A 44,808-nucleotide genomic window follows, 5' to 3' on the forward strand; every position below is an offset into this window, starting at 1 on the left:
GGGAACGGGTTTCGATAGTCGCCAGGGCCAGGCGCACAGCCGGTCTCCACACCTCCCCCCCCCCCCCCCCCCCCCCCCCCCCCCCCCCCCCCCCCCCCCCCCCCCCCCCCCCCCCCCCCCCCCCCCCGCGCCCGCCCGCTGTAGCGTTCACCCTCCTTCATTGCAACAAATGGAGAGAGGGTTGTTGCATTAGAGTCAAAACCATTGCAACAATTTCATGCCTCTCACCTGTATGTATGAGAGTGATTCGCAATTAGTGAGTTGCCGTATCTGTGAACGCAACGTAGCGTTTCTAGTGCAGGAAAAAAATGGGGAACGGCGGCGGGGCGGGGCCCCGCGGGTCGGGCGGACGGACAAAGGGGTGGGGATCATGGGAACAGCACCGAGCCGGCGGCAGACCGACGCTCCCGGCGCCTTCACCGCCTTCGCCCGCTTCGTGTTCTGCGGCGGGGGAGTGGGGCTCGCCTCCAGCTTCGCCGTGGCGGCCCTCGCCTCCTGGATCCCCTGGGGCCTGGCCAACGCCCTGATCACCGCGGCCTCCACCCTCCTGGCCACCGAACTGCACGCCCGCTTCACCTTCGGCGCGGGCGGGCGCGCGACCTGGCGCCAGCATGTGCAGTCGGCCGGGTCCGCCGCGGCCACCTATGCGGTGACCTGCGCGGCGATGCTCGTCCTGCACCAACTGGTGGCGGCCCCCGGCGCGGTGCTCGAGCAGGCCGTCTACCTGTCCGCCTCCGCACTCGCCGGTGTCGCCCGGTTCGCGGCGCTGCGTCTGGTCGTCTTCGCACGCAGCCACACCCAGGCCGCGACCACCCCCGGCCGGAACCACCTCCCCGGCACGGCCGCCGTCGAGCGCAACCACGCGCCGGCCACGGCCGACCTCCGCACCGCCCGCCCCGCGCCCGTGACCGCGGCCCGTGCTGCGGTGCCGGCGGTCCGGGCGGGGCTCTGCCGCGCCGCCTGACCGCTTCGCCGCCCAGGTCGCGGAGCGGGATGCCGGCCCGGACATGGCGGTACGGCTGGGCCCGCGAATACCTCTTTGGCCGCCATGCACACGTACGACACCGCCCGCCGTCGCCGGACGGCGTCGAACGGCAGCCCGGTGTCCAACAGCTCCGGACCGGCTCCCGGCACGCGGATGCGGCCGAGCCCGGCCCCTGATGGGGGACGGCAAGGACGGTGAGCCTGTCAGGCCATGATCCACGGGGTCTGGCCGCGCGTCGAACTGCCCGCCGGGGACTGCCGGTCGGTGTCCCAGGCCGGCTGCAGGGCGGCCGAGACGATGCCCCACAGGTGGCCCGCCGTCAGGGTGCGCACCGGAACGGTGACCTGCCCGGCGAGGCTGACGCAATAGGCGGACTCCAGGGCGACGACGATGCCGATGAGGGCCATGGAGTCGAGCCCGTACGCCTCCAGCGGCACGTCGGCGGCAGGTGCCTTGTCCTTGCCCAGGCCGGGCAGACCCTGCCGGAGAATGGTCTCGAACCTCGCGTTCCACGGACGCTGAGCCATGGGTACGGACTTCCTTCCGGCTGCGGGGACGATCCAGGTCGCGCATACGGTTGCGCGTCGGCCTCCACGGTGTCCGCACCCACTCGAGCGGCCGTGGAAGGGCGTTGGAGCCTGACGCGCCCGCCCGCCTTTACACCCCGAACCCTCCCGGGGTCATACCTCCTCGCCCCCTCGCGGGAGGCGGGACCGGAACGAACCTCCACCGCGTCCACGGCCTGCCGGTCACCCGGACGTGAACACACCCGCAGGAAACCGACGCCGCTCCACCGCTCCCGTGACCCGCCGCGGCCACACCGGCTCGAGAGGGGTTTCCGGGACCGCTCAAGTTCTGTTCTAGGAGGCCATGGTTCTCTCATCCACGGCCGCCCCCGCGGCCACACCGAGAGCCATACGCATCCGATAAGGAGACAGCGCTATGAACCTTGAGATCACCGAGCCCCTCGAGCCCAACGAGAACGAGTCGCTCACCGAGTCCGACGACCTTCGCGTCCGCTCCACCGGCGACCACATCTACGAAATCGCTTCCTGACGCCAGGATCCCAACACTGTGAGGTGGGGCTTGTGACCGTACTGAACGAGGAAACCGGATACTCCACTCTGATGTGCCGGAGCGACGAGCCCCATCACACAGTGTTCCTGCACGACTTCCCGCTGTCGGACACCATGGTGACGAGCCTGCGCGGCGATCTCGCCGACGCCCCCACCACCGTCCACTTCGTGACCCTCGACGCCGACGCCGACAACGTCCTCGCCGCACTGCGCGAGGCCGGCATCGACCCGGCCGGCGACTATGTCTCCATCCAGCTCCTCACGCCGTCCTTCGACAACGCCGAGGCGGCCCGGAAGGTCTTCGAGCAACTGCCCCACGGGGACCTCGCCAAGATCGACCTGCCGCTCGGCGACGAGTTCGCCCCCGAGCGCGCCGAGTACCTCATCGACGTCATCCGCCGCAGCGACTACCGCGAACAGGCCGACGTGGCCGACCGGTTCTACCGCCTGCTGAGCTCCCGCAGGCCCTACCGCGTGGGGATCACCACCCGCGAGGGCGGCCTGGAGATCACCGACGACTCGGGCTGGTACCAGCTGGCCGGGCCGCTCACCCCGAAGGAGGCCCGGCTCGTGCCCGGCGGAGAGGTCGCCTACGTCGGCGGCGCCGTCTCCGGCACGTTCACCGTCGACGGCGCCCTGCTGGCCACACCGCAGCGCCCCGAAGCGGCCGAGGCCGCCACCGCCATGGCAGCGCTCGGCGGCCGGCTGTCGAAGGACCCGATCACCCTGCACATCGAGGCGGGCCGCGTCACCGCCGTCACCAGCCGCGGCAGCCTCGCCGAGGAACTGATCGCCCTGACACCACTGGACCGCTACGGCACCATCACCGAGGTCGGCATCTCCTTCAACCGGGCCTGCCACCCCTTCGTCCACGGATGGAACGCGGCGTCCAACGAAGGACGGCCCGGCGTCCACATCGCGATCGGCGGCGACCCCGACCCGGAACTCAAGGACTGGGCGCGGGCGGCGAAGCTGGTCCACCTGGACCTGATGGCCGCCACCACCGAGGTCGAGATCAACGGGCACACCTTCATGCGGACCGAGTGAAAGGGACCCCCATGACGACCCCCACGACCGGGCATTTTGCCCCGCTCCTCGACCCCACGCACCGGCCGCTGCACGCGCAGGAGGTGTCCCGGTTCGTCCAGGCGGCACTGCCGCGCTTCGACGACGGCCGCCGCGTCACCGTCGTCGGACTCTACGACCGGGACCTGCCGGAAGCCCTGTGGCAGGGCATCTCCGCCGTCCCCGGCGTCACGCTGCTCGCCTACGACCTGCGCGAGAGTGACCCCTCGGACCACCTGAAGGAGATCCTCTCCGCGCCGGACGCGGGCCACTTCTCCTTCCACGGCTTCTGCGAGACCCAGGGCAGGCCGACGTCCCGGTTCGCCAAGAACTTCGCCAAGTCCCTCTCCAAGGACAGCAGTTCCCCGGACGTCAGTGCCGACTACACCTCCTACGAGTTCCCCCGCCGCGACCTGCTGGCCTGGCAGGCGGAGACCGTGCTCGCGGGCCACTTCGCCGGTGACCCCGAGGCCCAGCGGCAGAGCGCCGACCGCTTCTTCTCGCTGCTGTCCCAACGAGGCGACGCCGGCGACTACACGGTGGAGGTGCTCAGCGGACCGGCCGACGAGCGGCGCCGGCTCATCGTGTCGGGCAAGCGGCCGTGGATGGAACTGTGCGGTCCGGCCGTCGTCGGAGACATACGGTTCGCGCCCGGCTGCGAGCTGTTCTGGAACGGCGCCGAAGTCGACGGCGACTTCCACTGCACCGGCGCCCTCAACCTGCTGCCCCTGGGCAACGAGTTCGACGACGCCCCCTACCGGCGGCTCCTGGAACTCGGCGCACGGCTGCCCGGCGAAGGCGTCGACCTGCGCCTCAAGGAGGGCCGGCTCGTCGCCGTCGACTCCCCCGGCACCCTCGCGGCCGCCTTCTGCGAGGTGTTCGCCCGCGACGAGGCGTACAGCACCGTCGTCGAGGTGGGCATCGGCCTGTCGCCCGCGGCCCTGCCGCTGATCACCTCGTGGGCATCGCCCACCAACGAGGCCGTCTGCGGCGTGCACGTCGGCTTCGGCGCGGACCCGGCCGACATCGACCGGTTCGCCACCCGTATCCACCTGGACTTCGTCGCCCCCGACGTCACCGTCCTGGTGAACGATCAGGTCTTCTACGAGAACGGGGAGTTCGTCCCCGCACCGACACCAGCGGCCTGACCGGGCGGCATCACGAGGGAGGGCCGGGCAGGCAGTATGGGCACATCGAAGACCACCACGGACCGCGCCGCACGAGCGGCCCGGTCCGGACCGCGGGAGAAGCGGTTCTGGTGCCTGTGGGGCGGCCAGACCGCAGGGCTGCTCGGGGACCAGATGGTCCCCATCGCGCTGGCCGCCTGGGTCGTGCGGAGCCCGCACCACACCGCCTCCGCACTCGGCCTGGTCCTGGCCGGCCGCGCCCTGGCCCTCGCGCTGTTCGTGCCACTCGGCGGCGTCGTCGCCGACCGGTACCCGCGCACCCACGTCATGATGGCCTGCGACATGGTCCGCTTCCTCGGCGTCGGTGCCCTCGTGCTCGTGCCCGCCGACACCCCGGCCACCACCCTCATGGCCTTCACGTTCGTGCTCGGCACCGGAGAGGCCTTCTTCCGGCCCGCGTTCCGCGCCCTCGTCCCCTCCCTCGTCGAGCCCGGCCGACTGGCCTGGGCGAACTCCATGACCAGCATCGCCACCACCGGCAGCGGCCTGGCCGGCCCCGCGCTCGGCGGTCTCCTCGTCGCCTTCGCCACCTACCGCGCGGCCCTCGTCGCCGACCTCGTCACCTTCGCCCTGTCCACCGCCACCCTGCTCTTCCTCGGCCGCGGCCGGGCAGCCGGCCCCGCCGCGGCCCGCGCATCCGTGCTCCACCAGGCACGCGAAGGCGTCCGTGTCGTCGTGCAGCGCCGCTGGGTGCTCGCCGTCCTCCTCACCGACATCTCCCACGTGCTGCTCGCCGTCGCGCCCTGGCTGGTGCTGCTGCCCACGATCTCGGTGCGGGAGTTCGGACCGCGCGGCTACGGCTTCCTGCTCGGCGCCTTCGCACTGGGAGGCCTGGCCGGAGGACTCGCCGTCATGCGGCACCGGCCCCGCCGCCCCGGCCTCACCGCCCTGGGCGCGCAGATCCTGTTCGTCGGGCCGCTGCTGACCCTGCTCGTCCCCGGCATCGGCCTCGTGCCGCTGCTCGTCGTCTACGCCGTCGCGGGCGCCGGCAGCGAGTACAACACCGTGCTGTGGACGGCGGCCCTCCAACGTGCCTATCCCGACCGGCTGCTGGGGCGCGTGATGGCACTGAGCTCACTGGCCAGCACCGTCCTGATGCCCGTCGGGCTCGCCGTCACCGGTGCGGTCGCCGCGGTCACCGGCCCGGCGGTGCTGCTCGTCATAGGCGCGGTGGTCATCGCCGCCACGACCCTCGCCGCTCTCCTGGTCCCCGGAGTGGCGCAGTTCGCAGACCCGGACCCCGAGGACCCGGACCCCGAGCCGGACCTCGGCCGCGTGCCACGCACGCAGACGGGAGCGTCATGACCACGGCCCTGCCCGATCTGTTGCACCCGCGGCTCCTCGCCGACACGGACGCCACAGCGGCCCAGCTCGCCTCCGCCTACCCCCTGCCCGGCATCGCGCTCGCCCCGGCCGTCCTCGCCGCCCCCACGCTCGCGACCGTGTGCCGGGCCGCCGAGCAGCACCAGGACGTACGCCCGTACTGCATCTACTCCGGGCCCGAGGAACCCGGCCGGGTCAAGGCCGAGTTCCGTACCTCCGAGCCCACCGACATCGTCCGCTCCCGACACCAGCGCCCCCACGGGAGCCTGCCCGAACTCGACCGGATCAAGGAAGAGCTGGCGGCACCCGAAGCGCTGGAGGCGTTCCGCCGCGTCAGCGGCCTCCCCCTGCGAGGCGTCAGGAGTGCCTCCCTCGCCTACTGGGGACCGGGCTCCTTCACCACACCGCACAACGACCACGGCAACGGAGCGAACCAGCTGGTGATGGTCATCTCCCTGACGGACGGCTGGCGCGCGGCCGACGGGGGCATGACCAAGTACTGGAACCCGGCCGCCGGCGGCTGGTTCGGCTACCGGCCGCAGCGCAACTCGGCCGTACTGCTGCGCCCCACCCGGGACGCCCGGCACTGGGTGGAACCGGTGGCGCACACCGCCCCCGAGCGCCGCCGCGTCACCTGGACCCTGGTCTTCGCATGACCCGCCGCCCCGCTCGCGCAGGACACGTGACGGCACCGAGGTCCCGTCACGGCACGGCCGGCCAGGCGTACGGCCCCTGCCATCACCGGACCTGCGGCGGCCGGACGGCGCCGGCGTCCGTGCCCTCGCCCTTCATGCCTCGGCGTTCGCCTGCGCCGCCGGCCGCACGGCTCATACCGACCTCGGAGGTCGCCTCGTGGACGTCATGACAGCTCTGCTCACCCGCCGCGCACCGGAGCGCCTGTCCGGCCCGGCACCCGGTGAGCAGGAACTGCGGTATCTGCTCAAGGGCGCGGCCGCGGCATCCGGCGAAGCCCCCCACCCCTGGTACTGGGTCCTTCAGAGCGACGACGCGGCGGCCACCGCGCCGCTCAGGGCAGCCCTGGTGCTGGCGCCCGCCCGCACACCGCACCTGTCGGGCGGCGAACGCACCCAGCGCGCCTACGCGGCCCTGCACGCCCTCGAACTGCTGCTGCACGTTCGCGGCTACGCCAGCTCCTGGCACTCCGCCGACCACGAGGAACGTCCCGCGCCGTCCCCGGTGCCGCTTCCCGGACTCTCCCCGGACGAAAGCCTGTTGGGCCTGCTGTCCATCGGCCGTACCGGCACGCAGCAGGACCGGTCCCGTCGCCCCCTCGCCGACATCACCGACCTGGTGTCCCGAAGCGTCCCACCGGCTTGGACGGCCGCGGCCGGGTGAGCTCTCCGAGGCAGTGCGCGGTGCCCACGACCGCGGCCGGTGCCGCGGCACCGGCCGGTCCGGCGGCGTTCTGCCCCGCCGCCTGACCATCGGACCGCGCACCGCGCCGGACCGCGAAGACTGCCGCCGCGCCGCACGGTCAGGAAGCGGCGGTGCCGACGAGCAGTGCCTCGGTGACGGCCGCGGCGACCTGGCCGACATGGTCGACGAGATAGAAGTGACCGCCCGGGAAGACCTTGAAGGCGAAGTCGCCGCCGGTGTGCTCCCGCCACGTCCGGGCCGTCTCGACCGGCACCATCGGGTCACTGTCCCCGATCAGGGCGGTGATCGGCACGGCGAGCGGCTCTCCCCCCTGCCAGCGGTACGTGCCGACGGCCCGGTAGTCGGCCCGGAGCGCCGGCAGAACCATCTCCAGGATGTAGGGGTCCTCGAGTATGGACCGATCGGTACCGCCCAGCCTGCGCATCTCGGCCAGCAGTTCGTCGTCGTGGAGGTCGCGGCGGACGCCGGCCCCGGCGTCCGGACCGCCCCGGCCGGAGAGGAACAGCCGCTGAGGGCCGGGCAGTTCACCCCGGACGAGCAGCCGGGCCGTCTCGAACGCGACGAGCGCGCCCATGCTGTGACCGAACAGGGCGTACGGCCGTCCGGGGTCCGAGGCCAGTTCGCGGTCCAGTTCCTCGGCCACCGCCTCCACGAGCGGCGCCAGGGTCGTGAACGGGGCCTCGGCGTACCGTTCCTGACGCCCCGGATACTGCACGGCCACCACGTCGAAGTCCGCGGGCAGCGTACGCGCCAGCTGCGCGTACGCCGTCGCGGAGCCCCCGGCGTGCGGGAAGCACACGAGCCGCGGCCCGTTCCCCGCGGTTTTGGTGAAGCGTCGGAACCAGATGCTGCTCACTGCCGGTGCATCCCTTCGTCCGTGCCGACCGGGGGGCCGAACCGACGGCGGGCACGCAAGGAGCCCGCCGGTGCCCTCAGGGGGGTGGGGCGCCGGCGGGTTGTTCGGTGCCCCACGAGGATTCACGGTCCTCCGCAGCGGAGCCCACGCCCGAGCGTCCCGCCCCGCCCTCGAAGGGCGCTCGCAGCACGGCGGAGAGCCGAGCGGCCGACGTCGTCCGTCGCTCTAACCGGCTTCGAGCGGCCCGGCGGAGGCTGGTCGGTGGTTCATCGACGGCCGGAAGGGGAGTTCATGACCGCGGTGGAGGACAAGCCGGCGGGCCGGCGGCGCGGTACGGTCGCCGAGCTCGAGGCCGTACGTGACGCCGTACGCCTAGGGCCCGGCTCCAAGGCCACCGAGGTGCAGCACGCCAAGGGCAAGCTCACGGCCCGGGAGAGGCTCGGGCTCCTCTTCGACGACGGCCGGTTCACCGAGGTCGAAGGACTGCGCAGACACCGGGCGAGCGGCTTCGGTCTGGAGGACAAGCGCCCCTACACCGATGGTGTGGTCACCGCCTGGGGCCGGGTGTTCGGACGTGTCGTCTTCGCGTACGCCCATGACTTCAGGATCTTCGGGGGCTCTCTCGGTGAGGCGCACGCCGAGAAGATCCACAAGATCATGGACATGGCCGCCACCGCCGGAGCCCCGATCGTGGGCCTGTGCGACGGTGCCGGGGCACGTATCCAGGAAGGGGTGACCGCGCTCGCCGGGTACGGCGGGATCTTCCAGCGCAACGTCCGCAACTCCGGGGTCATCCCGCAGATCAGCGTCGTGATGGGCCCCTGCGCGGGCGGGGCGGCCTACTCCCCGGCGCTGACCGACTTCGTGTTCATGGTGCGCGGCACCTCGCAGATGTTCATCACGGGGCCGGACGTGGTCAAGGCCGTCACCGGAGAGCGGATCAGCCAGGACGATCTGGGCGGCGCCGATGCCCATACCCGTCTGTCCGGAGTCGCCCAGTTCGCCTACGACGACGAGGAGGGCTGCCTCGCCGACGTCCGCCACCTGCTGTCCTTCCTGCCCGCCAACAACCGTGAACTGCCCCCGTCGGAACCCTGCGCGGACCGGCCCGACCGGCTCACCCCGGCGATGTCCGACCTGGTGCCGTCCGACCCGAAACGCGCCTACGACGTGCGCGGGGTCATCCAGGAGTTCGCCGACGCCGGCGACTTCTTCGAGGTGCACGAGGCCTGGGCGCCCAACGTGGTGTGCGCCCTGGCGCGCCTGGACGGTCATGTGGTCGGAATCGTCGCCAACCAGCCCGCTTCGCTCGCCGGGGTCCTCGACATCGAGGGCAGCGAGAAGACGGCCCGCTTCGTGCAGATGTGCGACTCGTTCAACATCCCGCTCGTGACGCTGGTGGACGTGCCGGGATTCCTGCCCGGCGTCGGCCAGGAGCACGGCGGCATCATCCGGCACGGCGCGAAACTCCTCTACGCGTACTGCAACGCGACGGTCCCCCGCGTCCAGCTGATCCTGCGCAAGGCGTACGGCGGCGCGTACATCGTCATGGACTCGCGCTCCATCGGCTCGGACCTCTCGCTGGCCTGGCCCGGCAACGAGATCGCGGTGATGGGGGCGGAGGGCGCCGCCGACGTCGTCTTCCGGCGCGAGATCGCGGCCGCCGCCGATCCCGAGTCGGCCCGCGAGCAGTACATCAAGGAGTATCAGGACCAGCTCATGCACCCGTACTACGCCGCCGAACGCGGCCTGGTGGACGACGTCATCGACCCCGCCGAGACCCGCGTCAGACTGATCGACGCGCTCGCCGTGCTGCGCACCAAGCACGTGCCGCTGCCCTCGCGCAAGCACGGGAACCAGCCCCAGTGACGTAGGGGGAGCCGCTGTGCCGGGCGCAGGTCATCGACCGCTCGGTCATGCCGGCAGCCACCCTTGTGCGACATCCTTCAGACGGACGACGGAATCAGGTCGTCCTTGCGAGCTCGGTGCACAGCGGGGGCGATTGCGGTCGTGCCGACGAGGAATGCCAGGCACAGGACGAGCCAGCCGTACGAGCCGTGGTGGATCACGAGGAAGGAGACCACGGCCGGCCCGATGGTCGCCTGGGCGACCGTGTGGAGGTGGAACGCGCCCAGGTACTCTCCCCGTGCCGCCTCGGGTGCGAGTCCGAAGCCGAGACCGAACGCGCTGGCCGACTGCCACAGTTCGGCGAACGTGACCAGGAGGACCGCTGCCAGGGCGAACCCGCCGGCGACCCATGCTGTCGTCACGTTGCCGACGGCCAGGGCGAGGCACGCTGCCACGCTGATCAGCCCCGCCTTGCGCGCCGCGCCGACGGCGCCGTCCAGGGTTTCGGAGCCCTTGGCACACCGCACTTGGAAGAGCACGACCAGGATCGTGTTCAACACGAAGACGACGGGGACGACGCTGCGGGGAAGCTTGTCGCTGGTCACGAGCCACAGCGGTATGCCGACCACGAGGACGGCGCTGTGGAGAGCCAGAAGGCTCGACGCGCCGATGACGCCGAGGAAAGGCGTGTCCTTCAGCGCGCGGAAGCGGGACGTGCGTTCGGTCTTGGCCGGTAGGGCGCGGGTGAGGGGCAGCCGCAGCACGATCACCGCCGCCAGCAGGAAGGAGAGGGCGTTGCCCAGGGGCAGCGCCTGCATCGCGGCGCCTCCGACACCGATCAGCGCCGCCGCAGTCAGGGCACCGATCGAGAAGCCGACGTTGAACACCGAACGCAGGGCCGCGCGTGCGCTGACCCGGTCGTCCTCCGGGACCAGCTCCGCGATCAGGGCGTGGAACAGGGGGCCGCTGCCCCATTCGAGCGCTCCGATCACGCCCACCACCGGGAAGAACGCCGGCAGCGAATCGACCGCCGGGTAGAGGCAGTAGACCGATCCGATCGCCAGCAGGGTGAGGAACAGCAGACGCCGAGTCCCGATCCGGTCGGCGGCCATGCCCATGAGCACGCTGGAGACGAATCCGGAAAGGCCCGCGAAGGAGAGGCCGAGGCCGACCTGCGCTGCGGGAAGACCGGCGACCACGATGAAGTAGACGGCTGAACCGGACAGGAAGATCCCGCCGCCCACACTGTCGAGGAAGTGCAGCAGGCCGAGCGTCCGTGCCGGTCCCTTCAGCGATGCGTAGTTGTTCCGCACGAAAGAAGCGATCACGTTGAACTCCGTGGCGTGGGGGGCATTGTGCGCCTGTGGCGGACCGTCCTCACGGGAGCGGGGGGAAGTCGTCGTCCGGGAAGGGAACTCCTGCGGTGATGCCGGCGGGCTCGATGACGGGCTCGCCGCCGGCACGCTTGCGGGGGTCGTAGCGCGTCTGGGCGTCCATGTAGACGACCACGTGGGCGATGCGTGGGTCGTCGGTGCGGTTCGGGGATGCGCTGTGGGCGGTGAAAAAGTGATGGAAGGTGCAGTCGCCGGCCCGCAGGGGGACGGTGACGCGTGGTTTCCAGACCAGCTCCGGAGCGGCCCGCATCAGGTTGTCGGCGTCGCGCAGGTCTTGGCTGTGCCGGCCGTCGAGGAGGTGCGAGCCGGGGATGAAGGTCATGCAGCCGCGTGTCGCGGGGACGTCGACGAGGGCGACCCAGGCGGACAGGGCGTGCCGGCAGTTCAGGTGGGGCCAGTAGGGCTGGTCCTGGTGGAACTCGGTGGGGGCGCCGTTGTGCGGCTCCTTGATCATCAGATGGTCGTGGTAGAGCCGCAGCGGGAGCTCGGCCAGGGCGGTGGCCGCGGCGGCCAGGACCGGGTCGAGGGTGAGCTCGCGGAGGATCTCGTCCTGCCGCCACAGCTGCATCACGTGGGTGAACGCCGGATCGGGGGGACCGTCCTTGTGGCGGTCCCGGGCCGCCAGCGCCGCCTTGGCGTAGCGGGCGGCGTCGTCCTTGCCGATGATGCCGGGGATGTGGACGAACCCGTTGCGCCGGTAGGCGGCTATCTGTTCTTCGGTCACGGGGTGGGTCACGCGGTCCTCCTGCCTGAATCCGGGGAGCGGGCCCGGGCCTGCGTGCGGGCCCGGGAGCTCAGGTGGGTGGGGTTGCGTCCCAGGGGGACGGCGTCGACGCCGGTGCGCTGTCTGCCGACGCCGTCCGCAGGGCACGGATCGTGTCTCAGGACGACAGTGCCGCCCGGACGGCTTCCAGAGCGTCGAGCCGCTTGCGGTCCCAGCGGTCGAGGTGCTCGGCGGCGAGGTGTTCCTCCAGAGCCGTTGCGGCGTCCGCGGGAAGCCCGCGTTTCCACTGCTTCAGCAGGACGGGGTGCCGTCGGGCCCGAAAGTTGACGGACCGTGCGATCTCCAGCGCGGTGTGAGCCTCATCGGTGGAGAGGTCTCTCTCCCTGACCCGCTCGGCCAGCAGCCAGCGGATGTTCACCAGGGGAATCGTGACGGGCGTGTAGTCCTCCGGGTCGTAGAGGAGCGCCACCTCGCCGTCGGACTCGATCGAACCGTTCGCGTACCGCTCGTAGACCCAGCCGCTGCCGGTCATTCCGATCGTCCGGCACTCCGCGGCCCGCAGGGCGCCCATGGAGGACGCGCCGGTCAGACGGTGCCCCGCGAACAGAAGGGCTCGTACCTCGGTCACGCTGACTGCGAGGCTCTGGCCGAATTCCCCGTCCAGCATCACGATCCCGCGGGTGGGCTCGGTGCCGATGAGGGACGCCAGGTCGTGGCGGCGGACCGGCGGGCGCAGGTCGAGGACCCGGTCGCGGTCCTCGGCGAGTCGGTGCAGGTGCGTCAGGTCGGCGGGGCGCAGCGATGGGCCCGCGAACACCGTCACGGTGGAGGCGCTCATGACAGGGGCTTCGCGAGTCCGGCCCGCACCATCTCGCGGTGCAGGCGTGTTCCCAGTCGGGCTGGATCGTTGTGGTGGACCTCGAGTCCGGGAACGATCGCCTTGGTCACCGAGAAGGGAAGGCCTTCGGGGGCCAGTTCCGTGGCGAGCACCAGCGGGAGCCCGGCGTGCGTCAGTCCTGCCAGGACCACGCCGAGGTCGCCGTCCGTCGTGCCGGTGCTGGCGCTTTCGACCACGTCGAAGTCCGCCGTGGGCCGTCCACCGCTCCACATCCTGAACATCTCCTGCAGCGCTTTGTAGGACGAGTGCCGGCGGTAGGCCTGAGCGGTGAAGTCCTCGCGTGCGCCGGCGATGACCGCGAGCCTCGACTGGGCGGCCTCCGTCAGCGCTCGGGTCACCGCGACGACCGGATCGAGATGGCAGCCGGCACCGCCGTTGAAGAGCATTCCGTCCGCGGCCTGTGTGTCATCGGTCGTCGCGAAGAAGGTCGGCACCCCGATCTCGTTGGCGTAGGCGAAGACCTGGACCTCGATCCTGATCCGCTGGAATCGCCCGACCAGTTCCCGGGCCGCGTCCGGCAGCGAGGACAGCCGGATGTTCCAGCCGCTCTTGAGGGTCTCGCCGAACGCCGTGCAGTCGTGCTCGATGGTCTCGAGCAGCCCGTGCAGCAGGGCTTCCTGCGGACTGTTGCCCACGGCGAGGCCGATGGTGTTCGACCGGAACATCCCGCACTCGTTCGGGAACGGGACGAAGACTGCGAGGGCGGGCACCAGGATCTCGACGTTCGACGCCAGTTCTCGCACGGGCCACCAGGCGATGGACGTGTCCTTGGTCCAGGTGTGGCCCCGCTTGAGGATCAGACGCCGCGGGTCCAGGACCGGGACGCCCGCGTCGCGAAGCTCGCCGTACGACGCCCGCAGCGGGGGCTCACCGGCCCGTTGTTCGCACCAGGTTCGTTCGATCGCCTCCATCATGGCCGACACCCGGGCCGCGGCCGGGGTCGTGCCCTTGCCGCTGGTCACCGTGTTGAGCCCGGGGGCAGCGGTGGGACGGAAGCTGTTGAAGACCGGGATGCCGAGGTCGTCGAGTTCGGTGACGTCGGCGATCCGGGTGATGCCGCACCGGGTGAAGGAAGCCCGGGCCAACGCCTCGGTCTCCTGCAGTGTGCGGGTCCGCAGGGAGGTGCCACAGGCGGTGGCGGGCGCGTCCCCGGAAGGCGGGAACCAATGGGCGCGATCGAGGCTCGCAGGCGAGCCCGCAGGAACATCCCCTGTGGGAGCACCCGTACGGGGCCCTGTGGGGATGTCGGTGGCAAGGATCGTCATCTGATGCTGAGTTCCTTTCGGGCTGGTCGGCCGCCGAGTGTCTCGCGGCACACGCGGGCCACCCACCGGTGCCAGGCGGCCGCGTTCGCGGGCCTGATGATGCTGTGCCTCTCGTCGGGGACGAGCATGAGCTCGACGTCCACGCCCAGGGCGTCCAGCGTCCGGTAGATGGCGCGGGATTCACCGACCGGTACGTGCGTGTCCTCGCACCCGTGGGACAGCAGCACCTTCGTCCGCGCCGGGAGCGCCTCCAGGGAGAGGCTCTCCGAGCGGTAGGAGGGTGACGAGTCCACCGGGCCGTACTCGCGCAGCCAATGCCAGTGCAGGTCACACGCTCGTGCGACCGCCGGGAAGTCGGCCCAGCCGCAATGGCTGACGATCAGGCGCGGGTCGCGCAGGAGGGTTCCCAGGGCCAGCGACAGGAAGCCGCCGAAGCTCGCTCCCATCACCGCCACACGATCGGCGTCCAGGCGCGGATCGAGCAGCGCGTTCGTGACCTGCCCGGCGGCCACGGCGGCCACTTCGGAGGTCCACTTTCCCCATCCCCGTTCGATGGCGTCCTGGCCGTACCCGACCGACAGGGGCGGGTCGGGCATCAGGACCGCGTACCCGTCGGCCACGAACGGCCATGGGTTCCATCGCCAGGACCAGTCGGTCCAGCTCAGCATCGGTCCGCCGTGGCACCAGACCAGGACGGGCAGTTCCCGCTCGGCGTGCTCGGGCAGGCAGAGCCAGCTGCTCCATTCGACGCCGTCGGGTGCCGTGTAGGTGAGGCGCTCCAGCCGGCCATGGGCAGTGGCCGCGGCTGCCGGGGCGAATGTCTTCGTCCGGGGAACATGCGGCGAGGTGAGCGTGAGGCTGACGACCGAGGGGGGTGAGGCGATGGAGGAGCGGACGACCAAGGCCTCGTGCGGGCCGGCCGTCACGGAGAGCACCGAGCCGCCGGTGTCGACCCGCGTGACGACGTCCTCGTCGACGGCGACCCGCCACAGGTGGCGCTGCCCGTCCTCCTCGCCGGTACACAGCAGGTTCTGCGGGTCCTGCCAGGCGCGGGGCTGGAGCCAGTCGCGGTGGTCCTGACCGACTTTGCGCACGACGAGGCCGTCGCTCGACACCAGGGCCGCTTCCTGGCGGGGCGCGGTCCCGGGAACCGCGATCCGTTCCGCGGTGCAGGCGAACCAGGTGCCGTCCGGGGACGCGATCACGTCGCTCAGGTCATCGTCGGCCCAGACCTGCCGGGCGTCGTCCGGCGCGCCGGGGGAGAAGACCAGCAACCCGTGGCGGCGGTGTCCGCCGGGGAGGAAGCGGACGAGCCCGGCGGCGCACCGCCGGCCGTCGGGAGTCAGGGCGAGTTGGCCGGACAGAAGGGTGTCGTGGCCGAGTGGCGTGTTCAACAGTTCCGGGCCGGTGGTGTCCGTGTCCAGGGACACGGCGACGAGCTTGAGTACCTCGGTGCCGAACCGGTGGCCGGAGCGAGGCCAGAGGTCGCCGTCGACGGTCACCGCAGTCAGACCCTGCCGGGCCGGTTCCTCCCGGAGCTTGCGGTCCGAGGCGAGGGAGTCCGCCTGTGCGTGGAGCCAGACGGCCGCGACGGCCGTCCCTCCGGCGGCGGCGTAGCAGACCACGTCACGGGCGGTGCCGAGCAGTGCTTGCGGCTCTCGCCCCTCGCGGTGTCGCCAGAGTGATCGGCCGCCGACAGGATCCGGCGTCCGGGGGCGCCTGTCCGAGAGGAACAGATAGTCGTCGTCGCCGATGACGGTCACCGACGAGGCGCCCGCGTGGGCGTGCAGCAGGGTCGGTCCGTCGGCGCGGTCGAGCGAGTAGCCCAGCACGAAGGGAACGAGATCGGGCCGGCTCGTGCGCTCGATGTCGGATTCGACGAGGAGACGGCTGCCGAGCCGGTGCGCCCTCTTGAGCCGCTGCTGTGCCCTGATGAGGTCGAACAGGGCGGCCCCGGCGGCACCTTCGGTGGTGGGCTCGCTCACGGTCCTACGCCCTGCCTTCCCGTTGCCGAAGCCGCACGGCCTGCTCCGCCAGCGCTCCGTGATCGTGGCCGGTCAGATGGGCGCGCAGTTCGGTACGGAGCCAGGCGGCCTTCTCCGCGGGGGATCGGAAGTGGTGCGTTCCCGCGATCTTCGCTGCGGCTGAGCCCTTGAGGAACTGGGCGAGGGCCAGCTCGGTGAGATCGCGGGCCGTCGGCTGCTGTAAGGAGATCACCAGGTGGAGCGCGTCGGTGCCGGCCGGGGATCCCTGCCGCACCTGTCCCGCGGGGACGTAGAGGACGTCGCCGGTCCCAAGGACGCTTTCGTCGGCGTGCTCGCCCTCGCCCACGACCCAGCGGGTCCGGCCGTCCAGTTGCACGACGAGGGCGTGGGCGCTGTCGTTGCGGGCCGGCACGCCGTCGGATTCTGCGGCCCAGAGGTAGGCGTCGGTGGCGACCTGGGCACGGCATTGGCCGCGCAGCATGTCGACCAGGGCGCCGATTTGGGCGTTCCAGTCCTCCAGCTGGCTCAGCACGAAGACGTGGCCGCAAGCGACCAGCGCTCGCACCGCGGCAGGCTTCGCGTACCCCGGGCGGGGCTTCGTCTGGACGATCCGGGTCTCGGACACGCCCGAGCCCGTGGGAGTGGTGTCGTCCCGAAGGACGCCGAAGTAGGGTCCGGCCAGCCCGCCGCAGTCCAGCTCGCGCCATACGCCCGCCATGGAGAGCAGCGCCGTCGCCGATGCGCAGGTGAAGGTGGCCGTCCGGTTCCCCCATACCTCGGTGAGGAACGACTCGGCGTCACCGACGAGGTCGGCGAGGTTCCCGGGCGCGTGCGTGAGCCTTTCGGTCCGCGTGTTCCCGTCCGTTCCCGAGGACGTCGCGGTCACGTCTGTCCGGGAGGAAAGGTCGGTCGTCATCGGTTCAGGCCCTCCGGTTCCGCATGCGCGCCACGGCGGAGTTCACGAGTGCATCCGGATCCATCCGGTCCAGATGGTCGAGCAATCCGCTCATCACCGCCTCGGTCTTGTCCTCGATGGAGATGCCGGAGGTGGCGGCCTCCAACCGGTCTGCCGCGTCGCCGAAGTCCTCCATCAGGGACTCGACGAGCTCCAACGGGGCCGGCTCCGTGAGGGTCAGGGTCAGATGGAGCGAGGTGCCCGTACGAGCCGTCGCGACGTGCGGGATGCCGTGCGGCAGGTAGAGGACGTCCCCGGGCTCCATGACGAAGGAGTGCGAGTGGCTGTCCGCGTCCAGGTCGGGCAGGAGCCCGCCCCGGGAGTCGACGTTGTCCGGGGTGTCGTAGATACGCCATTCCTTGGCGCCCGCGATCTGCAGGGCGAGTACGTGGGACGGATCCCGGTGCGGAAGCATGCCGGTGTTGTCGCACGGGGTGTAGAAGACGTAGGCCTTGAGCTCCGCCGGAAGCCGGCTCTCGATCTCGTCCATGAGCTGTCGTGTCGGCAGGTGCCAGTCCTCGAGCTGGCTGAGCTTCATCGTGGCGCCGTTCTCGAGGAGGGCGCGGACCTTCCGGGCGTCGGCGAAGCCGCTCATGCCCTGGCCGCGGACGTTCCTGGTCCGCGTGAAGTCCGAAATCGCGGGCTGGATCCCCTCCTTCAGGAGCATGAAGTACGGCCAGCGGAGCAGGCCGACTTCCAGTGTTTCCTGAAGGGCTGCCTCATCCAGCATTCCCGTGACGGGAGAGGCGTTTTTGAAAAAGCCGTGCTTCTTGTTCCAGAAAGTTCCCATGAGATCGACTTCGTCAATGAGGCGAGGAAGTGGATGCAGAGTTCCCATGAGAATCCTTTCGGTCGGATGAGCCGTTCGGAGACGGCCTTCAGGCCGTCTCCGAACGATGCGCTGTCAGGCCTCGTTGATGACGCCGATGACCATCGGGCGGTCGTGGCTGGAGAGCTCTGCGACCTCGGCCTCAGCCTCGGCAGCGGAAAGGACGGCCTCTTCGGTGGTGGCGGCGAGCTTGTCGTTGATGGACATTTGATTTCTCCTTCTCTGGTTTCCTGAATTTCCGTCGGGTGACGGTTCGGGGAATAGTAGACGAGAGAGCGGACGGCACGTCAAGAGGAAATAAAGGAAATAATTCTCTGACGCATACCCGCCGGGCCGAGGCCGTGTGCGATGGAGTGCTGGCGCGATGATCCGTAGTTCCGGAGTTCTGCTTTGGCGACCCCGAGAGCGAGGATCCGATGCGGTACGTCCATCAAGGCATGGGATATCTCGGCCGTCGAAGTTCCCGCCAGATAGGGTTCGACCAGGACGACAGAGGTCACCGCTTGTCCGCGTAGCGCGGCGCGCAGTCCCCCGGCGTCGAAGGGGCGAATCGTGGCGGCATAGAGGACTGTGACGTCGAGCTGTTCAGTGGCCCGCAGTACGGAGTCGGCCACGGGGCCCACCGCGATGACCGTCGCCCGGCTCCCACGGCGCAGGACCCGGAATCCCGGCCCGGAACGCAGGCCGTACGGCTCGGAGTTCGACTGGTTGGACAAGCGGACATAGACGAGCCCGTCGCCCGTCGCGGCCTCGCGCAGTTGCGCCTCGGCCTCGTCCGGGTGGCCCGGCACCTGGATGGTCCAGCCCGGGAGCGTCGACAACAGCGCGACATCGCCGGGCGCATGGTGGGAGCGGCCACTGCTCGCCATGTCGTAGGAGGCACCGGCGCTGACCAGGACCGCACCCACGTCCTGGTGGTTCAGGTCGATCTTGATCTGCTCGAAGGGCCGCTCGACGAGGAAGGGGGCGAAACTGTGGGCGATCGGCCGCATTCCCGCCAGCGACAGGCCTCCCGCCACACTCACCAGCAACTGCTCCCTGATACCCAGGTTGAGCACGCGTTCGGGATGGTTCTCCTTGGCGGTGCCGAACAGGCCTGCGGTGAGATCGGCGGTCACCAGGGCGAGGTTCTCGTGGACGTCCAGCAGTTCCGTCGTGACGTCGACGAAACGCTGACGCATGATGCCGGCCAAGGACACTCCTCTGGATGTCTCGAGGTCTGGATGTCTTTGAGATCGGGGGTCAGCGGTCGGCCGCAGCACCCACGTCGGCGACGACCAGGCCGGGCCGGCCCGCATGCGGGGCGGTGAAAGCCTCTTCCAGGGCGTCGTGGTCACGGCCGTCGACCCGACGGGTTGCCCAGCCCTCGCACGCGAAGCGCGACTCCAGACCGCCGGGCCAGCCCTGGGTCGCCGAGTGGTTGTCGACGACCACGACGTTCAGCCGGTCCAGACCGGCACGTGCGGCATAGGCGACCGCCTCGTGATTGGACCCTTCGTCGAACTCGCCGTCACCGAGCAGGACCCAGACACGGGGGTCCGTAAGCCCGCGCGCCCGCAATCCCAGCGCCGTCCCCACCGCAAGAGGCAGGCCGTGCCCCAGAGATCCGCTGGAGATCTCAACACCCGGAACGAGCGTGCGATCGGGGTGATGGCCGAGCGGTGACCCGAACGCGCCGAACATGTCGAACAGTTCGGGTCCGAAGAACCCCTTGGCGCACAACACCGCGTAGTAGGCCTGGGGGCCGTGGCCCTTCGACAGATAAAAGCGGTCACGGTCCTCACACAGAGAGGGATCGACGGACAGGACCCGGTCGTAGAGCACCCAGAGTGCGTCCACCGTCGAGGTCGCAGCCTCGGAATGCTTCTCGTCCCCGATCATTCTCGACATGAGCCCCGAGAGGTCCTCGTACCCGTACAGGCCCGACTCCGCATTCCGTTGCCGGGTCAGTTGGTCGCGCATGATCACCCTCTCGAAGGTCAAGTAAGAACGAACGCTCGCCTTTGCTCGATCTCGGCCGTTCAATTATGCGTTGGTCGAATCGAGTCTCACTTGAGCCGTGCTGCTTGGTGACGGGGGCCGGGCATACACTTCCGCTCCATGAAGCATCGACCACTTGGACGCAGCGGGCTGAAAGTCAGCGAAATCGTGTACGGAAGCTGGATCAGTTATACAGAGGCTTCCGCCGAACGAATCGCCCGAGAAGCCCTGGAACAGGGCATCACGACCTTCGACACTGCCGATGTCTATGGCGGAACTCAAGCGGAAGTCATGCTCGGCCGTGCGTTGGCGAACACGCGCCGGGAATCCGTCGAGATATCGACCAAGGTTTTCTCCCCGATCGGTCCGGGGCCCAACGACCGGGGCCTGTCCCGCAAACACATCATGGAGGCGGCACACGGTTCGCTGCGGCGCCTGGGGACCGACTACATCGACCTCTACCAGGCACACCGCTTCGACGAGCGGACCCCTCTCACCGAGACCCTGCGCGCCTTCGACGACCTGATCCGGCAGGGAAAGGTGCTCTACGTGGGCGTGTCGGAATGGACCGCCGCCCAGATCTCGGAGGCTCTCGAACTGGCCGACCGCATGGGGCTCGACCGGATCGTCTCCAACCAGCCCCAGTACAACCTGCTGTGGCGAGTCATCGAGGAGGAGGTCGTCCCGCTGTGCGAACGAGAAGGAATCGGCCAGCTTGTCTGGTCGCCGCTGGCCCAGGGACTGCTGACGGGCAAGTACCTCCCCGGTGAGCGGCCTCCCGCCGGATCGCGCGCCGCAGGCGCGGCCGCTTCCCAGTTCGCCGCGGGGGCACTGACCGACAACGTGCTGAAGCGTGTCGCCGAGCTCGGCGAGGTCGCCTCGGACCTCGGCCTGACCATGCCTCAGCTGGCCATCGCCTGGGTGCTGCGCAATCCGAACGTCGCGTCCGCGATCGTCGGCGCCACCAAGCCCGAGCAGATCACGCAGAGCGCCACGGCCTCCGGGATCGAACTGGACGACGAGACCGTCGAGCGTATCGACCAGATCCTCGGCCCCATCATCGAGCGCGACCCGCGCAAGACCCCCTCGCAACCCACCGACTACGGCAACTGACAAGGGAGCACAGCATTTTGAGGTCTACGTCGATCCGGTTGATCGACCCCTGCGACGGCCCCGCGCTGGCCGAGTCGCAGACACGGGACAGACAGGCGTACGCACGCTGGCTGCCCGCGAGACCCGAGGAGTTCTACACACCCGACGGGCAGGCCGCAGTCATCACGTCACTGCTGGAGTCCCACGCCAAGGGGCTCACGTGGCCCGGTGTCGTGGTCTGCGACGGGACCGCCATCGGACAGGTCACCATCAGCTCCATCCTGCGCGGACCGTTCCAGAAGGGATTTCTCGGCTACTGGATCGCCTCCCGTCACCAAGGGCTCGGACACACCAGCCGTGCTGTCGGCATGGCATTGCGGATCGCCGAGGACGAGCTGGCCCTGCACCGCCTGGAGGCGCACACCCGACTCGAGAACCTCGCCTCCCAGGCGATCCTCCGCAAGCACGGCTTCCGTTCCTGGGGCATTGCCCACGAGCATTTCTACGTGGACGGCGCCTGGCGCGACGAGCTCTTCTGGGAACGGAGGCTGAACGGAGGACCGGCGGCCCCGGGGCTGCCCTCACGCTGACAGCACCGCGGACCACAACGACCAGACGCGGTCGGCGATGGCCTCCGTGCGTCCGGAGGCACGGAGGCCATGCTCTGCGCGCCCCACACCCAGGCCTCGAGCCTGCGGTCGCCAGTCCGTGCTCCGTACGCTGCGGCGCTGTCGAGGTGCACGCGGGCGCCGCTGATGTCGTCCAGATGGTAGGCGAGATCGCCCGGCAGAGCGGACAGCCATCCCACCTGCTGCCGTACGCCTTCGCTGTCCGGTCCGCTCTTCAGCGCCGGGGTGAGGACGGCCGGTCACAGCGGCAGCCGACTGCTGTCGCCGCTGCTCACGGTCTGGTCGACGACGGCGCCGATGAGTACCGGCGCCAGAGTTTCGCTCCGGTTGCTGTGTGCACCCTTGACGGGGCCTGTGTGGACTGCGACGGTATGGCCCGGCATTCGCACAGAATCCAAAACTTTTCACCCTTACCCATCATGCGTCTTTGTCATCCCCTTCGGCTGTTCTCACACCTGACGCGGGGTCACTCAAGTCTGTCCGCGAGTCTGAGTGCCCATCGGGTAGCCCCCATCCGAAAGAAGGACAACGTGCGCCTCCATATGCCCCGCCCGCTCCACATGGCCCGCACACTCCGGACACGCCGCGCATTCCACCCTGAGTACGTCTCGGCCCGCACCGGCGGCCGCCGTAAGCCCGCCCGCAGACGCGCCGGTACCGCGGTCGGCACCGTCCTGGCCCTGCTCATCGCTCCAGCCGCCTGGGTCCTGGGCGCCGCACCACAGGCCGACGCGCTGCCCAACGGGCTGGCCCTGACCCCGCCGATGGGCTGGAACAGCTGGAACAAGTTCGGATGCAACGTCACCGAGCAGAAGGTCGAATCCGTCGCCGACTACCTGGTCTCCTCCGGGCTGGCCGCGGCCGGCTACACCTACGTCGACATCGACGACTGCTGGATGGCCGGCAGCCGCGACTCCGCCGGCCGTCTCGTGCCGGACCCCGTCAAGTTCCCGGACGGCATCAGCGGCACCGCTGCGTACGTGCACGGCAAGGGCCTGAAACTGGGCATCTACGAGAGCGCGGGCACGAAGACCTGCGCCGGCTACCCCGGCAGCCTCGGCCACGAGCAGACCGACGCGAACAGCTTCGCCTCCTGGGGCGTGGACCTGCTCAAGTACGACAACTGCAACGACGACGGGACCCCGGCCCAGCAGCGCGACACCACCATGCGCGACGCCCTGGCCGGCAGCGGCCGCGCCATTGTGTTCAGCCTGTGCGAGTGGGGCGTGGACAACGTATGGACGTGGGGCGCGGGCGTGGGCAACATGTGGCGCACCACCGGCGACATCAACGACAGCTACGGCTCCCTGCTGTCGATCTTTCACGCCAACGTCAAGCTGGCGCAGTATGCCGGCCCCGGTGGCTGGAATGATCCCGACATGCTCGAGGTCGGCAACGGCGGCATGTCGTTCACCGAGGACCGCAGCGAGTTCAGTCTCTGGGCCGAGATGGCCGCCCCGCTGATCACGGGCAACGACCTGCCCAACTCCACTGCCGCCACAGCGTCCATCCTCGGGGACCGGGACGTCGTCGCGGTCGACCAGGACGCGCTCGGCAAGCAGGGGGTGCAGGTGTCCTCCGCCGGAGGCCTGGACGTACTGGCCAAGCCGCTGGCCGGCGGCGACGTGTCGGTGGCGCTGTTCAACGAGAACTCCGGCGCGGCCACCATCTCCACGACCGCGTCGGCGGTCGGCCTGCCCACCTCGCCCGCCGGCTACAGCCTGGACAACCTGTGGTCGCATGTGAAGACCACCACCAGCGGTGCGATCTCCGCCACCGTGCCCGGCCACGGCACGGTCCTGTTCCGGGTGTCCACCGGCTCGGCCACCAGCACCGGCACCACGCACGCCCTCGTCGGCGCCTCCTCGGGCCGCTGCCTCGACGCGTTCGACAACCAGACCGCGCCCGGCACGAAGATCGAGATCTGGGACTGCAACGGCGGCGCCAACCAGAAGGCCGCCCTGACCGCGGCCGGTGAACTGCGGCTGTACGGGGGCACGCAGTGCCTGGACGCCACCGGCGCCGCGACCACCGCGGGCACCAAGGTCGAGCTGTGGACCTGCGACGGCGGCACGAACCAGCAGTGGCGCCTGAACGCCGACGGCACGATCACCGGCGTCCAGTCCGGCCTGTGCCTCGACGTCACCGGCGGCGACCAGCCGGCCGGCAACGTCAACGGCACGCAGCTGGAGCTGTGGGACTGTAACGGCGGCGCCAACCAGCAGTGGCGCCTGAGCTGAACGAACCGGGGCACACCGCGAGTCCCTTCGCACCGTCTCGGCCCACCGGCCTGCGCCTCCGCATCTTTCTGGCCCACTGGACCCAGCGGGCCGGCTCGACCACCCGGTTGCTTCTGATGTCCACTGCCGTACGCGAAAGGTGCGAGTCGCTGCTGGGGCCGGACCATCCCCTCAGCACCCACACGGCCGAGGTGGAAGCACTCTGCCTTCTGAAGTCCGACGAGGAGGCGGCCCTCATCACTTTCGCCGACGTCCTGGCCCGCGCGGAGCGGTGCTTCGGACGCGGGCCCCGCAGACACTGCAAGCAGCCTCGAACCACGCGGCGGTCCGCGCCGCCGTTGAGGATCCGGAAGTCATCCTCGCTGTTTTCCAGAACCTGGCCGAGCAGATGGGCTGTGTTCTGGGGGACGAGCGCCCCGACACGCTTCGGGTCCGGATGAACCTCGTCATCGCTACGCTGGATACGCGACGCGTTCGGGCCGCCCGGCGTCTTTGCAAACGGACCGTGGGATCGCTCAGGAAGGTGCTGGGCGACGATCCCCCGGAGACCGTCGCGGGCTCGGATCTCCTAGGGCCTGTATCGAAAGTGGATCTTGAGGTGAGATGATCTTGCTTTGTGGCACGTGGTGATCTGACCGATGCGCAGTGGGCCCGCCTGGAGTCGCTGTTGCCGGCGGGCAAGAAGCCGGGGCGCCCGCCGGTGTGGACCCGGCGGCAGCTGATCGACGGCATACGGTGGCGGACCCGAACCGGGACGCCGTGGCGGGATGTGCCGGAGCGGTACGGCCCCTGGGGGCGGGTGTACGACTTGTTCCGGCGCTGGCAGCGGAACGGCGCCTGGCAGCGGATCTTCGCTGACCTGCAGGCCCAGGCTTAGGCGAAGCAACTGATCACCTGGGAGATCAACGTCGACTCCACCGTCTGCCGGGCCCACCAGCACGCCGCCGGAGCCAGGAAAAGGGGGATCTTCAGAAGGAGCCGCCCGGCGGCCTCACGTCCGAGCTTGAGGACCACGGGCTCGGACGCTCGCGCGGTGGCCTGACCACCAAGCTGCACCTGGCCGTTGAACAGGGCCAGAAACCCATGTCTATCGTAATCACGGCCGGGCAGCGCGGGGACTCTCCTCAGTTCGAGCCCGTACTGAAGAAGATCCGGGTGCATCGGCTGGGGCCCGGTAGGCCCCGCACCCGGCCGGACCGGGTGCGGGCCGACAAAGCGTATGCCTCCCGCAAGAACCGTGCCTACCTGCGGCGTCGGGGTATCCGCTGCACCATCCCGGACAAGGCTGACCATGTCCGCAACCGCAAGAGACTCGGCTCCCGCGGCGGCCGTCCGCCGAAGTTCGACAAGACCGACTGTCGCGAGCGCCACGCGGTGGAGTGCGGGATCAACCGCCTCAAGAGGCACCGCGCGGTGGCCACCCGGTACGAGAAACTCGCCGTCCGCTACGAAGCGACCGTCCTCGTCGCGGCCATCAACGAGTGGCTGTGACCAGCACTTTCGCAACCGGCTGCGCGGCCAGTGCGAGAAAACGGCTCGCGAGACTCATGGGACGGATGGCAGGGTGCGTTGCGTGGCGCCCCAGCATCAGATTCGTGCCGACTACGACGCTCGCACAATCGTGGTCTACCAGGCGTACACGCCTGCCATCGCCGACGCGGCACTGCGGGCTGGCCGCTTCGTTACGCCGTTCTCATTCCGCAGGATGACGTGGATCAAGCCGTCGTTCATGTGGCTGATGCACCGCAGCAACTGGACCCGCAAACCTGGTCAGGAGCGCGTTCTCGCGGTGCGGATAACGCGGGAGGGCTGGGAGGAAGCCCTGTCCCAGGCCGTGCTCACGACCGCAGACCCAGCGGCCGTCGCTGAGGCGGCCGTGCATGTCCAGTGGGACCCGGAGCGCTCGCCGCGCGGGGCGGCGCTTAACCACTACAGCATCCAGGTCGGCATTGGCCGCCATCTGATTCGTACATTCACCGACGACTGGATTGTGAGTCTCACCGACCTCACCCCGCAGGTCCGCAAGGCTGCTTCCCTGATACAGGCTGGGCATGCCGCAAAAGCCCAGCGGCTGTTCCCCGCAGAGCGCGCCTACCCGCTGCCTCGGGCACTGGAAAACCGCCTTTCCTCAGGTGGGTGACTGCCGACCGCCACGGAGCCGGGGTACACCGCACCGATTGACACCAGACGCCGATGAATCGGTTCTTGCCAGCACTTTCGATACACGCCTTAGTTCCGCGCCACGGCGGGGCCGCGCGCGGGCCAGGCCGACAACCTGCCCGGCTGCCGCTGGCGGGCGATCTTGGGAGGGGGCCGTGACCGGGTGGGTGGGGAGCGGGGTTGACCGGTGTATGCACCTGACTCGACGTCTACTCACCGCGGCGGCCGCCGTCACCGTCGCCCTCGCGACCGCTCTGTCCTTTGCTCCGTCGACTGCTGCGGCTGCCACACCGTGCACGTCGACATGGCGGGCTGTTCAGAAGGCGGCGGTGCGTATGCTGGCGTGGAACGAGGGACCGGTCGCGACGACGCGTTCGCCGATCGTGCGGTACCTACACCGGGGTGAGCGGGTGCGGTCGTGCACCGTCGCGGTTGGCCGCGGCTCCTGGTCGCAGTACCGCGAGTGCGGCGGCGGGCGCCTGTGGCGGGTTGTTCCCGGAGGCCAGGTGCCGTCCGGGTGCCTGCGCCGCGCATGACCGGCAAGATGCGCCAGACACAGCGGGATTGAGAGCAGGATCAGGGGCTTGCACTCATCTTGGCCATTCTGCTCCTGACCGGCAGCGTGCTGCCGATGTTCTGCTGGATCGGCCCGCTCACCACGTTCGCCGCCGTGGCCGTCTTCGTCGTCACCGCCTACGCCGCACCCGGCCTCGACTGCCGCCTGGCCCTGCGCCGCGCTCTTCGCCGACTGCTGCGCGGCATGCCCGGTCCGTGACGTATGGCGCACCTGGCACGGGACGTCTGGGAACGCGGAAGGGCCGCCCATGATGTCGGCAAGGTCCCTTCCGAGAAGGCGAAACCGGCGGGGTGCTCCTGTCTCCCTCCCGTACATTCTTCGTACGCAATCCGTACGCGTATTGCACGCTATTTGTACGGTAGAGGGTAGGGTGTTGGTCTGGAGGTGTTGCATGTCTGAGTTGTTCGATGCGGTGGATGCGTTGGTTGCGTCCCGTTCGTCGTTGCCGCCTGCGGCGGAGCGTAAACGGCTGCGTACCGCGCACGGTCTGACGTTGGATGAGGTTGCTACGGCGTTGCAGGTGCGCCGGGCGACGGTGTCGGGTTGGGAGTCGTTGACGAAGCCGACCGAGCCGCGTGGTCCGGAGCGTGAGGCGTATGCGCGGATGTTGCGGCAGCTTGCTGAGCTCTACCCAGCCCCGGAGGAGCCGGCCACCCCGGCACCCATTGCGGTCACTGGTACGCCCGCCCCGGCGCAAGCGCATCCTGTGTCCACCGATCCGGCACCCGAGGTTGCGGCCAGGACCGCAACCGAAGACGCTCAGACCCCTGCTGCCCCCGTCGCCGCTACTCCAGAGGCCGTGCCGCGTCCGTCGCATACCGCCGGGCCGTCATCGACGTCGCCTCGTTCGGGCACACAGAAGGCGGCCCCGGCCGGCAGTTCGACTGACGTTGCCGACCCGCGGTTCGAGAACGGGCCGCTGGCGGTCGTCGACGTCGAGGACGGGCAGGTGCTGGCGTACTGCACTGGCGGCCTGATCCTGGACGTGCCCGCCAAGTCCCTGCCGTCCCTGGTGGACTGGACCCTGAAAGAGGCGAAGCTCGGTCAGCCGAAGCTCTCCGGTCCGGGCAAGGACGGCGACCCGCTGCTCGTCCTCACCGAAGCCGCACTGGAGCGCTATGGCCTGCCCGTCACCCTCGCCGACGACGAGCGCCTCGCGGGACGGATCCCGGAGAACCACAAGGTCATCAAGCAGTTGGTGCGCGCGGAGTGGAAGCTGACCAAGCGCGGTTTCGGGCCGTGGGCGCGGATCTACCGCCCCGCTCACGGTTCACAGCGAGCGTGCGTGCAGCTGTGCATTCCGTCGTGGCACGCCCTGGACGCCAGGCACTGGGGCGAGGCCGGGCAGTTGGCGCCGGCCGAACTCGCCCGCGTCCTGGGCGCGTTCGCGTCCCGGGTGATGACGCCGCGCGGATCGGCTGCGGTGACCGGTCTGGAGCTGATGACGGCGCTGCACCCGGCGACCCGGGCCTCGACACCCGATGCTGCCGGTCAGCGGCATTCCGAGCACAATCCCGGCAGCCTGGGCAAGGACCCGGTCGACCCGGCGCCGTGCGAGGCCCCCGACGGGCACCCGCTCCTCAAGGACCTGCCGCGCTTCCACGTGAGGGGACCTGCGGAGAAGCTGTTCGAGGAGGCGTACGACTGGGCGCGGCCGATGACGGATGCCGAGTGCACCCTGCGGCATCTGGTCGGCATCGACGTGAACATGGCCTTCGCCGCCGGTGTGAGGTCGCACCGTTGTTGCGGTGACCACATGCCGTTGACCTGCGGTGCCGCAGATGGATTGCGGCGGGTTCTGGCCCCTGCTCGGGCTGTTTGACCTGTGGTCCTGCAGGTTGGGTGAGACTGCCGCAGTTGCGGTGAGAACGCCTATTGCGGGGTGCTGGGGGAGTGTGCCGAAAGATGATCATGGTCGCAGCTCGGGAAATGCCTTCTCCCAGACGTCCTTGATGGCCCTGCTGATGAGCTTGTGGAGTACTGGCCAAAGTTCAAGCAGGATGTCCCGGTTGAGGAAGCGGGGCAGGTCGTCACGCATGTCTTCGGCGAGGACGGTTCTGCACAGGCTCATGCGCTGGCGTGGCAGGTCCAGATCGAGGACGGCGCAGTCCGGACCACGCGTTGTGCAGCGGCAGCTCGACCAACCCGTGCTCGGGTCCAGCCAGCTCGTCGAGGCGGGAGGGCAGACGTTGTTTGTATCTCGCTCGCAGCAACGATGCGATGGAGATGGGGTCGTCGTGCACACCAAGGGGCCGACATCCGGGAAGCCACACGGCGGCGGACACCGTCTCCTGACGTGGGCCCGTGGATGCGAGGCCGGTCCGTGCCGTGCCGTGGAAGCTGGCGAGGCGGGCACCCCGCTGACCACCACCGAGGCCCGGGGTGTCGGTGGAGCTGGGCACAATGGCGCGCATGGCACCCAAACCGCACTACCTGCCCGCGGCCTTGATCGGCGGCTTCGGCGAGTCCGAGGCCAGCCGGGCGACGGGCCTCCGGCACGCAAAGGTGTGCGTGCGGCGGCGGCAGGAGCCGGAGAAGGTGTTTGGGCCTTTGAAGGCGGAAAACATCGCCTACCAGTACGGGCTCTACGACGTGGACGCCCCGAGCAGTGAGCTGCCCGCTGATTTCGCGGAGACCATCTGGCAGGCGTACGAGGGAGCTCTTCCCGCTGCGATCCGCGCGCTTGAACAGGGCACGGTCACCCGGGACGACTGGAAGACCATCCTGTCGCACGTGCAGGCGCAGTCCATCCGCCACCCCGATTACGACCGTGTCGCCGTCACCTACATCCAGGAAGAGGGCACGCCCGCCCCGGCCCGTGATCATGTGCAACGCCAGCGGCAGATCACGTTCCGCGAGACACGACGGTGGATGGCCAACGCACGCTTCGCACTCATCCGGCGTGGCACGGCCGCGCCGCGGTTTGTTCTGAACGACAAGGGCTACATCCCCATGCACGACACCTTGCTCGACCTCAAGGGCGTGCTCTTCCCGCTCTCCGCAGAGATCGCCGTGCTGATGGTGGTGGGCGCCGCGCGGCCAGCCGACGACTATGAGGCTGGCCCGCTGACCGAGCGCATCCTCAACCTCAAGGGTATGGAGATCGTGAACCAGGTCGCCTGGACGGTCAGCGAGATCACCTGCGTGATGGGCCACCCCGACGACGCCGACTACCTGCTGCAGCTCCCCGAGACTGGACCCACGGTTCGCCTTCCCCGACTCGGCCCCTACGGCGGCAACCGAGAACCGGGCTTCTTCCACTGGGCGTTGGCCGGTTTCGGCGTACCGTTTCCTCGGAAAGACCAGGACTTCCGGTGGGGTGCCCGGACTCGTTAAGGCAGAGGTTCTGCCGCGGACCTTCATGATCAGCTAGTGGGCGTTGCCGGCCTTGCCGGCTGCGGGTTCGCGCTCTGCGACCCCGCACGGCGGCTTCCTGTCGATGGCCAACCAGCGTCGTCACCGGCGATGTCAGTGCGGGCTTCTACGCTGTGGACCTGTGACGACAGCATCATTGTCCGGAGCGGTCTACCCATGGGCACGTCAGACGGTGCCGCTGGGGGAGTGGGTACCAGGCCGAGACCGGAGCAGCGCGCCTGGTGCGGAAGGAGACCACGGCCGGCGACTGGAGGAGCTGCGGGACGTGCCGGTGCTCGCCCTGTTCGGCGAGCGGGGTGCGGGCAAGTCAGTGGCGCTTGTGCAGGAGCACCAGGCGCTGGAGGCTGCGCGAGCCATGACGCGGTGGGTGAACCTGGGACGGCACCAGACAGAGTCCCAGGTCCGGACAGCTCTGGCTGCCACGTCCGCTGCCTGGGAAGCGGGGGAGTGGTGGGTGTTCCTGGACAGTGTCGACGAGGGCTTGAACGTCCTGCCTGCCCTGGGCGGCCTGATCGCCGACTGGATCGACTCGCTCACCGTGGACCAACGAAGCAATCTGAGGCTGCGTTTCAGCTGCCGCACAGGACGCTGGCCTGACGTCCTGCAAGACACACTCACCAGGCACTGGCGGTCGCCGCTTCAGGTGCGGCATATGATCCTGGCCCCGCTCAGCGCCCATGATGTCGCCGTAGCTGCCGAAGACTACGGTCTCGATGCTGACGCCTTCTGCACCGTGTTGCGCGAGCGGAACCTGACGCAGTTGTCCAAGACTCCCGTCACTCTCCTGCATTTGCTCGAATATCAGCGTGTCCACGGGACCTTGCCGACCACTGCGGCAGATGCCTACAGGCAGGCGTGTGTGCTCTTCTGTTCCGAGACCCGGCGCCCGGCCGACATCCGTGAACTGCGTGCTCAGCCCACAGGGGAGCGTCTGCTCCCGGTTGCCGCCCGCGTTGCTGCGGCGATGCAGTTCGGCGCGCACAACGTGCTCAGCGATGACTCCCACCAGCCCCCCAGCCGCGGGGAGATCACGCTGGCCGAGTTGGAAGGCGGACATGAGCCCGGCCTGCTGGACGGCCAGGTCGCGTGCACGACCGACGAACTGCGGCGGCTGACCGAGTCCCATCTGTTCGATCCGGTCGGCCTGCTGCAGTGGACCTTCGGGCACCGTAGCTACCAGGAATTCCTGGCAGCCCACTACTTGCACGCCCACCAGCTCGACCCGCGCGCCCAGGACGGATTGCTGTGGGTCGGGGACGGGGCAGCGCGGCACATCTACCCGGCCCACCGAGAAGTGGCCGCCTGGCGCAGCGGCACCGACAGCACGCTCTTCGAAGACCTCCTACGCGACGATCCGCTGGTGCTGCTCCTGGCCGACCTGCCTGCGCGGCCGCCCGCCGACCGGGCCCGAGTCGTCGAAGCCATCTTCAGCCTGGTCCAGCAAGACGACACGATCGACATCGACCACACCACGCTGCACCGCCTCGAACACCCCGGACTGCCACAGCAACTCCTGTCTCGCCTGCGACCAGACGCGGACACGCTGGTGGTGTACACGGCGCTGCAAGTGGCCCGATTCTGTCCTCATCCGGGGCTGACAGATGCCCTGCTGCAGGTCGCCGGGACTACCAGCCTGCCCGAGGAACTACGCGCCCTTGCCCTACGGGCCATCGCCGACTTCCGTCCCGCGGATGCCCCGACAGTGGAACGGGTCAGACAAGTGGCGGCCCACGACCCCTCACCGGAAGTCGTCGCAGCCGCTCTCTACCGATTGTGGCCCAGCTATCTGTCCCTGCGAGAACTGCTCGACCTCTTTCATGATCCGGCCGCCGACTACTACGGCCGCGCGTGGGTGCTGCGCTCGGAAATCCCCGCCCAGCTGACCGCGGCCCAGACCGCCGAGGCTCTGCTGTGGGCCCGCGACACGATTCAGCAGCCACTACTGGGGCGCAGCATCGTCCTGGCCACCAGCCTGATCAGCCGCGCGGTCACCCTGGCCGGTGCCGATGGACTTCCTGGACTGCCTCATCCCGAGACCGTCATCGGAGAGGCGCTCCTCGCGCTGGCCAACCACAGCGATCTGCTCTACAGCCTTGAAGGCCGGACCGAACACGAGGCCTTGGGCGACGCCTTGCGCGCCCAGCACAGTCTGCGCCGCACTCTGACACGCCACCTGCTCACCCATCTCGGCGAGCAGGACTTCCTCCGCGCCTGGAGCGCGGTGCCACGTGGAGGCCTGACCACCTACGACGACGCGTTCTACTGGATGGAGCACTGGGACCACCTCACCGACGTGCCATCCGCACTGGCCCGGCTGGTCGTATCCATCACCCCACCGACCGATCCCGATCTGCAAGCCCGGGTAGAAGCAGCCTGCCGCGCCCATCCCACCCTCCGGCAGATCACCGAGCGTTGGGCCCCGGCCTCCGACCCAGAACCCCGCCAGGACGCCGACACCGCTCTCGACGAGAGCCGCCTCTACAGCGAGACACGGCTACGCGAAGCACTTGCCGCCGTCCACACCGCCACCCCGGCGACCATCCGCCATGCCTGGGGCACCGTCATTGACCAGACCAGATGCACCCGCGACGGAGCCGAGCCTCCTCGCCTGGGGGAGGAGCCACTGCTCCTGTGGGCCCGTCACGCCCCGTCCCGACCGGAGCAGGGCAGCGACCTCGATGTGCGGCTGAGGGCCGCCGCCCGGCAGGTACTGACGACCGTCCCGCCTCTGCCAGCGCACCTGTTGGCTTACGGTGCACGCGCCAATCCGCGCCTGATGCTGGAGCTCAGCGCTCTTGCCGTACTGAATGCATCCGACGAACTCCCCTCGGCTGCCCCCGCTCACTGGGCCGGCTGGGCTCTCGCCCTCGCCACCACACACGCTTACACCTCTGCCGCCGAAACCATCCGGGACGCCCTCCTGCCTGTCTGCGCTGAACAAGCCGGCCCTTCGCTGGTCGATCTGCTGGGCGAAGTGCTCCGCGATACCCACACGGACGCCGCCACCACGCACGACCTGGCCCGCCGCCTCAGTGCCCACGCGCAGGAAGACGTCGTCGACGCTCTCACCGTCTGGGCCGACCACCCCGACCGCGGGATCGAGCACTGGCAGAGCGTCACCAGCGCCCTGGTCTTCACCGACCATGCCAGCGCCCCCGGCCGCCTGCAGGCGGCCCTCGACCTCGACCCATCGAGCCCCGACACGACCCCCGAGCTCCTGGCCCGATGGCTCACGGCAGCGCAGATCCTGCTGTACTCGGCGGCACTGCCGAACCTGTGGCCGCTCGTACATAAACGTCTGAACAACGAGGTGCTCGCCCGGGCCTACATCGACCAACTCGGCCAGCGCCCCGTCAGCCACTACACGCAGCCGCACCAGCTGGCTGGCCTGACCGAGGAAGCCCTCGCCGAGCTGTACCTCGCGCTCGCCCGACATATGGCAGCGGAAGCTCTGGACCCGCCCTTGCGCTCCGGGTGGATCGGCGAGGACCACCTCGGTGAGCTGATCCGATCCATTCCACCGCTCCTCCAGGCCAAGAACACGCCGCAAGCCGCCCATCAGCTGCGCCGTCTGGCCTCCCAGACAGGGCTGCGGCGCCTACGACTCCTCGCCCGGCAGACCGCCACCACAGCCGCGCAATCCCTACACGCCCCGGTAACGCCCCCTCAGCTCAGGACACTTGCCGAATCGAGCCAACGTCGCTGGGTCACTGACGAAGGGCATCTCCTGGCGCTCGTGCTGGAGGCTCTCGGCCGCTTCCAACATGCTCTGCGTCGCCCCAACGGCCTGAGTATCGCCCTGTGGAACCGCTCGGAGTCCTCCGCGGCCCAAGCCGAGTGGTGGCCCTGCTGGGAGGAAGACCTCAGCGACATCCTTGCCACGTTCCTCCTGCAGGACATCGGCGGCTACCGTGTGGTCGTCAATCGTGAAGTCCAGCTCGACCGCCCGGGTCTGTCCGGCCGCCGCACCGACATCCAGATCGAGGTCCCAGCCCCGCCAGGCAGCGGACACGACCCGGTCAGACTGGTGATCGAGTGCAAAGGCTGCTGGAACAGCACGCTGCCCACAGCCTTGGAACACCAACTCGTCGACCGCTACCTGAACACCCCTCGCACGGCAGGCATCCTGCTGACCGGCTACTTCGACTGCGACCGCTGGACGGCTACCAAGCGGCGATCCTGCCCCGCAACCCATCACACGCTCGCGTTCATTGACCAACACCAGCAACAACAGGCCCATACACAGCAAGCCCTCAAGGGTGTCCCCGTCGCAGCCTTCACCCTCGACTGCACCCTGCCTCCGCCGCCATCGCAAGGTCGGCAGGCGTGAATCGCAGCGACGAGCTGGGCGGCCATAGCGCCAATCCGGGTCCGTGCCCCGTAGGAGATAGAGAAAGGAACACGATGAGGGCACGCTTGATCACCATGACGAGCACGGGCTCTTCAGAAGGCAACTGCCCGACCGGCTGCGGGCGACCCCCGTTGGGCAGCGGCCCAGGGCCCACGTCGCAGCGTCCGACGGGCAGAGCTGGGATCCCAGGTGCCCCCTCGTCCGTCTATTGATCATATTGAGCCGGACGCGGCGTTCGCGGAACTGGCGAGATGTCAGAGGCTGGTTGAGAGCTCGTCGATGATCTGCTGGCCGCGCGGGTCGCCCAGATCGGCCAATGCCTGGGCGGCGCCCTTGCACCAGTCGAGCCAGTCCGGGTCGCCCCGGTAGTCCTCGATCAATCTGTGCAGCGAGTGAACTGCCGCGTCAAGGTCCAGGGGTGCGAGGCGGTTCGCCGCGTCGAGGCGGTCGTCGAAATGGATGTCCGCTCTGGCGAGGTGCTCCAGGGCGGGGCGGGCGCGCTCGTCCCCGGCAGACAGGAGTACTTCAGCGGCTCGTACCCGGACGGAGTCGTACAGGTGGGAGTCGCGGACGAGCCGGTGGCAGGCGTCTGTCCCGCGGGCCGGGTCCAGCTCCAGCAAGGAGCGGGCTGCCAGGAGGCGGTCGCTGAAGTCCGGGCTGTGTGGGTCCTCGTTGAACTCCTCGTCCAGGAGCCGGTCGTCCACCAGTGTCTCGAGCGCGGTGGTGCCCTCCTGGAGGTCCAGTTCCGCCAGCACGCTCGCCGCCCAGACGCGTGAGGTGGCGTCGCTGTCGGGATCTGCGCTCGCTGTTGCCATGGCCTGTGCGGCCGTCTGGACCAGTGGCTTCCACGTGTCGGCGAGCAGGGTGCCCAGGGACAGCTGGGTGGCGATCAGCAGGCACCCGCGGATGTTGTCGGGCACCGCCAGCGCCCTGAGGGAAGTGGCGGGGTCGGTGGGCGGGGCGGTTCCGGGGTCGATGAGGAAGCCGATGTAGGAGGCGGAGTCCAGCGGTGCACCCCACGGGGTCGTCCCCCAGCCCTCCTCCCAGGGGTCGAGCAGCCGATCGAGCTCACGGGCATGGGCAGAAGGAGTGCGCGCGAGGTGGCGGGCAGCGCAGTACTCCTGAAGGGTCTGGTGGAGGAAGGCGAAACCGTCCCCGGAGCGAGTGAGCAGCCCGCTGCGCCCCAGGACCGAGGCCAGGAAACCGTTCCAGTCGTCCTCCGGCACGGCGCGGGGGCGCCGCGCGCTGTCCAGGGAGGCCAGCGCGCCGACCCAGGACGTCAGACTGCCGCTGCGGTGGCCATACGCCAGGCTGTCGATCGTGTCCGGCAGTTGATCGAGCAGGTCATGGGCCCGTGACACGGCCGTGGGGCCGAAACGCGCAAGGGCAGCTTCGGCCTGGCTCCGCACCCCCGACAGGCCCCTGCCGCTCATCCGGCGGTGCAGCAGGTCGGTGAATCTCGCATACAGAGCTCCCCGGGTGGCTGGCAGCGACTGCCCGGGATCTGCGGCATACAGCTGGCACAGCATCGTCGCCATGAGCGGAGTACGGGCGAAACCGGTCAGGTGCGCGTCGTCCAGCACGCGGACGAAGCGGCCCGCCGCCTCCTGGGAGCCGGGCACACCCAAGCCGTCCAGGACGCGCTGGGCCGCGCTGGACAGTTCGCTGCGGGAGAAGGGCACCAACTGGTAGCGGGGCACGTCGTGGCCCAGGGCTCGGAGGTCCTTCCCGGGAAGCGGCCGGGTGGCCACGACGAACCGGTACAGGGGGTCGGGCCCGGCGGCGAAGTTTGCCAGGGTGCGCAGGAGGTTCTGCCGGTCGTCCCGGTCGGTGATCTCATCGAGTCCGTCGACCAGCACGAGCCAGCAGGCGCCCGGGGCAGGCCTGCTGAGGAAGAGCTCGTCGGACAGCGTCCGCTGCAGTGCGAAAGCGGCCAGTTGTGTGGTTGCCGCTGCAGCCAGAGCATTTGGCAGGGGAGAGCCGAGCAGCGCTGTGGCCGGCACGGTCACCCCGAGCAGTTGCTGGTCCTCGCGGGCCAGCCAGCGTTCGGCCGAGTCGGCCTGCACAGCGCGCAGGAGGCTGGACTTCCCGCCGCCCGGGCCGGCAAGCACCAGGCACACGGGTGCGCGTCCCAAGAGCGCGGAGGCGTCGGCAACATCGCCGGGAGACTGATCTGCCGGACTGTCGTGCTGTCGCCCGTTCTCCGAGGCGACCCGGTGCAGGCGCTGCGGCACGTAGACGGAACTCAGCGACGGCACGGCCGCCTGCCCGGCCTCGGGATAGGGATGCGTCTGTGCTGCGAGCCGGCTCGCGCGCACGTAGTCGGCCAGGTCCGGGCGGGTCAGACGCAGCGCGACGTCGCGGAGCTTCTGCGGCGTCAGGCGCTTGCGCAGGACCGGCTCCGGTACATCGGGCTGTGTCACCAGCGCCTGCCAGCGCGGTCCCAGGCTCCCGCCCATCGCGAGCCTGACCCGGTTGAGGAGATCCGCGTGCAGCACCTCGACTTCCCCGACCCGTAGATGCGGGGCCAAGGCGAAGAGCACATCGCGGTTGCGGCGCTCCAGCTCGTAACGGTCCGGCAGTTCCTCGATGCGTACCAACCGCAGGAACTCCGCAGTCTCGGCAGGGTCCGCATCGAGGTACTTGGCGATCCTGCCCAGCCGCTTCGTGCTGTCGCCTCCCCGTCCCTGTGCGACAGCACGCACATCCGCCTCGGAGCTCAGCGGACCCTCCACGCCGACCGTTAGGAGGTACGGCAGGTCCTTGTGCTCCCACAGGGCCCGATGGGTGCGTAGAAGGCTTGTCAGAGCCTTGCTCCGGAGCACCTTGGACAAGGTCCAACTATCCTGCTTCTCCCGGGACTTGATTTGCTGGAAATCCCACAGCGCCACGCCGTCTGACACTGTGCCGCCGGCCCGGGCGACCAGGACATCCTCGAAATGCTCGCACGTCACGTGGACCACTCCGGCACCCGCCAGCATCTCCAACACCCCACGGAGCGTGGCCTGTGCCTGGTAGGTGAAACGCTCCTCGGTCGCCGAGCCCGTGTCGTCAGGCGCCGGAAGACGGCCTGGATCCTGCATCCCCCGATGATCCTCTCTGTGGGCCGGTCCCCTCCGGCCGCAGCATAGTGACAACCCGTCACGCGGGTGCAGGACGCGCGACCGGCGCCAGACGACGACCGGCACCGGCTGGAGCGCAGACCGGTGGCCGGGGAGCGCCACCGCGCAGCTGGGAACATCGACTACGGCGGCTACGGCCGCAGTTCGGGAATGCCTCCTCCCGGACGTCCTTGACGGCCCTGCCGATGAGCCTGTGGAGCACCGGCCACAGCTCAAGCAGGATGCCCTTGTTGAGGAAGCGGCACAGGTCGTGCTGTGTTTTCCGTGTGAGAGGGATTGGTGCTCCGGTTGGGATGCGGCCGCACCCGTAGAGTGTCCTCCCAGCACGGCAGGTCAAGGGGACAGGGCGGGTAGCGGGTGGGGCAGCAGCATGTGCTTGGGGTGCACGGGATCGGGCAGGGCAAGACATCACAGCGTGAGCTGACCAAGAGTTGGCGCGATGCCCTCGACCGCGGTGTGAAACTGCTCCACAACGCTGCGATGCCCACGGCGGAGAGCGCGCTCGCTCCGGTGCTGAAGGTGCCGCACTGGTCGGCCCTCCTGGCTGATGACGGGGGCGGGCTGAGCACGCAGACGGCATTCCCTGACGACGCGACACCGTTCACCGCGGACGAGGAGGCTTTCATCGTCCAGGCGCTGGACGACCTGCTCACCTCGCAGGAACGCGACTACGCCGCGCAGGTCGACCCCACGACCCTCGGGCTGGTCAAGGTGCCGCCGAGCATCACCCGGCGTGCGATCGCCTACGACCGGCGCAAGCCCGGCGGCCGGGCCAGCAAGATCATTCTTTCCCTGCGCGAGGTTCACACCTATCTGACCGAACCGGACCTGGCCGACCAGGTCCGCCAATACGTCCTGGAGAGCGCCGACGCGCGCACCACGGTCCTGATCGGCCACTCGTTGGGCAGCGTGATCGCCTACGACCTCCTCCGTCGCGAGGAGATCGCCGCGCCCGGCACGGCGGGTGCGGCCGTGCACACCTTCGTCACCTGTGGCTCCCCCCTGGCCATCCCCACCGTCCAGCGGGGCATGGGGATCACCGGCGGGCGGCTGGCGCAGATCGCACCCCGTCTTCGGTGGATCAATGTGTTCGACCCGGACGACGCCGTCACCGGCGCCGCGGGCCTGGCCCTGGCGACGAATCAGGTCAGGGACGCCGAGGTCGACAACGGCCGCCTCGATCCGCATGCCGCCGTCAAGTACCTGCGCACCCTTCCCGTCGCCCGCGCCGTCACCGCCACCTGGTCATGACCGACGAGCACGCCCCCGCCACCTCCGAGCGCCGCCTCGTCGTGATCGCCGTCAGCGACTACGACGACGGCACCCCGGCCAAACGCAGGGCCTTCCGCGAGGGGATCGACGCCCAGGTCGCCGTCGTCGAGGACTGGTGGAACAGCTCTCGCCTGGACGACCAGCGCCGCTTCACTCCCTCCCACCCGCCCAAACCACTGCAAAGCGTCCATGACCTGAGAACGTTCCTCATCGACGAGAACCTCATGGACGCACTCGACGACGAAGCCCTCGTCATCTACCTCACCGGCCACGGCCTGGCCCCTGCGGGACCCCAGCACTTCCTCCGTCTGCCCGACACCCACACCGACCGGCCCCTGGGCACCGCATTCCCCACGGCCGAACTCATCGCTGCGGCCCTCGACTCTCCGGCCGAACATGTGCTGGTCATGGTCGACTCCTGCTTCTCCGGCCGCCTTGCCGAAGAGCTCGACCGCACTCTCAAGGCTCTGCATCCCGACCGGCATGCCCTGAGCTCGCTGGTCGTCCTGGCCGCAGGCAACGAAGACAGCACACCCCGCCTGCGCGCCTTCACCTCCGCCCTGGCGGCCGTTCACGCGCACTGTGCCGACGAAGCCAACGGCTACGCCCGCTCCCACCTGAGCTGGGAAGACTTCCACACCATCCTGGACACGGTGTGGGATCCGGCGCAGATGGCCGACCTCCATGTCCTGTGGCCGCCTCGCAGTGTCAGCCGTCGTCTCGCCGCCCGTGAGCTGAGCCCCTGTCTGCCCAACCCCGGCCACACCGACACCGCCCTGCTGGAGGACGCCCGCAGTCAACTGGGATGGACACGGCCCGACGTCGACGACTACTGGATCACCAGGGCCAGCGGTCAGATGTCCGGCGATGCGGGCTGGTACTTCACCGGCCGCACCGCACTCGTCACCCGCATGAACGCCTTCCTCGCCGGCGGCGACAGCACGCTCATCGTCACCGGGCAGGCCGGCTCCGGCAAAAGCGCGCTGCTGGCCCGCCTGGTCACCCTCAGCGACCCGCGTTTCTGCGACAACCCCATCTACCGCCCCTACCTGGAGGCGATCCCAGAAGAACTGCGGGTGCCCATCGGCGCCATCGACGCCGCGGTGCTGGCCCGCAACACCGACCCGCAAGAACTGTCCGCCGCGCTCTACCGGGCACTCACCGGCCAGCCCGTGCCGACCGGCGCAGACGCCTCCGAGCTGCTGCGCGGCCATGCCCGCACCACCCTGGCCCGCACCGGCCGACCGCTCACCGTGGTCGTCGACGGCATCGACGAAGCGAAGACCCCCCGCCGCATCATCACCGACGTCCTGGGCCCCCTGGCCGCCCTGCGCAGCGACGGCCGGAACACGGTCCGGCTCATCCTCGGCATCCGCAGCTCACCACCCCCCTCCCGCCACACCCTGTCGGTCAAGGACACGCACGCCGAACGGGGCCTCCTCGACCTGCTCCGACAGGCCACCCACACAACCGCCCCACTGCGCACCGACGATGACAGTGCACAAGAGGACATCGCCGCCTACACCGCAGCCCTGCTGCACGCCGAACCCGCCACAGGATCCCGGCTGGTCCACCGCAGCAACCAGCCCATTGCCGCCGTAGCCGCCGCCATCGCACAAGAAGTCACCCCTTCCTTCCTGGACGCCCGGCTGGCCGCCCAGCAACTGCACGCCCGCACCTTCCTGCCCGCGCCGTCCGACGCCCCATGGCGCCGCCAACTGCGCGAGGGAACCCAGGAACTGCTGCGACAGGACCTCGCGGACGTCGCCCAGCACACCCGCACCAGGCCCGAGGACCTCCTGGCCGTCCTGCGCGCCACGGCGTTCGCACTGGGCGCCGGACTGCCCTGGGCGACCGTGTGGCCGGCCGCCGTCCGCGGCCTCGAACCCGGCTGCGACACCCCGGAAGCGACGATCCGGCTGGTGCGCAACAGCCGCCTCACCGGATACCTGACGACCGCCGTCGAAGACGGCCGAACCGTCTACCGGCCCATCCACGAACGCGTCAGCGAAACCCTGCGCACCGCCCCCCAGACCCTGCTCATCGAGCAGACCCTGCCCGGTTTCTACGACACCCCTGACACCGGCAGCGCCCAGGTACACGCCCATCTGACCCAGGCCTTTGCCCGCCTGCTCGCCGCCGCCCCCCAGCAGCCGCCGCATCCCTACCTGCGCCGTCACCTGATCGCCCACGCCGAGGCGGGCGGTGTCCTCGACGACGCGCACATCCCCGCATCGTTCCTGCCCTTCGAAACCCACGGCCGCATCCGCGGCGCCCTGGGACTTCCCGTCACCGCTCAGACAGACACCCGGCGCCTGGCCGCCTGGTCCCGCATCGAGCCGTTCCTGGCCGACGCCCCGTCTGCCGCCCGGGCCGACAGCCTGGCACTGGCCGAACAGGCCGACAGCGCTCAACCCGTGCCGCGCCCCGGCACCCTGCCCCGGCCGCCGTCACTGGTACCCCGCTGGAACCGGCTCCGCCTGCCCAACAACATCCTCGCGGGCACCCCCAGCGGCGTCTGCCAGCTCGTCACCTTCCGCAGCGCGGACCAATCGACCATCGTGGCCGCCGGTCACGTCGACGGCTCCGTCACCATGTGGGATGCCCGCACCGGAGTCCCCTTCGGCGCACCCTTCACCAACCTCGGACCCTATGTCCGCGCCATGACCGTCCTGAGCACACGCCGGAGGAAAACCGCCCCGCTCCTTGTGGTGGGCAGCGATGCCGGCCTGTGGCGGTGCGACCCGGAGACCGGACGCATCTGGAGCCTGCTGGACGGTCGCATCAGAGCCATCGCATCCTTCACCGGACCGGACCGGGACACCGTGCTGGCCGTTGCGACGCCGCAGGGCGTGCTCACGATGGACCCCTACACCGGAGCCATCGTGCGCGAACGCCCTCGCACGCTTGAACGCCGTCCCGCCACCGTCCACGCCCTGGAGACCATCACCCTGCCCGACGGCCAGACGCTGCTGGCCATCGGAGAAGACGGCTCACACATCCCGCTGCTGGACGCGCACACCCTCGAGAGCGCCGGCCAACTGCCCGGCATGGGCATGGGCACCTCGGCGCTGCAGGCATTCACCGACCGGCACGGCCAGCCTCGTCTGGCGATCGCCTCCCGTTCCGGCAAAGGCGTGCGGATCTTCGACCCCGTCACCAGACGACCACAACCCCATGCCCCCATCCGCCGGTCAGTGGCCTCGATGGCCCACTTCCCCGACCTCGCCTACGGCGGGCTGCTGGTCCTCGGCAGCGGTGTCGACGGAAGCATCACCCTGGTCGACCCCAACGACGGAGAACTGCTCTACACACTGCCCGCCGAACACACCAAGGCCATCCGCGGCCTGGCCGTCCTGCGGGTGGGCAGGGAACCAATCGTCGTGTCCGGTTCCATGGACGGAACCATCCGGCTCTGGGATCCCGCCCGCGACGACGCCCACGACAACTGGAGTGCCGACCAGCACGCAGACCATGTCGCCCTCCTCCCGCAACAGACCGGCCCGCCCCGCCTCATCACCGGCTACGACGCGAACACCCTCACAGAGCTCTCTCCCACAACCGGGCGCACGACGTCCTACCCGCACGACGGCCCCGACCGACCCGGCCACCACATCACAGCCCTGGCCGCCCCGGAGAACGCCTCCCGTCACCGTCCCACGCCCCTTGCCGTCGGCTACAGCGACGGAAGCCTTCGCATTCTCACCGAAGAAGGCGACCACCATGTCCTGCAGACACCGTTCGACCCCACCCGTCGCAGCCATGCACGCACCTTGCTGTTCCTGCCGACCGCGCCGTCCCAACCCCCTGTCCTGGCCGCGGGGTTCAGCAACTCCTGTCTCGTCTACTACACCTTCGACGATGAGTACGCCCCAGACTGGGACACACTGCACACCGACGGCGCCATCCGTGCCCTGGCCGCAGCACCCGCCGGCGAATCACCCCTGCTGGCGGTGGCCACCCGCACCGTCCGCCTGCTGTACCCCGGCCAACCGGCCCATGCCCGCCTGCCCCAGCGCATCGGCAGCGCGCACAGCCTGGCCTTCATCACACTCCCCGCCGCACCAGACCCGTTCCTTGCAACCGGCGGCGCCGACGGCGTCATCAGACTGTGGAACCCCGCCGCACCGCGCAGGGAAGCCCTGCCTGTTCTGCAAGGCCACCGAGGGAAAGTGACCGCCCTGACCGTCCTGCACCACCCGGCCCACTCCCAGCCCCTGCTGCTCAGCGCCAGCACGGACGACACCACCATCCGGGCATGGGAATGCCAGACCGGCGAAGAGATACTGCGGCTGATCACCGCAGCCCCCATCACTGCACTCGCGGTGCTCCCACCCGACACCCACGGCCAGGACAGCCAGCCAACCATCGTCTTCGGCAGCCCCCGAGGGATCGCCGCGTCGACCGTCCACCTCTGATCCCTCGTCCAACCAGAAGCCGACAGCCTGGCCCCAGCCCTGTGCCTCGTGAACGGGGAAGGCCCCGGATCGGGCAACGCGCCAGGCGAAGGCGATCATCAGCAGCCTCGGCGGCCTGCACCATATGTGTCTGCTGCCAGGCTGCGCACCAACCCCCTTTGCCCGCCGTGCAGATGCTCCGATGAGGCCTGCTGCTCGTGCAGCCACTGGCGGGTCTGCGCCTCGTCCGGTCTGCCGGGCCACCACACCCGAGGTGGACGCGGGCCGGCGCTGGACGAGTACGGAGGCGCTCTCGGTCAGTCGGTGGTCGCGCTCGTCGTCCACGCAGGCCAGATGGGTGTGTAGGAGGCGGGGGAGTCCATGTGGGCCGCGTCGTATGCGGAGACGGCTGCCGGAAAGCGGTGCACGGTGACGGACGGTTCCTCGGTGTCTCCGGTGACGCTGGTGGTGACTTGCCATGAGGTGACCGGCGACGCGGGGGGATCCGGCACCGGCAGCACCCGGGGAGACGGCGGTGGGGAGGACGGCTCCGGGAGCCTCAGCAGGCGGTAGAGGGTGGCGCGGAGCCGGGCGAGGGCATGCCCTGGTTCGACGAAGGCATGCTCCGCGGCCGCGGCGTATCGCTGGGGCGTGTGTTCACGTACGACGTCCTCCACCTGCTGGAGCAGGTCCCCGCGCGGGTCGAGGCGGGGCGCGAGGGCCGCCATGTCGTGAACGGCCGTCCCGGGCACTGCGTCACCGCCGAACGCGGCCAGCAGCAACGGCGTACCGGCTGCCGCGTCGTACAGCGTCACCGAACCGTGGTCGCCGATGAGGACATCCGCGGCGACGAGCGCGGGCCGCCAGGCATGGATGGGCGGCATCAGCAGCAGGCCCGCGTCCAGGGCGGCGGCCTGCAGGGTGTGGATCTGCCAGGCCCCGTGAGCCGACCAGACATTGGGGTGGATGATCGCGCCCACCCGGTAGTCGTCGTAGGGAAGCTGGGCGAGGAGACGCGCAAGAAGGTCCGGGCGACTTCCCAGAAGCGAGGTGCGTCCCCAGGTGGAACTGACCATGACCAGCCGCTGATGCTCCGCGATCCCCAGCGCGTCTCGGTATGCCTTCCTGCGCGGTCGGCTGCCGACCAGCTCGTCGAAACACGGGTCGCCGACCACCAGCGTGCGCCCGGCGGCCTTCGGGTGAGTGGCGAGCAACTGCTCTTCCTGCGTCGGATGCGAGACCGCCAGCCAGGCACGTCCCGTCTCCAGCAGAGTGTCGGACACGACCCCGGAGAGCCTGTCCGTCGAACTCCGTGAATCCGGCACGAACTTCTGAAAACCGACACCATGCGGCAGCACCAGCACCGGACAGTCACCTTCCGGCACATCGATGTTCTCGCTGGCGGAGAGGATGAGGTCGGGAGCGGCGTCCCCCAACTGCTCCCAGGGCATGACCCGGCATCCGGCAGCGTGGAGAAGGTCGAGGACGCCGGCATTGAAGGCGGACGTGGGGTCGTAGGCGAAGACGACAGTCACACGACTGTCACCGCGAAGAAGCGGCGGCAGCGTTTCGAGAACGCGCACGGTCGAGGTGACCGTACGGGCGGCGACGAGGGTACGTTCGCCGTGGAAGGTGCTCCAACGGTGGGCATCCCGCCCCACGGGCACGCGAAGCGGCTGGCTACCGAACAAGGAGGCCACCCCTAACAAACCCGTTCCTCCAGCCGGTCAGCGGCTCGCGGCTCGCGGCTCGCGGCTCGCGGCTCGCGGCTCGCGGCTCGCGGCTCGCGGCTCGCGGCTCGCGGCTCGCGGCTCGCGGCTCGCGG

31 protein-coding genes and 3 pseudogenes are annotated in these 44,808 nt (G+C 69.6%); 19 read left to right on the top strand and 15 right to left on the bottom strand.

The genetic code is table 11. The annotated features are described in order from the left end of the window. Window positions 1–370: 370 nt before the first annotated feature. A complete protein-coding gene (locus ACZ6KY_RS26760; protein WP_469312831.1) occupies window positions 371–964 on the top strand; it encodes a GtrA domain-containing protein in 594 nt (197 codons plus the stop codon). Window positions 965–1,188: 224 nt separating this feature from the next. On the opposite strand, the gene ACZ6KY_RS26765 is transcribed toward ACZ6KY_RS26760, so the two are convergent. Further along, a complete protein-coding gene (locus tag ACZ6KY_RS26765; RefSeq protein WP_469312832.1) occupies window positions 1,189–1,512 on the bottom strand; it encodes an acyl carrier protein in 324 nt (107 codons plus the stop codon). Between the two features lie 561 nt (window positions 1,513–2,073). Here ACZ6KY_RS26765 and ACZ6KY_RS26770 point away from each other — a divergent pair. From ACZ6KY_RS26770 to ACZ6KY_RS26790, 5 genes are all read left to right on the top strand, one after another. Further along, window positions 2,074–3,108, top strand: coding sequence for a M29 family metallopeptidase (locus tag ACZ6KY_RS26770; protein ID WP_469312833.1), 1,035 nt, complete (start codon window positions 2,074–2,076; stop codon window positions 3,106–3,108). An 11-nt stretch (window positions 3,109–3,119) separates the two neighbouring features. After that, window positions 3,120–4,274 carry a M29 family metallopeptidase gene (locus ACZ6KY_RS26775; protein WP_469312834.1) on the top strand — a complete coding sequence of 385 codons (1,155 nt, stop codon included), beginning with the start codon at window positions 3,120–3,122 and terminating at the stop codon, window positions 4,272–4,274. A gap of 36 nt (window positions 4,275–4,310) precedes the next feature. Next, window positions 4,311–5,618: an MFS transporter gene (locus tag ACZ6KY_RS26780; RefSeq protein ID WP_469312835.1), complete on the top strand. Its 1,308-nt coding sequence runs from the start codon at window positions 4,311–4,313 to the stop codon at window positions 5,616–5,618. Continuing rightward, window positions 5,615–6,292 (top strand): 2OG-Fe(II) oxygenase, encoded by a 678-nt coding sequence (locus ACZ6KY_RS26785; RefSeq protein ID WP_469312836.1) that lies wholly within the window; start codon window positions 5,615–5,617, stop codon window positions 6,290–6,292. The genes ACZ6KY_RS26780 and ACZ6KY_RS26785 overlap by 4 nt, the downstream gene beginning before the upstream one ends. 196 nt (window positions 6,293–6,488) lie before the next feature. Further along, window positions 6,489–6,992 carry a hypothetical protein gene (locus tag ACZ6KY_RS26790; RefSeq protein WP_469312837.1) on the top strand — a complete coding sequence of 168 codons (504 nt, stop codon included), beginning with the start codon at window positions 6,489–6,491 and terminating at the stop codon, window positions 6,990–6,992. Window positions 6,993–7,131: 139 nt separating this feature from the next. Here the strand turns inward: ACZ6KY_RS26790 and ACZ6KY_RS26795 are convergent, their stop codons facing one another. Further along, window positions 7,132–7,890, bottom strand: coding sequence for a thioesterase II family protein (locus ACZ6KY_RS26795; protein WP_469312838.1), 759 nt, complete (start codon window positions 7,888–7,890; stop codon window positions 7,132–7,134). Between the two features lie 291 nt (window positions 7,891–8,181). On the opposite strand from ACZ6KY_RS26795, the gene ACZ6KY_RS26800 reads away from it, so the two are divergent. Further along, window positions 8,182–9,759, top strand: a complete 1,578-nt coding sequence (locus ACZ6KY_RS26800) for an acyl-CoA carboxylase subunit beta (protein ID WP_469312839.1) — start codon at window positions 8,182–8,184, stop codon at window positions 9,757–9,759. Window positions 9,760–9,836: 77 nt separating this feature from the next. On the opposite strand, the gene ACZ6KY_RS26805 is transcribed toward ACZ6KY_RS26800, so the two are convergent. The 10 genes from ACZ6KY_RS26805 to ACZ6KY_RS26850 all read right to left on the bottom strand — a co-directional run bounded on the left by ACZ6KY_RS26805 (window position 9,837) and on the right by ACZ6KY_RS26850 (window position 19,750). Next, on the bottom strand, window positions 9,837–11,066 hold the full coding sequence (locus tag ACZ6KY_RS26805) for an MFS transporter (RefSeq protein ID WP_469312840.1): 1,230 nt from the start codon (window positions 11,064–11,066) through the stop codon (window positions 9,837–9,839). Between the two features lie 49 nt (window positions 11,067–11,115). Then, entirely contained in the window at window positions 11,116–11,868 is a 753-nt protein-coding gene (locus tag ACZ6KY_RS26810) for a phytanoyl-CoA dioxygenase family protein (protein ID WP_469312841.1), read from the bottom strand. Window positions 11,869–12,013: 145 nt separating this feature from the next. Continuing rightward, window positions 12,014–12,694: a TfuA-like protein gene (locus ACZ6KY_RS26815; RefSeq protein ID WP_469312842.1), complete on the bottom strand. Its 681-nt coding sequence runs from the start codon at window positions 12,692–12,694 to the stop codon at window positions 12,014–12,016. Beyond that, entirely contained in the window at window positions 12,691–14,019 is a 1,329-nt protein-coding gene (locus tag ACZ6KY_RS26820) for a YcaO-like family protein (protein ID WP_469312843.1), read from the bottom strand. Before ACZ6KY_RS26820 ends, ACZ6KY_RS26815 begins: the two co-directional genes overlap by 4 nt. Further along, a complete protein-coding gene (locus ACZ6KY_RS26825) occupies window positions 14,016–16,004 on the bottom strand; it encodes an alpha/beta hydrolase family protein (protein WP_469312844.1) in 1,989 nt (662 codons plus the stop codon). Before ACZ6KY_RS26825 ends, ACZ6KY_RS26820 begins: the two co-directional genes overlap by 4 nt. Window positions 16,005–16,008: 4 nt before the next feature. After that, window positions 16,009–16,920 (bottom strand): JmjC domain-containing protein, encoded by a 912-nt coding sequence (locus ACZ6KY_RS26830; RefSeq protein ID WP_469312845.1) that lies wholly within the window; start codon window positions 16,918–16,920, stop codon window positions 16,009–16,011. Between the two features lie 4 nt (window positions 16,921–16,924). Then, window positions 16,925–17,689: a JmjC domain-containing protein gene (locus ACZ6KY_RS26835; protein ID WP_469312846.1), complete on the bottom strand. Its 765-nt coding sequence runs from the start codon at window positions 17,687–17,689 to the stop codon at window positions 16,925–16,927. A gap of 174 nt (window positions 17,690–17,863) precedes the next feature. Next, window positions 17,864–17,995, bottom strand: coding sequence for a hypothetical protein (locus ACZ6KY_RS26840; protein WP_469312847.1), 132 nt, complete (start codon window positions 17,993–17,995; stop codon window positions 17,864–17,866). A gap of 80 nt (window positions 17,996–18,075) precedes the next feature. Beyond that, window positions 18,076–18,969 (bottom strand): transketolase family protein, encoded by an 894-nt coding sequence (locus ACZ6KY_RS26845; RefSeq protein ID WP_469312862.1) that lies wholly within the window; start codon window positions 18,967–18,969, stop codon window positions 18,076–18,078. A gap of 61 nt (window positions 18,970–19,030) precedes the next feature. Then, a complete protein-coding gene (locus ACZ6KY_RS26850; RefSeq protein ID WP_469312848.1) occupies window positions 19,031–19,750 on the bottom strand; it encodes a thiamine pyrophosphate-dependent enzyme in 720 nt (239 codons plus the stop codon). Window positions 19,751–19,888: 138 nt separating this feature from the next. On the opposite strand from ACZ6KY_RS26850, the gene ACZ6KY_RS26855 reads away from it, so the two are divergent. From ACZ6KY_RS26855 to ACZ6KY_RS26890, 8 genes and pseudogenes are all read left to right on the top strand, one after another. Continuing rightward, window positions 19,889–20,881, top strand: coding sequence for an aldo/keto reductase family protein (locus ACZ6KY_RS26855; RefSeq protein ID WP_469312849.1), 993 nt, complete (start codon window positions 19,889–19,891; stop codon window positions 20,879–20,881). 17 nt (window positions 20,882–20,898) lie between these two features. Further along, window positions 20,899–21,450: a GNAT family N-acetyltransferase gene (locus ACZ6KY_RS26860; protein ID WP_469312850.1), complete on the top strand. Its 552-nt coding sequence runs from the start codon at window positions 20,899–20,901 to the stop codon at window positions 21,448–21,450. 599 nt (window positions 21,451–22,049) lie between these two features. Then, window positions 22,050–23,729, top strand: a complete 1,680-nt coding sequence (locus ACZ6KY_RS26865) for a glycoside hydrolase family 27 protein (protein WP_469312851.1) — start codon at window positions 22,050–22,052, stop codon at window positions 23,727–23,729. Between the two features lie 271 nt (window positions 23,730–24,000). Then, on the top strand, window positions 24,001–24,336 hold the full coding sequence (locus ACZ6KY_RS26870; protein WP_469312852.1) for a hypothetical protein: 336 nt from the start codon (window positions 24,001–24,003) through the stop codon (window positions 24,334–24,336). Between the two features lie 9 nt (window positions 24,337–24,345). Then, window positions 24,346–25,220, top strand: a pseudogene (locus ACZ6KY_RS26875) (IS5 family transposase). An 82-nt stretch (window positions 25,221–25,302) separates the two neighbouring features. Next, a complete protein-coding gene (locus ACZ6KY_RS26880) occupies window positions 25,303–25,869 on the top strand; it encodes a DUF4291 domain-containing protein (protein ID WP_469312853.1) in 567 nt (188 codons plus the stop codon). Between the two features lie 615 nt (window positions 25,870–26,484). Then, the gene (locus ACZ6KY_RS26885; protein ID WP_469312854.1) at window positions 26,485–26,664 is read left to right on the top strand and encodes a hypothetical protein; all 180 of its coding nucleotides are present in this window, start codon (window positions 26,485–26,487) and stop codon (window positions 26,662–26,664) included. Window positions 26,665–26,857: 193 nt separating this feature from the next. Beyond that, window positions 26,858–28,192: pseudogene (locus tag ACZ6KY_RS26890) on the top strand (helix-turn-helix domain-containing protein); the annotation flags it as partial. Between the two features lie 183 nt (window positions 28,193–28,375). Here ACZ6KY_RS26890 and ACZ6KY_RS26895 read toward each other — a convergent pair. Beyond that, window positions 28,376–28,709, bottom strand: a pseudogene (locus ACZ6KY_RS26895) (transcriptional regulator). Between the two features lie 169 nt (window positions 28,710–28,878). Here ACZ6KY_RS26895 and ACZ6KY_RS26900 point away from each other — a divergent pair. Both ACZ6KY_RS26900 and ACZ6KY_RS26905 read left to right on the top strand, forming a co-directional pair. Then, window positions 28,879–29,802, top strand: coding sequence for a DUF4238 domain-containing protein (locus ACZ6KY_RS26900; RefSeq protein WP_469312855.1), 924 nt, complete (start codon window positions 28,879–28,881; stop codon window positions 29,800–29,802). 304 nt (window positions 29,803–30,106) lie between these two features. Continuing rightward, window positions 30,107–34,171 carry a hypothetical protein gene (locus tag ACZ6KY_RS26905; RefSeq protein WP_469312856.1) on the top strand — a complete coding sequence of 1,355 codons (4,065 nt, stop codon included), beginning with the start codon at window positions 30,107–30,109 and terminating at the stop codon, window positions 34,169–34,171. 275 nt (window positions 34,172–34,446) lie between these two features. Here the strand turns inward: ACZ6KY_RS26905 and ACZ6KY_RS26910 are convergent, their stop codons facing one another. After that, the gene (locus tag ACZ6KY_RS26910) at window positions 34,447–37,275 is read right to left on the bottom strand and encodes a dsDNA nuclease domain-containing protein (RefSeq protein ID WP_469312857.1); all 2,829 of its coding nucleotides are present in this window, start codon (window positions 37,273–37,275) and stop codon (window positions 34,447–34,449) included. Window positions 37,276–37,671: 396 nt separating this feature from the next. On the opposite strand from ACZ6KY_RS26910, the gene ACZ6KY_RS26915 reads away from it, so the two are divergent. Together ACZ6KY_RS26915 and ACZ6KY_RS26920 are read left to right on the top strand one after the other, a co-directional pair. Continuing rightward, complete coding sequence (locus ACZ6KY_RS26915; protein WP_469312858.1) at window positions 37,672–38,565, top strand: endopeptidase; 894 nt, start codon at window positions 37,672–37,674, stop codon at window positions 38,563–38,565. Beyond that, window positions 38,562–43,004, top strand: coding sequence for an AAA family ATPase (locus ACZ6KY_RS26920; RefSeq protein WP_469312859.1), 4,443 nt, complete (start codon window positions 38,562–38,564; stop codon window positions 43,002–43,004). The genes ACZ6KY_RS26915 and ACZ6KY_RS26920 overlap by 4 nt, the downstream gene beginning before the upstream one ends. Window positions 43,005–43,300: 296 nt before the next feature. Here the strand turns inward: ACZ6KY_RS26920 and ACZ6KY_RS26925 are convergent, their stop codons facing one another. Then, window positions 43,301–44,518: a hypothetical protein gene (locus ACZ6KY_RS26925; RefSeq protein WP_469312860.1), complete on the bottom strand. Its 1,218-nt coding sequence runs from the start codon at window positions 44,516–44,518 to the stop codon at window positions 43,301–43,303. Window positions 44,519–44,808: the final 290 nt, after the last annotated feature.

Source organism: Streptomyces sp. NPDC042002 (genome assembly GCF_055588305.1).

Coding starts and splice junctions, on each gene's coding strand:
- ACZ6KY_RS26760 (WP_469312831.1), top strand. CDS start 371: ATGGGAACAGCACCGAGCCGGCGGCAGACCGACGCTCCCGGCGCCTTC.
- ACZ6KY_RS26765 (WP_469312832.1), bottom strand. CDS start 1,512: ATGGCTCAGCGTCCGTGGAACGCGAGGTTCGAGACCATTCTCCGGCAG.
- ACZ6KY_RS26775 (WP_469312834.1), top strand. CDS start 3,120: ATGACGACCCCCACGACCGGGCATTTTGCCCCGCTCCTCGACCCCACG.
- ACZ6KY_RS26780 (WP_469312835.1), top strand. CDS start 4,311: ATGGGCACATCGAAGACCACCACGGACCGCGCCGCACGAGCGGCCCGG.
- ACZ6KY_RS26785 (WP_469312836.1), top strand. CDS start 5,615: ATGACCACGGCCCTGCCCGATCTGTTGCACCCGCGGCTCCTCGCCGAC.
- ACZ6KY_RS26800 (WP_469312839.1), top strand. CDS start 8,182: ATGACCGCGGTGGAGGACAAGCCGGCGGGCCGGCGGCGCGGTACGGTC.
- ACZ6KY_RS26815 (WP_469312842.1), bottom strand. CDS start 12,694: ATGAGCGCCTCCACCGTGACGGTGTTCGCGGGCCCATCGCTGCGCCCC.
- ACZ6KY_RS26820 (WP_469312843.1), bottom strand. CDS start 14,019: ATGACGATCCTTGCCACCGACATCCCCACAGGGCCCCGTACGGGTGCT.
- ACZ6KY_RS26830 (WP_469312845.1), bottom strand. CDS start 16,920: ATGACGACCGACCTTTCCTCCCGGACAGACGTGACCGCGACGTCCTCG.
- ACZ6KY_RS26835 (WP_469312846.1), bottom strand. CDS start 17,689: ATGCTGGATGAGGCAGCCCTTCAGGAAACACTGGAAGTCGGCCTGCTC.
- ACZ6KY_RS26840 (WP_469312847.1), bottom strand. CDS start 17,995: ATGTCCATCAACGACAAGCTCGCCGCCACCACCGAAGAGGCCGTCCTT.
- ACZ6KY_RS26845 (WP_469312862.1), bottom strand. CDS start 18,969: ATGCGTCAGCGTTTCGTCGACGTCACGACGGAACTGCTGGACGTCCAC.
- ACZ6KY_RS26850 (WP_469312848.1), bottom strand. CDS start 19,750: ATGCGCGACCAACTGACCCGGCAACGGAATGCGGAGTCGGGCCTGTAC.
- ACZ6KY_RS26855 (WP_469312849.1), top strand. CDS start 19,889: ATGAAGCATCGACCACTTGGACGCAGCGGGCTGAAAGTCAGCGAAATC.
- ACZ6KY_RS26865 (WP_469312851.1), top strand. CDS start 22,050: ATGGCCCGCACACTCCGGACACGCCGCGCATTCCACCCTGAGTACGTC.
- ACZ6KY_RS26900 (WP_469312855.1), top strand. CDS start 28,879: ATGGCACCCAAACCGCACTACCTGCCCGCGGCCTTGATCGGCGGCTTC.
- ACZ6KY_RS26910 (WP_469312857.1), bottom strand. CDS start 37,275: ATGCAGGATCCAGGCCGTCTTCCGGCGCCTGACGACACGGGCTCGGCG.
- ACZ6KY_RS26920 (WP_469312859.1), top strand. CDS start 38,562: ATGACCGACGAGCACGCCCCCGCCACCTCCGAGCGCCGCCTCGTCGTG.